Raw genomic sequence first — 56,366 nt, forward strand, 5'->3', positions numbered from 1 at the left:
TTATCTGCTGCAAGGTGCTGCGGCCAAGGCCCAGTTCCTCAGCCTTTACAGTGCCAGCGCCAACCTGGAAGCGGCAGCCGAACAGGCGGATCGCTTGCTGGCCGAGTTGCCTCCCATCGACGTGCTGATATTGGGCATGGGCGACGACGGGCACACCGCCTCGCTGTTCCCTGACAGCCCGAACCTGGCCGAAGCCTTGGATGCCAACGGTACGCGCCGTTGCTGGCCGATGTTGGCGCCGACCGTGCCGCACCAGCGCTTGACCATGAGTCGCGCCTTGCTGGCCTCGGCAAAACACAAGGTGCTGTCGATTTCCGGTCAGTCGAAATTGACCACCCTGAACGCCGCAGTGGCCGGTGACGATGTCGCCGAAATGCCGATCCGCGCGTTTTTGCAACCTACGTTAGAGATTTACTGGTGCCCATGAACCAAGGATCAGCCGCTATGACAAACCCATCCCCGACCGTTTCCATGGCGGACAAAGTGACCCTGATCGACAGCCTCTGCGCCAAGGCGCGGATCCTGCCGGTGATCACCATCGCCCGCGAACAGGACATTCTGCCGCTGGCCGACGCCTTGGCCGCGGGTGGCTTGACCGCGTTGGAGGTGACCTTGCGTTCCCAGTACGGGCTCAAGGCCATCCAGGTGTTGCGTGAGCAGCGTCCGGAACTGGTGACCGGCGCTGGCACCGTACTCGACCGTCACATGCTGGCCGCCGCCGAGGCTGCCGGTTCGCAGTTCATCGTCACGCCGGGCATCACCCGTGATCTGCTCGAGGCCAGCGTCCAGAGCCCGATTCCGTTGCTGCCGGGCATCAGTAACGCTTCCGGCATCATGGAAGGCTATGGCCTGGGTTATCGCCGCTTCAAACTGTTCCCGGCGGAAGTCAGCGGCGGCGTTGCGGCCATCAAGGCCCTGGGTGGCCCGTTCGGCGAAGTGAAATTCTGCCCGACCGGTGGCGTGAGCCCGGCCAACATCAAGAGCTACATGGCGTTGAAAAACGTGATGTGCGTGGGGGGCAGTTGGATGCTTGATCCGGAGTGGATCAAGAACGGCGACTGGGCCCGCATCCAGGAATGCACCGCCGAGGCATTGGCGCTGCTGGACTGATTGTTTTACCGAAACCTCGTTGGGTGTTCTACGGCTTTACGGTGCGCTTGGTCGGCGCGCCGTTTTTTTTTGCCCGGGATTTTGTACCGCGCATGACGGTACAACATTACGTCCTTGTATGACGGCACGACACTAAGCTCTTGTGGCGAGGGAGCTTGCTCCCGCTGGGTCGCGCAGCGGCCCCAAAACCTGGCGACGCGGTGTATCAGATTGATTGAGCGGTCCTTGAGGAGGGCTGCTGCGCAGCCCAGCGGGAGCAAGCTCCCTCGCCACAACTATGTTCGGCTCAATTCCAGCAGCGCCTGGACCAACCGCTGGATATCACTGGCCAGGGTCGTCAGCCCCGGTGTGATACGGATGCACGGCCCCACGCTGGTGTGGCGCACCACGGTGAAGATCCCATAATCATTGAGCAATCGATCGGCCATCGCCTGCTGGTCCGTCTGGGCGGTGAAGCGCATCGAGGTAATGCCGCAATACAGGCTCGGATCGTCCGGAGTCATGACTTCGATGCCCGGTACATCCCGCACGGCGTTCACCCACAGGTCCCGTAGATACTTGAGCCGCGCGCCCTTGGCCGCAGCGCCGCCCAGGGCATAGTGTTCCTCGAACACCAGGGGCAGGGTCAGCAGGGCCGGGATATTGGGCGTGCTGTGGGGTGTGCGCGAACGAATGTCGGTGACGGGATAATGCCCTTCGTCCATGTCCGGATCGATGTCGGCCAGCCGCTGCGGCGCAATGTACAAAAAACCCAGGACCAGGGGCCCGCCGATCCACTTCTGCAAATTGAACCCGGCGAAGTGAATGCCGAGTTTCTGGATGTCGAAATCGATCTGCCCCAAGGCATGGGCCCCATCGAGAATGATATCGACGTCAAACTCACGCGCGGTCTCGGCGATGGCCTGGACCGGCATCACCAGCCCGGTGAGGTGGTTGACGTAGGTCAGCACCATCAGCTTCACGCGAGGGTGGTCAATGAACGCTTTGCGATAGGTGCCCACCAGGCTTTCCAGGCTGGCGGGGTGCTGGTGGACCAGTTCGATCACCTCGGCGCCACGCTGTCGGGCGAGCCAGTACATCGCGCTTTTGACCGCGGCGTATTCCAGGTCACAGACCAGCACCTGATCGCCCGGCTTCAGCTTGTTGTAGTTGCGGATCAAGGTTTGCAGGGCGTCCACCGCGCTGGTGGCCATCGCCACGGTTTGCGGTGATACGTGGATCAGTTGCGCCACCTGGCGGCGAATCGCTTCGCCCTGTTCCTGGTCGAAATGCTGGCGCACATACACCGAATTGCTGCGGTTGATGAAGGCGATATTGCGCTGGTATTCCTCGACCACGGTTCGTGACATTCGCCCGAAATAGCCGTTTTCCAGGTTGAGCGGCCCCTCGGTGTCGACCTCATAACGGCCGACATAGATCTGCCAGAAGGCTTCATCGTGGGCGCGCAGGGTGTTTTCGGGCATGGGAGGTGGCTCAATCAGTCAATGGCGAGGCTTGGGTTTGCCGTGCTTGGCGCGCAAGGGGTCGAGCAGATCCGACAGGCCGTTGTGGTCGATTTCCTGCATCAGCGCCAGTAAACCGCCCAGTTCCCCGTGGGGAAAACCTTCGCGGGCGAACCAGTTCAAGTATTGGCCGGGCAGGTCGGCGAGGATTCGCCCCTTGTATTTCCCAAAGGGCATCTGGCGTGTGACCAGCAGTTCGAGCTTTTCCGGGTTCATGGCAATCGTCTTGATTCAAACAGCTTGGAAAATACAGGCATTCTGCATGCAGGCCAAATGACAGATCATGCAAATAACGCGGATACAGATTTCAGTAATTATGCTAAGTAATTGATTTTAAATTGAATTTTAAGTGCGATTGGGCTGGCACGACCGATGCAATATCCCTTGCAGGTTTTCTATTCACCCGCAAAGGAACTGAAAAATGACCGACATTAATAAAGAATCCATTTCCGTCCTGAATGACCTGATCGAGACCAGCAAAGATGGTCAGGAAGGCTTCAAGACCTGCGCCGAAGACATCAAGCACCCAGAACTCAAGTCGCTGTTTGTCCAGCGCGCCGCCGATTGCGCCACCGCTGCTGCCGAACTGCAAGCTGCCGTTCGTGCGCTGGGCGGCGACCCGGAAACTTCTACCAGCGTAGCCGGTGACCTGCACCGCCGTTGGGTAGACGTGAAATCCATGTTCACTGGTAAGGACGAGGAAGCGGTGCTCAACGAAGCCGAGCGCGGCGAAGATCACGCCCTCAAGGCTTACCGTGAAGCCCTGGAGAAGATCACTAAGCACAACCTGGTGGGCATTCGTGATCTGGTTGAACGTCAGTACCATGGCGTGCAACGCAACCATGACCAGGTCAAGGCCCTGCGTAACCAGGCGCGCGCCCGTTCTTAAACGCGCCCTGAACTAAAAAAACGCCAGCTTGCCTGGCGTTTTTTTGTGGCAAAGATTTACCTGTGGCGAGGGAGCTTGCTCCCGCTGGGCTGCGCAGCAGCCCCAAAGCGAGGGTCGCTTCGCAACCCAGCGGGAGCAAGCTCCCTCGCCACAGGTGTGTATTTCTTGACAACATCTATGGACTCACATAGTTAGCTAGCTAATAATTACGCCAGCCAATCCCCCCGTATTGCATCTATCGTTATCGCATTCCCAGAAAGAGTTTTTTCGCGTGCCCATTACCCTCCAGGCCTTGTTCGCCCCCGACCGCCTCGCTGTGCAATTCGCCATCAAAACCGTACTGGGTGGCGGACTGGCGCTGTGGCTGGCGTTGCGCTGGGGGCTGGAACAGCCGTCATGGGCGCTGATGACCGCGTTCATCGTCGCCCAGCCGTTGTCCGGGATGGTGGTGCAGAAAGGCTTGGCGCGTTTGCTCGGCACGCTGGTGGGGACGGTCATGTCGGTGGTGTTCATGGGCCTGTTCGCCCAGGCGCCGTGGTTGTTCCTGCTGGCGCTGGCACTGTGGCTGGGCCTGTGCACCGCCTGTTCGACGCTGTTGCGTAGCGCCTGGTCCTATTCATTCGTACTGGCCGGGTACACGGTGGCGATCATCGCGTTGCCGGCCATTGCGCATCCGCTGGCGGTGTTCGATCAGGCCGTGGCGCGCTGTACCGAGATCAGCCTGGGGATTGTCTGTGCCACGGCGGCCAGTGCCTTGCTCTGGCCGTTGCGGGTCGAGCGGCAATTGGCCGGTCAGGCCCGTGCCGCCTGGCAGAGCGGCATGCAGGCGGCCCGGGCCACCCTGGCCGGCGATGCACAGGCCCGTAAAGGATTGCTGGAAATCCTCGGCAAGATCGTCGCGGTGGATGCCCAGCGCGAACACGCCTGGTTCGAAGGAGGCCTTGGCCGGCAGCGGGCTCGGGCCATCAGCGGGTTGAGCCAGAAGTTGTTGATGCTGCTGCGCCTGTCCCGCTCGGTGCGCCGCCAATGGCAACAGCTCGAACCCGAGGAGGCCGAGGCCCTCCAGCCGTGGATGAGCGAAGTGCAGCAAGCCCTCGCTGCCGACAGCGCGACCCTGCAAGCCTTGCGTCCCCGGGTATGGGATGCGTCTCATGATCCACAGATCAGCTCGGCGCAAAGTTATTGCCTGGCCCGTTTCGCCTTGTTGCTCGACACCGCTCTGGCCGCCTGCGCCGCGTTGACGGCCGTGCAAGAGGGCCGAGAGGCGACGGACCCGCCGCGAACCCTGGCGCCTCACCGTGATCTGTCCCTGGCCATGGTGTTCGGTGCCCGCAGCGCCTTGGCCTTCCTGGCTGTGGCCTGTTTCTGGCTGGCGACGGCCTGGCCCGCCGCCTCGGGCGCGCTGGTGCTCACCTGCGTGGTGTGCAGCCTGTTCGCCAGTCGCGAAAACGGCGCGCAGATCGGCATGAGCTTCCTGCGGGGCATCCTGTTGGCGGTACCGACGGCGTTTGTAATCGGTGAGATCGTGCTGCCGCAGTGGAGCAGCTTCGCGATGCTCTGCATGGCCATGGGTGTGCCGTTGTTTTTCGGGGCGCTGGGCATGGCCAAGCCGCAGATATTCGCCACGGCCACGTCGTTCTGCCTGCATTTCGTGGTGCTGGTGTCGCCGCTCAACGCCATGAAATACGACGTCGCGACCTTCTTCAACAACGCCCAGGCCATGATGATTGGCGTCGGTGCGGCGGTGCTGGCGTTCAATCTGCTGATTTTGCGCGACCCGGCCTGGCACAGCCGCCGCTTGCTGGCCGCGACCCTCCACGATCTGGTGCGCCTGACCCGGCGCAATCTGCGCGGCGCCGAGAGTTGGTTCGGTGGGCGCATGGCTGACCGCCTATTGCAACTGGCGCGGCATTATCCCGAGCTGCCGGTGCCGGCGCGCAGTCGTTGGGATGATGGATTGCTGGGCTTGGACGTAGGTGATGAGCTGCTGCATTTGCGCCTGAGCCTGGCCGTCGCCCAAGTGCCCGATACCCTGGCCCAGCGCCGTTACTTCGAAACGTTGGAGCACGTGCTCGAACAAGGCCCGGTCGGTAGTCAGGCCGATGCACTGGCCCCGGCGAGCGCTGAGTTCCTGAAAGTGTTGTCGACGCAACCGTCCGGTGATGCGTTGAAGCTGGCCAAGGGTGCGGTGGTGCAATTGCAGAACAGTTGGCGTGCCTGGTGCCGCCAGCACGAACCTGAACGACAGGAGCACAGCCATGGGCTTGCGTGAGTGGTCGATCGGCGGGGTGTTGCTCAGCCCGTTCCTGATTTATGTGGTGCTGGCCTTGCTGGTGACCGGTGCGCTGCGCCTGTTGCTCAGCCTGGTGCCGGCCGGGCGCTGGATCTGGCATGAAGCCTTGTTCGACTGCGCCCTGTATGTCTGTGTCCTGACTGTTATTACCGTGGTCCTCGGGCCGCTATAGGAGTTGAACATGCGTACCTCCGTACGTGTCGCCGTCACGCTGGGCGTGGTGGTCGTGGCGATCTTCGCCGGTTTTCATTTGTGGCAGTACTACATGCTCACGCCGTGGACTCGCGATGCGCGGATTCGCGCCGATGTGGTGGTGATCGCGCCCGACGTGTCGGGTTGGGTGCGCGAGCTCAAGGCTGTGGATAACCAGGCAGTCAAGGCCGGTGATCTATTGCTGAGTGTCGATCGCGAGCGTTTCGAGGCTGCGGTGGAGAAAGCTCGGGCGGTGGTCCAGACCCGTCAGCAGCAATTGAGCCTGCGCGAACACGAAGCCAGTCGTCGCGCTGCCCTGGGGCCCCAGGCCATCAGTGCCGAGCTGCGGGAGAATGCCCAGATCAACGCCGGCATCGCCCGGGGCGAACTGCGTGAAGCCCAGGCTGAGGCCAAGGTCGCCGAGCTCAATCTGACTCGCAGCAAGGTCCTGGCCCCGCGCAGCGGCCACATTACCAACCTGCGCCTGGCCGAAGGCAATTACGTGAACGCCGGACAACCGGTCATGGCGCTGATCGATGATTCGACGTTTTATGTGCAGGCCTATTTCGAAGAAACCAAGCTGTCGAGGATTCGTGTGGGCGACCCGGTCAAGATCTGGCTGATGAGCGCCGACCATGCGCTGGGGGGGCATGTCGAAAGCATCAGCCGCGGTATCACCGACCGCAACACCAACCCCGATGCGCAGTTACTGGCGGAGGTTGAGCCGACCTTCAACTGGGTGCGCCTGGCCCAGCGGATTCCGGTTCGGATCAAACTGGACAAGGTCCCGGAAGGGGTGAGCCTGAGTGCGGGGATGACGGCGAGTGTGCAGGTGCAGGAAGACCATCAATAGTTGCCGCGCCGCGTTCCCTGTGGCGAGGGAGCTTGCTCCCGCTGGGGGCGAAGCCCCCCAAAAAAAGCCACCGCATTTGAACTGATCAAACGCGGTGGCTTTTTTTACGACGGCTTCGCCGCCGAGCGGGAGCAAGCTCCCTCGCCACAAGTGAGTCTCTCTCAGCCGACGGTAATCGCCGGCAACGTCGGCAACGTCACGGTCTGTTGCTTGCGTGGTGCAAGGATTTCGGCCTCGCCATCCACCACCAGCTCATCGCGCTGGTTGAATACACGGGTGGCGATGCGCACACGAAACTTTGGCAGTTTTTCCAGGATTTCCAGGCGCACGGTCAGGGTGTCGCCAATTTTCACCGGCTTTTGAAAAGTCATCTGCTGGCCGATATAAATGGTGCCCGGCCCAGGCATCTCGCAGGCCACCGCCGCGCTGATCAGTGCACCGCTGAACATGCCATGGGCAATGCGTTCCTTGAACATGCTCGCCGCAGCGAATTCGGCGTCCAGGTGCACCGGGTTGTGGTCGCCCGACATAGCGGCGAACAGCTGGATGTCGCGCTCTTCGACGGTCTTGCTGTAGCTGGCGGTCTGGCCGACTTCAAGGGCTTCGTAAGGAATGTTGGTAACCTGGGTCATCTGTTTCAGATCCTGTGGGGATAAAGGAAAACGCTGAAAAACTTACTCGCTGCGTGGCGGCCGTTTATGGCTCAGGGCCTGGGCAATCCAGGCCAGCACGTCGGCCGTCACTTCAGCGCGGTTGGTTTCGTTGAACAGTTCGTGCCGCGCCTGCGGATAAATCTTCAATTGCAGGTGCTGGCTGCCGGCCTCGCGCAGTGCGTTGGCCAGATCCTTCAGACGCTTGCCTTCACTCACCGGATCACATTCGCCGCCGATGACCAGCAACGGCAGGCCTGGATCGATCTGGGCGAGATTGGACGCTTTGCTGATTTGCTGCAAGCCGCCGAGCAGGTCGATCCACAGCTGATTGGTGCAGCGAAAGCCGCACAACGGGTCGTGGATGTATCGATCGACTTCGGCCGGGTCGCGGCTGAGCCAGTCGAAGGGGGTCCGTGTTGGTTTGAATTTCTTGTTGAAACTGCCGAACGACAACCACTCGATCAAGGCGCTGCGCCCCGTGGCGCCCTGGCGTCGGCGCTCGAGGCGGGCGATCAGGCGGGCAGAGCGATAGAGCGCCACCGGTTGAAAGTTCGAGCCGCTGAGAATTGCCCCGTGCAGGCTGGCGCTGTGGTGCAGCAGGTACCCCTGGGCGATGTAGCTGCCCATGCTGTGGCCCAGCAGCACAATGGGAGTATCGGGATGTTGCTGGCCGATGTGCTGGTTGAGACTGGCCAGGTCGCCGACCACTTTGATCCAGCCATCCTCGTCTGCAAAGTGGCCGAGCATCGTTTCTTCGCCGGTCTTGCCATGGCCGCGCAGGTCCGCCGCGTAGACGCCATAGCCGTTATCGCACAGTGCCTGGGCCAGGCGCGCGTAGCGGCCGCTGTGTTCAGCCATGCCATGGGCCAGCATGATCACTGCTTCAGGCGCCGATTCGGGCAACCACTCATTGACGAACAGGTGGCTGTGGTCGGTCGCGGTCAGCATGAACGTTTGGTGGATCATGGCGATTCCTTTGCACAGAGTCATACGCAGTGTGCTGCATTGTATAGCGCATCCGCTGCGTCTCGCCTGATCAGGCTACGCCGTGGCAGGAAGATTCACACAATCTATGACGCAGGTCGCCATATTTGCCTGATTGGCCATAACTGCTAGTGTCCCAAGAGCTCCGCCTCTACAAGCGACACAGAAGCGGCCCGGATACGCTCAGGTAAAGAGGACAAAAACAATGCAGCCTGATTTCTGGAATGACAAACGCCCGGCCGGCGTCCCCTCGGAAATAGACCTGGGGGCCTATAAGTCGGTAGTCGAGGTGTTCGAACGTTCCTGTAAGAAATTTGCCGATCGTCCGGCGTTCAGCAACATGGGCGTGACCCTCACCTATGCCGAGATCGAGCGCTACAGCGCCGCGTTCGCCGGTTACCTCCAGGCCCACACCGACCTCGTCCCTGGCGATCGCATCGCGGTGCAGATGCCCAATGTCCTGCAATACCCGATTGCCGTGTTCGGTGCCATGCGCGCCGGGCTGATCGTGGTCAACACCAACCCGTTGTACACACCGCGGGAAATGCGTCATCAGTTCAAGGATTCCGGCGCCCGGGCGCTGGTGTACATGAACTTGTTCGGGCAGAAAGTCCAGGAGGTGCTGCCCGACACCGACCTGCAATACCTGATCGAAGCAAAAATGGGCGACCTGATGCCCACCGCCAAGGGCTGGCTGGTCAATACGGTGATCAGCAAGGTCAAGAAAATGGTCCCGGACTATTCGTTGCCCCAGGCCATTTCATTCAAGAGCGCCTTGCGCATGGGCCGGGGCCATGGCATCAAGCCGCTGAAGGTCAGTCTCGATGACATCGCGGTGCTGCAATACACCGGCGGCACCACCGGGTTGGCGAAGGGGGCGATGCTGACCCATGGCAACCTGGTGGCTAACATGCAACAGACCCGGGCGTGCCTGGGCCAGGTCGGTGACGACGGTCATCCATTGCTGCGCGAAGGCCAGGAGGTGATGATCGCGCCGCTGCCGCTGTACCACATCTATGCCTTTACGGCGAACTGCATGTGCATGATGGTGACCGGCAACCACAACGTGCTGATCACCAACCCGCGGGATATCGCCGGCTTCATCAAGGAGCTGAAGAAGTGGCGGTTCTCGTTGCTGCTGGGGCTCAACACGTTGTTTGTGGCGTTGATGGACCACCCGGATTTCAAGACCCTGGATTTCTCCAGCCTCAAGGTCACCAACTCCGGTGGTACCGCGCTGGTCAAGGCGACTGCCGAGCGCTGGAAGCAACTCACCGGTTGCAGCATTGCCGAAGGTTATGGCCTGACCGAAACCTCTCCGGTGGCCAGCGCCAATCCGTATGGCGGCAAGTCCCGGTTGGGCACCGTGGGGTTGCCGGTGCCGGGGACGCTCATGAAGGTGATCAACGATGACGGCGTCGAGCAACCCTTTGGCGAGCGTGGCGAGCTGTGCATCAAGGGCCCGCAGATCATGAAGGGTTACTGGAACAAGCCTGAAGCCACGGCCGAAGTATTGGACAGCGAGGGCTGGTTCAAATCCGGGGATATCGCGGTGATCGACCCGGACGGCTTCGTGCGCATCGTCGATCGCAAGAAAGACATGATCATCGTCTCGGGCTTCAACGTGTACCCCAACGAGATCGAAGACGTGGTGATGGCCCACCCGAAAGTGGCCAGCTGCGCGGTGATCGGCGTACCGGACGAGCGTTCGGGGGAGGCGGTGAAACTGTTCGTGGTGGCGCGCGAGGCCGGCGTCAGCCTTGAAGAGCTCAAGGCCTACTGCAAGGAAAACTTCACCGGCTACAAGATACCCAAGCACATCGTGTTGCGAGAGTCGCTACCGATGACGCCGGTGGGCAAGATTCTGCGGCGGGAGTTGCGGGATATCGCCTGACGGCCAGAGAAGTCCAGGAGAAACCCTGTGGGAGCGAGCCTGCTCGCGATAGCGGTATATCAGTGACAGAGATGTTGGCTGATACACCGCCTTCGCGAGCAGGCTCGCTCCCACAGTTGTTTGTGTATTCAGGGGGCATTTAGCTGGGGCTTAGAATTTTTGCTCTAAAAATGACTATATAAAATTCATAAGTCATGTTTGTGACTGTAGGGGCTGCTTTTGGCTCTAGGCGACCCTTGGCAAAGCTGCTACTCTCGGCGCGCTTTTGTGACTTCTCGGCCTTGATCCAAGCCAGATTCACCAATAAACACACCAATAATAATCGCATCAAATGCGGTGAGAATTCGCGTTGCTGAGGAGTGGGCTTCCATGATTGAAGACTTTTGGAAGGATAAGTACCCAGCTGGGATTGCTGCCGACATCAATCCAGATGAGTATCCGAATATTCAGGCGGTGTTGAAGCAGTCCTGCCAGCGCTTCGCCGACAAGCCGGCATTCAGCAACCTCGGCAAGACAATCACCTATGGTGAACTCTACGAGTTGTCCGGTGCCTTTGCCGCGTATCTGCAACAGCATACCGATTTGCAACCGGGCGATCGAATCGCCGTGCAATTGCCCAACGTTCTCCAATACCCGGTCGCCGTGTTTGGTGCGATCCGTGCGGGTCTCATCGTGGTCAACACCAACCCGCTGTACACCGCGCGGGAAATGGAACACCAGTTCAACGACTCCGGCGCCAAGGCGCTGGTGTGCCTGGCGAACATGGCGCACCTGGCCGAGACCGTGGTGCCCAAGACCGGCGTCAAGCACGTCATTGTCACTGAAGTTGCCGACCTGCTGCCGCCGCTCAAGCGTCTGTTGATCAACAGCGTGATCAAGTACGTCAAGAAGATGGTCCCGGCTTATCACTTGCCCAAGGCCATCAAGTTCAACGACGTGCTGAGCAAGGGCCACGGCCAGCCAGTGAGCGAAGCCAACCCCACCAGCGACGATGTGGCCGTGCTGCAATACACCGGCGGCACCACCGGCGTAGCCAAGGGCGCGATGCTCACCCATCGCAACCTGGTGGCGAACATGTTGCAGTGCAAGGCGCTGATGGGTTCCAACCTCAATGAAGGTTGCGAAGTGCTGATCACGCCGCTGCCGCTGTATCACATCTATGCCTTCACCTTTCATTGCATGGCGATGATGCTGATCGGCAACCACAACATCCTGATCAGCAACCCGCGCGATCTCTCGGCAATGGTCAAGGAACTGTCGAAGTGGAAGTTCAGCGGTTTCGTCGGCCTCAATACGCTGTTCGTGGCCCTGTGCAACAACGAAGCCTTCCGCAAGCTGGATTTCTCGGCGCTGAAGGTCACCTTGTCCGGTGGCATGGCCTTGCAACTGGCAGCGGCTGATCGCTGGAAAGCCGTGACCGGTTGCCCGATCTGCGAAGGTTATGGCATGACCGAAACCAGTCCGGTAGCCACCGTCAACCCGATCCAGAAAATCCAGATCGGCACCATCGGCATTCCCGTTCCATCGACGCTGTGCAAGGTGATCAACGATGCGGGCGTCGAACTGCCATTGGGCGAAATCGGTGAGTTGTGTGTGAAAGGTCCGCAGGTCATGAAGGGTTATTGGCAGCGCCAGGACGCCACCGATGAGATCCTCGACAGCGACGGCTGGCTGAAGACTGGCGACATCGCGCTGATCCAGCCGGACGGCTACATGCGCATCGTCGATCGCAAGAAAGACATGATCCTGATCTCTGGTTTCAACGTGTACCCCAACGAACTGGAAGACGTGCTGGCGACGTTGCCGGGCGTGTTGCAATGCGCGGCCATCGGCATACCGGACGAGAAATCTGGCGAGGCGATCAAGATCTTCATCGTCGCCCGGCCGGGTGTCACCCTCACCAAGGAACAGGTGATGGAACACATGCGTGCCAACGTCACCGGCTATAAAGTGCCCAAGGCGGTGGAGTTCCGTGATGCGTTGCCGACCACCAACGTGGGCAAGATCCTGCGGCGCGAGTTGCGTGATGAAGAGCTGAGGAAGCTGGGGCTGAAGAGGTAAACGTCTTGTAGACAAAAGCCCCGCAGAAGCGGGGCTTTTTGTTGGGTGCTATTTCATGGAGCAGGATGCTTGTGTGGCGAGGGAGCTTGCTCCCGCTGGACGCGCAGCGGCCCCTTGTGGTGTGTCAGTTGGATCGAAGGGGGCTGCTGCGCAGCCCAGCGGGAGCAAGCTCCCTCGCCACAGGGAGCCATGTCCTCGGTCCAAACAGGAATCCAGTGCTTCTCGGGTCCGGTTACAACCTGAACTGCGCAAAGTCCAGGTTGGTACCCCCTGGCCGCATGTCCTGCAGGTAGGAATCCTTGTCGGCACTCAATTCCAGGCTCAGGGCCGCCTTGCGCTTGCCCTGGTTGCGCACTTCCAGGCCTTCCAGTTTCTCGCGCAGGAACACCGTTGGCACCTTCAGGTGCAGCAGCTCGTCGGTAGCCGGCGTGTGCAGCAGCAGGTGGATCCATTCGTACTGACCGATGGCCAGGCGCGCCACTGGGATATCGAACCAGAAGATGTTGCGGTTACGGTTCAATTCGCTGAAATGGCAGTTGTTGACGCCCAGTACGGCGCCGCCCAGTTCCTGGTTCCTGCGGGCGATAGCCAGCTTTTTATCGAGTTTCATAACGTTCCTACGGGATTGGAGCTTCGGGCCGCAGCCTGAATACGTGGGGCATTCTCGTGGGTTGATCGCCAAACATAAAGTGCAACCTGCATTCGACGATGAAATGTGCCGCTGAAAAAAATGAAACTCCCCGCAAACCGCCCCGGTCAACCCTTATGTAATGACTTTTCGTACAGCTGTTCACAGGAGAGACATCATGGGTAGCACGAGCGATAAAGTGAAGGGCGTTGCCAACGAAGCCGTCGGCAACATCAAGCAAGGCGTCGGCAAGGCCACCGACAATGACCGCATGCGCGCCGAGGGCTTGGTCCAGGAGAAAAAAGGTGAGGCCCAGCAAACCGTGGGCAAGGCCAAGGATGCCCTCAAGAAAGGCGTCGACGAGGCCTGACCGGCCTGTTGAAAAGGTGATTGGAACGGCCATCCGTGGGTGGCCGTTTTCATGTCGGCTCGAACTTGCACCGGGGAAATTGTTCCAAAGTCGCCAAACAGGTTACTTTTGTCCTGGATAACAACCCTATGAGTCGCCAAGCGACCTTCCTTTTCTGCGGCGAAAGGAGACGCACATGATGTTCCCGGCCTTGAAAGGCTTGCCCCTGCATCGTGTGATGATGCGCACCGTGACTGAGTTCGTCGACGACGAGATGTCGACCTACGCCTCGGCGTTGGCTTATCAGATGCTGTTTTCGCTGTTCCCCTTCATCCTGTTCCTGATCGCGCTGATCGGCTTCCTGCACCTGCCGGATTTCTTCTCCTGGCTGCGCCTGCAATCGGAGCTGGTATTACCACCCCAGGCCCTGGAACAGGTCAACCCGGTGATCGACCAGCTCCAGCAATCCAAGGGCGGGTTGTTGTCCGTGGGTATCGTCATTGCGTTATGGACGGCCTCCGCCGGTGTCCGGTTGATGATGAGCGCGATGAACGCCGCCTACGATGTGGTCGAGGGGCGCCCGGTCTGGAAGCGTTTTCCATTGTCGATTTTCTACACTATTGGCATTGCCGGCATGCTGCTGGCCGCGGCGGCGCTGATGGTGCTCGGGCCGCAGGTGATGGGGTGGATCGCGGCCCAGGTCGGGCTGGAGGAATTCATCGTCACGCTCTGGACCATCGTGCGTTGGCCGGTGATCGTGTTTTTATTGATGGTGGCCGTGGCGCTGATCTATTACGTGATGCCTGACGTGAAGCAGGAGTTTCGTTTCATCACGCCGGGGTCGGTGCTGGCGGTGGTGGTATGGATCATCGCGTCATTGGGCTTTGCGTTTTACGTCAAGACCTTCGCCAACTACAACGCCATGTATGGCAGTATCGGCGCGATCATTGTGTTGCTGCTGTATTTCTATATTTCTGCGGCGGTGCTGTTACTCGGCGCGGAGATGAACGCGGTGATCGAGCACATGTCTGCCGAAGGCAAGGACCGCGGCGAGAAGGTTGCCGGTGAACACGAAAAACAACATGTGTCGGGCCTTGGGCGCGACCATTCCATTCCTCTTCCCCACACTGACGAAGCCCGACCATGATTCGCGACATCCTGAAAATGGGCGACGAACGCCTGCTGCGCATCGCTGCGCCGGTGCCGGTCGAAATGTTCGACAGCCCGCAGCTGTGGCAATTGATCGACGATATGTTCCAGACCATGGAAAGCGTCGGCGGTGTCGGTCTGGCGGCGCCGCAGATCGGCGTGGACCTGCAGTTGGTGATCTTCGGCTTCGAGCACAGCGAACGTTATCCCGACGCCGAGGCGGTGCCCCAGACGATCCTGATCAACCCGTTGATTACCCCGCTAAGCCCCCTGATGGAAGAGGGCTTCGAAGGCTGTTTGTCGGTGCCGGGCCTGCGCGGGGCGGTCGATCGCTACCAGCACATTCGCTACGAAGGCTTCGACCCGAAGGGCCTGCCTGTCGTGCGCACCGCCTCAGGTTTCCATGCGCGGGTGGTGCAGCATGAATGCGATCACTTGATCGGGCGCTTGTACCCGTCGCGCATCCGTGATTTCAGCAAGTTCGGTTTTACCGAGGTGATGTTTCCCGACCTGGATCCCACCGCCGACGATTGATACTCCACCCCCGAACCCGGTGGGAGCGAGCTTGGATCTGTGTCAGGAAGAACGCTGCGGCTCCCACCCCATCGCAATCATCGGCTTGCTGCGGGCGTACCGGCTCAGGCGCTCAGCCATCGCATAAGGCAGCTCGGGATCGCAGCTGAACCCGCGCCGTTCATAAAAGCCGCGCAAGTCCGGGTGGCAGAACAGCCATACCTGCCCCTCGACACCTTGCACCGCTTCCGCGATCAACCGCGCCGCGATTCCTTGTCCGCGGTACGCCGGGTCGACAAACAACCCAGTCAACCAATGTCCACCCGACACCGGCCGCAGGCAAAGCGCCGCGACGATTTCATCGCGCCGTGCCACCCACAGCTGAGCTTCACGTACCGCTTTCATCGAGGATTGGTGGCCGCGATAAAACTTGTTCATCAGCGGCCAGAGCGGTTCTTCGAGCTGTGTGTAATGGATTTCAGACATGTCGGGAGTGCGGACGATAAGGGGGAGAGCGATTATAAAAGAACGAGGGTGTGGCGATAGGTGTATACCTGACTTCACATCCCGTATGACTGGAGTACGTATCATGGCCAAAGGCATGGATTCAAAAAAAGCGGCAAAGAAAAAACCGGCGAAGACTGCCGATGAAAAACGCGCTGACAAAAAGACCAAGAAGGTGAATCTGTTCGGTCATTGAACCGATAATTCCATGCCGCTACGGTGGGCCCCGGCTTTCAACGGCTGTGGATAAGAGGGGTAACCCGGGCGGCCAACCCTTGCCGTCGGACGGCATGGATCGACCGCATCCGTGTGCAGGAAGCAGGCTCAGGTGCTTTCGCGAACCTTGAGCTCAAACCCAAGGTCCACCACCGGCTGAGCGATGCGGTTACCCGCCATCAACGCCAGCATCTGCTCGGCGGCGCGGCGGCCGATGGCTTCCCGCGGCGTGCTGATGCTGCTCAGGCGCGGCACCATGTGGGCCGAGGCGGGCAGGTCGTTGAAGCCGAGGACCGACACCTGCTCGGGGATCTTGATGCCACAGCGCAGGGCTTCGAGCAGGGCGCCGTGGGCCAGGTCGTCGTTGCCGAAGAAGATCGCGTCCACGTCCGGATGACTGGCCAGCAATTGCAGGAACAACTCGCCGCCCAGGCCCACCGAGGAGGGGCGCGGTGTCAGCACTTCCAGGTCTGGGTCGTACAGCCCGGCCTTCTGCAAGGCGCCCCGGAATCCTTCGCCGCGCAACAGGGTGCGCTGGTCCAACTGCGCGCCGATGTAGGCCAGGCGCTTGCGCCCCTTGGAAATCAAGTGCTCGGCCGCCGTCTCGCCAGCCTTGAGCTGGGAAAAACCGACGCAATTGAGCCCGGCACCCGGGTCCAGTTCCATCATGTACACACAGGGAATATTGCTCGCCTCGACCATGCGTCGGGCGCTTTCGGTGCGGTCAAAGCCGGTCAGCAACAAACCACGGGGCTGATAGGCCATGTAGTTGCGCAGCAGGTCTTCCTCTTCGTCCCGGGAGTAGTGATAGTTGCCGATCACCACTTCGAAACCTTTTGGCCGCAGCACGCGATGAATGGCTTCCAGGGTGTCGATGAACAACAGGTTGGACAGCGACGGCACCAGCACCACCACCGAATGGCTCTGGGCCGAAGCCAGGGCACGGGCGGCGGGGTTGACCACGTAGTTGAGTTCCACGGCGGCCTGGCGAACTTTTTCCACCAGATCGGCGGCTACAGTGCTGACGCCACGCAGGGCACGGGAGGCGGTGATAGGGCTGACACCGGCCAGGCGTGCGACTTCATTGAGCGTAGGGCGACCGGTGGTGCGAGTATTCTTATCGTTTTTAGGGACGGTCATCAGGGCGGCTTGCCAAACAAAAATCAAGGCACTAAGGTAGCGCTGTCTCGACGCGTCTGCAAATGCGTGAGTGGGGTTTGCCTGAGCCCCGTCCGTTGGTGTCGTGAACGAACATGCTGCAACCACAAAAATGACAAGAAGGCGTCGGCAACTTCTGCTTTTGCTGCGGTGTCATAACTGGCAAAGGTAGCGCTGTCTGCGCGCTGAGGTGTTACATGACTAATCCCATCACCGCCCTGGTCATCATGGGCGTTGCCGGTTGCGGCAAAACGTGCGTCAGCCAGGCCCTGTGCCAGTTGAGCGGCGCCACCGCCATCGAAGGCGACACGTTCCATCCTGCGGCCAACATCGAGAAGATGAGCGCCGGTATTCCCTTGAACGACGACGACCGTGCCGGCTGGCTCGACAGCCTGTGCGACGAGTTGCGCCGTGTCGACGCCACGGGCGAGCGCCCGGTGCTGACCTGTTCGGCCCTCAAGCACAGTTACCGCGAGCGTCTGCGCAGCGCCTTGCCAGGGCTGGGCTTCGTATTTCTTGAATTGACCCCCGAAGTGGCCGCCGACCGCGTTTCCCATCGTCCTGGTCATTTCATGCCGTCGACCCTGATCGACAGCCAGTTTGCCACCCTTGAATCCCCTGTCGGCGAGCCCCTGACCCTGGCTCTGGACGCGTCCAGCCACAGCGTCGATGAGTTGGCTCATCAGGCTTATGCCTGGTGGCTGGAACACGGATTGAAGCTGGCCAGTTGAGCTTCAACACATTTGCGTCAGAAAGATAGCGCTGTCCCGATGGCTTACAAATAACTGCTTCAATAACAACAACAAATCAGGAGACACCCCCATGTTTGGCATGTCCCACGAGTCGTTTCTGCTGCTTGATGCAGTGGTCACGGTGATCGGACTTATCGTCCTTATCACCAAGTTCAAGTTGCACCCATTCATTGCGCTGACCATCGCCGCCGCGTTCCTCGGCCTGACGTCGGGGATGCCGACCGGCACCATCATCAAGGCCTTCCAGGACGGCTTTGGTGGCGTGCTGGGCTTTGTCGGCATCATCCTGGCGCTGGGCACGATGCTCGGCAAGATGATGGCTGAATCGGGTGGGGCCGATCAGATCGCCCAGACGTTGATTCGCGCTTTCGGCAAGGACAAGGTGCAGTGGGCCATGATGTTCGCCGCGTTCCTGGTGGGCATTCCGCTGTTTTTCGAAATCGGCTTCGTGCTGCTGATCCCACTGGTGTTCATCGTCGCGCGCCGCACCGGCGTGTCGATCATCAAGATCGGTATCCCGCTGCTGGCCGGTCTTTCCGCGGTCCACGGCCTGGTGCCGCCGCACCCGGGGCCGCTGCTGGCGATTGGTGTGTTTGGCGCCGACATCGGCAAAACCATTCTCTATGGCCTGATCGTGGCGCTGCCAACGGCCATCATTGCCGGGCCGATCTTCGGTACGTTCATTGCCAAATACATCCCCGGCCATCCGAATCAGGAACTGGTGGATCAACTGGCGCGCGAAACGGATACCGCTGATCTGCCGAGCTTCAGCATCACCCTGATCACCGTGCTGTCGCCGGTGTTCCTGATGCTGCTCAAGACTTTCGCTGACGTGGCGCTGCCGGAGGGCAATATCTTCCGCGCCTGGATGGACATGATCGGTCACCCGATCTCGGCGTTGCTGCTGGCCTTGTTGCTGTCGCTGTACACCTTCGGCTACAAGCAGGGCATTGGTTCCAACCAGATGCTCAAGTGGCTGGATGCGAGCCTGGCGCCGACCGCCGCAATCATCCTGATCATCGGTGCCGGTGGTGGCTTCAAGCAAATGCTGGTCACCAGCGGTGTGGGCGACGTGATCGGCCACATGGCGGTGAACGCGCAGATATCTCCGATCCTGCTGGCCTGGCTGGTGGCGGCGGTGATCCGCGTGGCGACCGGTTCGGCCACGGTAGCGACCATTACCGGTGCCGGGATCGTGGTGCCAGTGGTGGGGATGATTCCAGGTGTGAACCGTGAGTTGCTGGTCCTGGCGACCGGTGCCGGTTCATTGGTCCTGTCCCACGTCAACGATGCGGGCTTCTGGCTGGTCAAGCAGTACTTCAACATGACCGTGGCGGAAACCTTCAAGACCTGGACCGCGATGGAAACCATCCTGTCCGTGGTGGCGCTGGGCTTTATCCTGCTGTTGTCGCTGGTGATCTAAGCGCAGCAGAACATTTGTGGCGAGGGAGCTTGCTCCCGCTCGACTGCGGAGCAGTCGCAACCGGCCACCGCGATTCATTAGAATGCAGCGGTGGGCGCATTGGGGCCGCTTCGCGGCCCAGCGGGAGCAAGCTCCCTCGCCACATTGGTTTTCGTATCAGCTGTTGGGTTTGTGTACCAACCCATCCGCCCTGAACATCCCGCGAATTCCGCGCACTGCCTGGCGGATCCGGTCCTGGTTTTCGATCAGCGCAAAGCGCACGTGATCATCCCCGTATTCCCCGAACCCCACCCCCGGCGAGACGCAGACCTTGGCCTCGGCCAACAGCTTCTTGGCGAACTCCAGCGAGCCCAGGTGTGCATAGGCCTCGGGAATCTTGGCCCAGACGTACATCGACGCCTTGGGGATTTCCACCATCCAGCCCAGCTCATGCAGCCCCTTGACCAGCACATTGCGGCGCTGGCGGTATTGCTCGGCGATGTCGCGCACGCATTGCTGGTCGCCTTCAAGGGCCGCAATGGCCGCCACCTGCAGCGGGGTGAAGGTGCCGTAGTCGTGGTAGCTCTTGATTCGCGCCAGGGCGTTGACCAGTTCCGCGTTGCCCACCATGAAACCGATGCGCCAGCCGGCCATGTTGTAGCTTTTGGACAGGGTGAAGAACTCCACGGCAATGTCTTTCGCGCCGGGCACTTGCATGATCGACGGGGCTTTCCAGCCGTCGTAGACGATGTCGGCGTAGGCCAGGTCGTGAATCACCAGCACGTCGTACTGCTTGGCCAGGGCGATGACCCGTTCGAAGAAATCCAACTCCACGCATTGGGCGGTGGGGTTGGACGGGAAACCGAGGATCATCATCTTTGGTTTCGGAATCGACCCGCGAATGGCCCGCTCCAGTTCGTCGAAGAAATCCACCCCGGGCACCAACGGCACCGAACGCACTTGGGCGCCAGCGATCACCGCACCGTAGATGTGGATCGGGTAACTGGGATTGGGCACCAGCACCGTGTCGCCCTGGTCCAGGGTCGCCAGCATCAGGTGCGCCAGGCCTTCCTTGGAACCGATGGTGACGATGGCTTCGGTTTCCGGGTCGATGTCCACTTCATAGCGGTCCTTGTACCAGCGCGAAATGGCGCGGCGCAGGCGCGGGATACCTTTGGAGGTGGAGTAGCCGTGGGTGTCTTCACGCTGGGCGACGGTGACCAGTTTTTCCACGATGTGTGGTGGCGTGGCGCCGTCGGGGTTACCCATGCTCAAGTCGATGATGTCTTCGCCACGCCGACGCGCAGCCATCTTCAGCTCGGCAGTGATATTGAATACATACGGGGGGAGTCGATCGATGCGCGCAAAGCGGCGCGGCGAACCTTGTTCGGCCATTGTTGCCTCGAAATACGTGAGCGCCCGGAACCGTCCGAGCGACGTTGGCCACTGCGGTGGCCTGCGGCGGAAGATAATGGGGCTGATGGCAAATTGTCCAGTAGCGGCGCAGAACTATTTTCGACGACACTGTCGCTCCGCACGTGCGACCTTCCTCCACGCCTGCGGACGGTTCAACCTGCCCTAGCCAAAATTCGAACGGAATGATGATGGAATTTTCCAGCGGTTTCTTGCTGAGCCTCTCCTTGTGCCTGGACATTGGCGTGGCCAATATCGCGATGATTACCCTGGCGATGCAGCGCGGCTATTTCCAGGGTTTCGCCCTGGGCCTGGGTACCTGCGTGGGCGACCTGGTCTATGCCGTCCTGGCCCTGGCCGGCATGACCGTGCTGCTGCAATACGAAGCGGTGCGCTGGGTGCTATGGATCGGCGGTTCGGTGCTGCTGCTGTATTTTGCGGCGAAGATGATCCACTCGGCGATTTACCACAGCGCAGTGCTGGCGCAGGCAGGCGAGGGACGGGGCGATTCTTCTGGCCAGGCGTTCTTTCGCGGGATTTTCCTGGCCATGTCATCGCCCAGCGCCATTCTCTGGTTCGCGGCGGTGGGCGGCACACTCATCGCTCGTTCGGGCGGTGGGACATTGCTCAGCTCGGCGCTGTTTCTCAGCGGGTTTCTCTGTGCCGGGCTGTTGTGGTGCGCGGCCCTGTGCCTGGCAGCGACCCAAGGCGGTAAATTGTTGGGCGATAAACTGTTGCGCTACTCCTACTGGGCATCGGCGGCGATCTTCTGCTATTTCGCAGTCTATGTGATTATTTCTGGATACAACGAGTTTGTAGGAAAAACCGCCGCAACCGTGTTGCCTGGATTTTGATAAGCGAAACGGCCTGGCAATCACTGTTTGGCTTCTATACTGCCAATCCCGACTTCACCTTTTCCGGAGTGTTGACGCATGGAAAAGCACAAACCCGATGCCGAACCACGCTTTGAACACGGACGTTTTCAGTTGATCGCGGGTTTTGGTGCCCGTTTTACCCAGGAGACAGCCCAGGACATTCCCCTGCTCTGGGAAAAGTTTTTGCCCTGGCTCGGTAAGGTGCCAGGGCAGAAAGACGAAGTGACCTACGGCGTGTGTTGCAATGCGGACGGGAAGGGCGGGTTTGAATACATCGCCGGGGTGGAAATCAGCCGGCTCGACGATCTGCCTGAACAATACCGCTGGATCGAGATCCCGCCCGGGCATTACGCGGTGTTCGAACACAAAGGCCCGTTGAAAAGCCTGCAGGATACGTTTCAGTACATCTGGAAAGAGTGGTTGCCGCAGTCCGGGCATGAAGCGGCGGACGAACCGGAATTCGAGCGCTACAGCGAAGATTTCAACCCCAAGACCGGCGAAGGCACCCTGGAGATCTGGATACCGCTCAAGCCGAGCTGATCGTCGCGGGTTCCTGTGGGAGCGAGCTTGCTCGCGATAGCGGCGGATCAGCCAACGCCGATGTCGACTGATATGCCCTCATCGCGAGCAAGCTCGCTCCCACATTTAGCGCCTATTGATCGTTGATTCTGTTTGTCAAACACCCACTCCATCCGCCGCTCATACCCGATGCGGCCCTTGTAAGCCTCGCCGCAGTCGACCCAGCCGAGCCGGGTGTACAAGCCAATGGCCGATTCGTTTTGTGCGTCCACCGACAGCTCCAGTCCCCTGATCTGCGGCCACACCGCGCGTGCCACATCGGGTAGCGCCTGCAGGCAGGCCTTGCCGTACCCCTTGCCCTGTTGCCGATGGTCGACTTGCAGCGCGTGCAGGGTGGCGCTGTGCTCATTGGCCCAGGCGGGCAGTACGGGTGGGCGCTTGAGCAACAGGAACGCCACTGGCACGTCGTCAGCCAATAGCGCGAACCCCTTGACCCCCGGACTAGGCCTGGGCAGCAGCGCATGCAGCGCACCGTAGATGTCGCCGACGAACTTGACCTGTTCGGGGTGGACCTCGATGGTTTCGACCTGCTGGCGTTGAAGCGCGGTGAGCGCTTCGTAAGGGATGAGCTGAGCGGTCACAAAACGTCCGTTGGCTGTTGGCAGGGTGGGCTGGAATTCTAGCGAACTTTTTTCTTTGGATTATTTTTGTTTGATTGTCGATTTACCGTTTCTCCAAACGACAAAGGGTGTCTTCAACAAAAACCTGCGGAGAATCACCATGAACACTCAAGCCACTGAAACTGAAATCCAAGCCCTGATCGATACTTATCGCCAGGCCGTCATGACCAAGGACGTCGAAAAGGTCATGGCGCTGTATGACGAGAACATTGTCTCGTTCGATGCCATCCAGGCCTTGCAATTCAAAGGCAAGGTCGCTTACCGGGCCCATTGGCAAGCTTGCATGGAAATGTGCCCCGGCCCGCACAAGTTCGACTTTCATCAAATCAAGATTACCCCGGCTGACAACATCGCCTTCGCCCACTGGTTGGCCTATTGCGGCGGCACCAACGAGAAGGGCGAGGAACAGGCTTGCTGGATGCGCGTAACGGCCTGTTACCAGCGTGTAGCCGGGCAATGGCGGATTGTCCATGAACACTGGTCAGCCCCGTTCGACCCGATGGCCGGTACAGCGCTGTTCGACCTGCAACCCTGATCGTCGGTTTTTTCGCCAAGCGTCTTTGCGCCGTCCATAGTTGATCAGTTCGATCACGGAGCTTTCCATGAAGTACTTATGCCTGGTCTATAGCAACGAACACGTGCTGCACAGCTCGCCTGACAGCCCGGAGGATGCCGAGTGCATGGCCTATGCCGAATCGATCCAGGGCAGCGGGCGGATGCTCGCCGCCGAAGCCCTGGAGTCGGTGCAGACCGCTACCACGGTGCGCATGCGCGGCGGCAAACTGTCGATTACCGACGGCCCGTTCGCTGAAACCAAGGAGCAACTGGCGGGCTTCTACCTGATCGACGCCAAGGACTTGAACGAAGCCATCCAGGTCGCCGGCAATATTCCGGCGGCCCGGGTCGGCTGCGTCGAAGTCCGGCCGGTACGCCAACTGAACCCCTGAACAACAATCACAAACAGGATTTCATCCATGAACCTCAAGCCTGCCCCTTTCGAGCTATCCATCAGCCGGGTGATCGATGCCCCGCGCCAGAAGATTTTCCGCGCCTGGACCGAGCCGGCCTTGCTGGTCCAATGGTGGGGCCCCCACGGTATGACCACGCCGGAGTGCGAAATGGACCTGTGGGTCGGCGGCCAGTTTCGCACGCTGATGCGCGCCCCCGACGGCAGTGAATACCCGACCCTGGGGGTATTCCTGGAAATCGTCGCGCCGCGGCGCCTGGTGTTTACCGATGCGTTTGTACCCGGGTGGATGCCTTCCGGCAAAGCCTTCATGACCGCCGAAGTGCTGCTCGAAGAGGAGGATGGTAAAACCCGTTACACCGCCCGCGCCCTGCACTGGAGCGAAGAAGACCGTCAGGCCCACGAAGCCATGGGCTTCCATGAGGGCTGGGGGCAAAGCCTGGACCGGCTCGAAACCCTGGTGACCCAAGGCATGCCCGACTGATGTCGGCCGAAGCGGTCAAGGCGCGGGTCGAGCAGGTTTATCGGCAGGATTCGCGGCGAATCCTGGCGACCCTCATTCGCCTGCTGGGGGATTTCGACCTGGCGGAAGAAGCCTTGCACGAGGCCTTCTTCATCGCGGTCGAGCGTTGGCAACGCGACGGTGTGCCGGACAATCCGCGGGCGTGGCTGGTGTCTGCCGGGCGCTTCAAGGCCATCGACAGTTTGCGTAAGCGCGCACGTTTTGCCGCGTCTCGCCCCCTGTTGATTGCCCAGCTCGAAGAACTGGAGCAGACCGACTGGAGTGAGGAAGACGTGGAAGACGATCGTCTGCGGCTGATTTTCACCTGTTGCCACCCGGCCCTGGCTGCTGATGCCCAAGTACCGCTGACGTTGCGGGAAGTCTGCGACTTGACCACCGAGGAGATCGCCCGGGCTTTCCTCGCCGCCCCAGCGGCCATTGCCCAGCGCATCGTGCGGGCCAAGGCGAAAATTCGCGATGCGAAGATCCCTTATCAGGTGCCCTCTCGCTCGGAACTGCCCGATCGGCTGGACAGCGTGCTGCGGGTGATTTACCTGGTGTTCAACGAAGGTTATTCGGCGTCCATGGGCGCCGAGCTGACCCGCGAAGACCTGACCCGCGAAGCGATCCGCCTCGGGCGTCTGCTGATGGAGTTGCTGCCCGAAGCCGAGGTCATGGGGTTGTTGGCGTTGATGCTGCTGCACGAGTCTCGACGGCCGGCAAGAACCTCACACGCCGGTGAGCTGGTGCTGCTCGATGAACAGGACCGTTCCCTGTGGGACGCCGAGCTGATCGCCGAAGGCTGTGCCCTGGTGGAAGCCGCACTGAGTACTCGGCGGTTCGGGCCTTATTGCCTGCAAGCGGCGATTGCGGCGGTGCATGCCGAAGCGCCCACGGCGCAGGAGACCGACTGGCCGCAGATCGTCGGGCTTTACGATGTGCTGCTGCGTGCCGTGCCGTCGCCGGTGATCGAGCTCAATCGCGCGGCCGCGCTGGCCAAACGCGATGGTCCGCTGGAAGGGTTACGCTTGATCGATGGGATCCTGGGGCGCGGTGAATTGCTGGACTATCACCTGGCCCACTCGGCACGGGCAGAATTCTGTCGGCAGTTGGGGCGATTGGACGAGGCGAGGGCGGCGTATCGACGAGCGCTGGAGTTGACGCAGCAACTGCCGGAGCGGCGGTTTATCGAGGGGCGGCTTGCGGGGTTGCGGTGACATGATCCCGCCGAAAGCAGAACCCTGTGGCGAGGGAGCTTGCTCCCGCTGGGCTGCGCAGCAGCCCCAAAAACAGGGCCGCTTCGCGACCCAGCGGGAGCAAGCTCCCTCGCCACAGGGTTGTTGTTCGAATTTATTTCCTTCAGGCGACGGGCATCAGGCAAAAAAAAGCGACCCGAAGGTCGCTTTTTCAGTCAGCCAACGTCGATCAGAACTCGTGATCAGCGCTGTCCGGGTTCAGGTCGCTGATGCCCAGTTTGCCCGCAGCCTGTTCAATCGAACCGGTCTGCTTGACCAGTGCGGCGATGGCGTCACGGACGATCTGGTTGCCGGCGGTGTTACCGGCGGCGATCAGTTGGTCGTAATGCTCGCCCTTGTTGGCGTGATCGACCATGACCTGGATCTTGGCTTCGGTGTCAGCCAGATCGGCCTTGAGCGCGGTGTCGGCGGCCGGGTCGGCCTTGGCCACCAGGGACGACAGGCTGGCGCCGGTCATCTTGGTACCGTCGGCGCGGGTGTATTCGCCCAGGTAGACGTTACGCACGCCTTTGGCATCGTAGAAATGCGAGTTGTGGGTGTTGTCGCTGAAGCAGTCTTGCTCGTCTTCTGGCGAGTTGGCTTCCAGGGACACCTTCATGCGCTCGCCCGCCAGTTCACCCAGGGACAGGCTGCCCATGCCGAACAGCATCTTGCGCAGGCCGCTTTCGGCCGGTTCGGCTTCCAGGGTGGCGCGGTAGTTGTCAGCCACGTTCGGCTTCCAATTGCCAACCATTTCCTGCAGGTCATTGACCAGCAGTTGGGTCACGGACTTGAGGTAGGCGCGACGACGGTCGTTATGACCGCCAGTAGCGCCGGCGCCTTCCAGATAGTCGGAAGCTGGGCGGTTGCCTGCACCAGGACCGGTGCCGTTGAGGTCTTGGCCCCACAGCAGGAATTCGATGGCGTGGTAGCCGGTGGCGACGTTCGCCTCGGAACCGCCCAGCTCGTTGAGGCTGGCAAGTTTTTCCGGGGTGATGTCCTTCACGTCGACCTTGTCTTCACCCACCTGAACTTCGGTGTTGGCGATGATGTTGGCGGTGGCGCCCGGGTTACCCAATGCGTGCTCGTAGGTTTTGTCGACGTAGTCGATCAGGCCTTCGTCCAGGGGCCAGGCGTTCACCTGACCTTCCCAGTCGTCGATGATGGTGTTGCCGAAGCGGAACACTTCGCTCTGCAGGTAAGGCACACGGGCGGCGACCCAGGCAGCCTTGGCGGCTTTCAGGGTATCGGCGTTCGGCTTGGCCAGGAACGCGTCGACGGCGGTTTGCAGGGTTTTCGCGGTGGATTCAGCATCGCTGTAGACGGCATAGACGATGTCGGCGTAGTGCGCGACAACAGCCTTGGCCGCCGCTTCGTCGATCTTGCCGGTGGCCGCCGGAGCAGCCGGTGCCGCGGTGCTGGCAGCGGGCGTTGGCGCCTGCGGCGCGGCGGCCTTGTCTTTGCCTTCGCCGCAACCGGCGAGGGAAATAGCAATGGCCAGCAGACTGGCGGTGGCCAGAGGCATACGAATCATGGCGAACATCCTGCTTCGGTAATTGGATGGGACAGGCGCGAGGTGCGCAAAGCTGCGACATAATGCGAAAGATTTGCATTATGTGTAAAGGGTTGTGGCTGTAAATATTTCTTATTTAATCAATACAGGATTGCAGCCTTCCAAGGTCCTACGGAACAATTACGATCCGTTGTAGGAACTGCTGAAGGCTGCAATCTGTAAAGCCCGTTAAGAAAGAATCAGATGATGGAGACCTTGCTGCGCTCCGCCTGCTTTAGATAAACGCTCAATTCCCGCGCCGGCAACGGTTTGCTGTAGTAATACCCCTGACCTTCGTGACAGCCCTCGGCGATGATGTACGCCTCCTGCTCGACCGTCTCGACGCCTTCGGCGATCACCTGCATCCCCAGGCTTTTGCCCAACTGGATGATCGCGCGGACGATGGTCGCGTCGTCCTCGTCATCGAGCAGGTCCTGGACGAAGCTCTTGTCGATCTTGATTTTGTCCAGCGGCAGGCTCTTGAGGTAGCTCAAGGACGAATAACCGGTCCCGAAGTCATCGATGGCAATCAGCGCGCCGGAGCGGCGCAGGCTCAGCAGGTGCTGGGCGGCGGTGGTGATGTCTTCCATCAGGCCGGTTTCGGTGACTTCCAGCTCCAGGCTGCGTGGCGGCAGACGGTACATCTGCAAGAGATTGTTCACCACCCGTGGCAGTTCGGCATGGTGCAACTGCACCGTCGACAGGTTGACCGCCATGCGCAGGTCGACGAAACCCTGGTCATGCCATTCGCGCAACTGTTTGCAGGCCTGGTCCAGTACCCATTCGCCGATGGCGATGATGGTGCCGTTCTGCTCGGCCAAGGGAATGAACAAGTCCGGCGGCACGAGGCCGTGCTCTGGGTGATGCCAGCGGATCAGGGCTTCGATCCCCACCACCCGCAGGTCGCGGTAACTGATTTGCGGCTGGTAGACCAAGGAGAATTGTTCGCGGGCCAAGGCCTCGCGCAGGTCCTTCTCCAGTTCGCGACGACGGCGCATTTCGCTGTCGACGCTGGCGATGTAGAACTGGTAGCGATTGCGCGAGCGAGCCTTGGCCAGCGTCATGGTCTGCTCGGCTCTTTGCAACAGCTTCTCGGTGCTGTCGCCATCTTCGGGAAAGAGCGTAATGCCAATGGTGGCCCGCAGGCGGATTTGCTGATCGTCGATGGCGAACGGCGCCTCCAGATCATCCAGGATGCTCTGGGCCAACTCGGCGGCTTCATAGGGCTGCTCGATGTCGGCCTGGACCAGGGCGAACTGGTCGCCCCCCAACCGGGCCAGGGCGCCGAGACGCCCACTGTGAGCCCGCAGCCGATCCGCCAGGGCCAGCAGCAATTGGTCGCCGGTCTGATAGCTGAACTGTTCGTTGATGCCCTTGAAATCATCCAGCCCTACACACAGCACCGCCACTCGACGTTGCAGGCGTCCGGCATCCACCTGGATCTTGTCCAGTTGCTGTTGCAACTGCTGACGGTTCGGCAGGCCGGTGAGGAAGTCGTATTGAGCCATGCGCAGCAGACTGTTTTCCGCTTCATGGCGCAGGTGCGTGTTGCGCTCGATGGATTCGAGCAACTGGTTGGCGGTATTGATCCACAGGCCCAGTTCGTTTTTTTCGTGACCCTTGAGCTGCGGGATCTTGTGCTCGCTGGGGCGATCGGGATTGATTTCGGTCAGGTGTTCAATGATTCGCGACAGCGGTTTGGTCAGCATCCAGTGATAGACCAGGTACAGCACCATGCCCATGGCCAGTGCTCGCAGCATCCCCGAGATAAAGATGATGACCGAGTTGACGATGAAACTCTGGCCGTAGGTGGCGGTGTCGAGGGTAATGCTCAGGTCGCCGTAGTATTCACTGTAGGGCCCGCGTCCCACTAGCTGCGTCGTGAAGGTGCGCTCTTTGCCCAGGATCAGGTCGGTCAACCAGCGGCTTTCGGACTTTTGCAGCGGGCGAGTCTTTTCCGCGAGCATGGTTTCGTGAGGATGGCCGATGGAGGCCATGCGCACGGCGTCATCCTGGAACAGCCCCTCGATCACCTGCATACCCATTTCCCGGTCCAGGCTATAGACGGCTTGGGTGGAAGGGTCCCGGAACATATCGAGAATCCGCTGGGCGTCGCTGGCCACGGCCCGGTTGGTTTTGTAGGCATCGAACACGATCTGCGCACAGCTCAAGACCATGCCAACGATCAATGCCGAGAGGAGCACGACCCGGAGCAACTTCACAGACAAGCTGTTCTTGAGTTCCAGCTTCAAAGAGGGGTTCCTTGTTCCGTGCGGGTAGCGTCAAGTTGCCATGAGTATTGGCAATCCTGTGATGTCAGTCAAAGGGACAATCAAACACAGGGTTCTTCACTGGATGCCTGGCCGATACGCAGTTTTTTCCGAGCTATTGCTCTACAGCCATTGTGTCGGTTGGAAAGGGCCGCAACTTGAGGCCAGGACGGACTTTTTATTGAATTTCAGATGCGAGGTTATGTCCTTGGAATCGAGGGCTGGACCTGGAGGCAAGGTAAAAAAAACCCGGCGAGGCGCCGGGTTCTTTTGTCTGGCATCACGGCTTAGGCGGTGAAGGTCTTGCCTTCGAACTGCTCAGCCACGAATTTCCAGTTGACCAGGTTCCAGAACGCTTCGACGTATTTAGGACGAACGTTGCGGTAGTCGATGTAGTAGGCGTGTTCCCACACATCGCAGGTCAGCAACGGGGTGTCGCCGCTGGTCAGCGGGTTGCCGGCGCCAATGGTGCTGGCCAGGGCCAGGGAACCGTCAGCCTTTTTCACCAGCCAGCCCCAGCCGGAACCGAAGGTGCCGATGGAGGTTTTGCTGAACTCTTCCTTGAACTTGTCGAACGAACCGAAGGCCTTGTTGATGGCTTCAGCCAGCGCGCCGGTTGGTTCACCGCCGGCGTTTGGCGCCAGGCAGTTCCAGTAGAAGGTGTGGTTCCAGACCTGAGCGGCGTTGTTGAAGATACCGCCCGAGGAAGTCTTGACGATTTCTTCCAGGGTCTTGCCTTCGAACTCGGTGCCAGGCACCAGGTTGTTCAGGTTCACGACGTAAGTGTTGTGGTGCTTGTCGTGGTGGTATTCCAGCGTTTCTTTGGAAATGTGTGGCGCCAGTGCGTCGTGTGGATAGGGCAGTGGCGGCAATTCGAAAGCCATGGTGATTCTCCTAATCAGGTCAGTTGCGGTGAGCGCAAGGCCGATCACGGGCGGCCAGACTAGCGCCGGGGAGTTTGTACTCTTTGCGGCGCAGGAGTCGGATCATAGCACCGGGGGTGCGGCATAACCACGCAACAACTGTGTGGAATAGAGGTTCCAGAGCGGTTTGGAATAATCAACCCGAGACGATCAACTGTCCCGCCACGGTAAACATCATCATCGCCACCAGCACATCCAGTATCCGCCACGTACTCGGCCGTGCCAGCCACGGGGCCAGCCATGCCGCGCCGAGGGCCAGGGTGAAAAACCACAGCAGCGAGGCACTGGCGGCGCCCACGACATAGGCGCCGGGCACACTTTGCTGGGCGCCGAGGGAGCCGATCAGCAGCACGGTGTCGAGGTACACGTGGGGATTGAGGAGTGTCACCGCCAGTGCGCTGAGCAGTACCGCCCGTAGCGAGCGCGCGACCTGTTTTCCGTCCTGTTGCAGGCTCTGCTTCGAACAGGCCCGACGCAACGCCAGGCTGCCATACCAGAGCAGGAATGCCGCGCCGCCCCAGCGCGCGATCGACAGCAACAATGGGCTCTGGGCCAGCAGCGTCGCCAGCCCGAACACGCCGGCGGCCACCAGCAGCGCATCAAAGGTGACGCACAGTGCGGCCACCGGCAAGTGATGCTCGCGGCGCAGGCTCTGGGCCAGTACAAACGCGTTTTGCGTGCCGATGGCCATGATCAACCCGAGGGCTACCAGCAGTCCGTTCACATAACTTTGCCACATCGCTTGTTTCTCCTGGGGTCAGTGTTCGATTGCTGGTCATTCTCCGGTGAGACGTTGTATAAGAAAAACCAATACTGCTCATCGCCCATTAGGAAAACTGATGTTCGACTACAAATTGCTTTCTGCCCTGGCTGCGGTGGTCGAACAAGCCGGGTTCGAGCGTGCCGCCCAGGTGCTGGGTTTGTCGCAATCGGCCATTTCCCAACGGATCAAGCTGCTGGAGGCGCGTATCGGCCAGCCGGTGCTGGTACGCGCTACGCCGCCGGCACCCACGGAGATCGGTCGCCGGCTGCTCAACCATGTGCAGCAGGTCCGTCTGCTGGAGCGTGACCTGCAAAGCCTGGTGCCGGCGCTGGATGAGGAGGGATTGCCAGAGCGTCTGCGCATCGCCTTGAACGCCGACAGCCTGGCAACCTGGTGGGCGGGAGCGGTAAGCGACTTCTGCGCGGCGCACCACCTGCTGCTCGACCTGGTGGTGGAAGACCAGGACGTGGGTCTCAAGCGCATGCGCGCCGGCGAAGTGGCGGCGTGTGTTTGCGCCAGTGAACGTCCGGTGGCCGGCGCCCGTAGTGTGCTGCTGGGCGCCATGCGTTATCGGGCGCTGGCCAGCCCTGCGTTTATCGCCCGGCACTTTCCCGACGGGGTGCGGGCCGATCTATTGGCGCGCACACCGGCATTGGTGTTCGGCCCGGATGATTTCCTGCAACACCGCTACCTTGCTTCCCTGGGCGTCGAAGGCGGATTCGAACACCACTTGTGCCCGTCTTCCGAAGGCTTTATCCGCTTCACCGAGGCCGGACTGGGCTGGGGGCTCGTGCCGGAGCTGCAAGTGCGTGAGCAGCTGGAACGCGGTGTGTTGGTGGAATTGTTGGCAGATAAACCGATCGATGTGCCGCTGTACTGGCATCATTGGCGCAATGGTGGGCAGTTGCTCGGTTTATTGACCGAGCGTTTGATCGCAGCGGCAAGCAGCACGCTGCAGGCGGTAAGTGAAAAGCCCTTGGCTTGAAGCTTGTGGCTTGTAGCTCGAATCTGATTTCTAGGAGCATTCATGAAAATTCTGGTCACCGGCGCAAGCGGCTTCATTGGCGGACGCTTTGCGCGCTTCGCCCTGGAGCAGGGCCTGGATGTGCGGGTCACCGGTCGCCGGGCCGAGAGCGTGGAGCATCTGGTGCGTCGCGGTGCGCAATTCATCCAAGGGGACCTGAGCGATCCGTTGCTGGCTCGCGATCTGTGCCTGGACGTCGACGCCGTGGTGCATTGCGCCGGGGCGGTGGGGCTTTGGGGCCGCTATCAGGATTTTCACCAGGGCAATGTCCAGGTCACGGAAAATATCGTCGAGGCCTGTCTCAAGCAGAAGGTCCGGCGCCTGGTCCACCTGTCGTCGCCCTCCATTTACTTCGACGGTCGTGATCACCTTGGTCTGACGGAAGAGCAGGTGCCCAAGCGGTTCAAGCATCCCTACGCCGCCACCAAGTACCTGGCCGAACAGAAAGTCTTCGGCGCCCAGGAGTTCGGCCTAGAAGTGCTGGCCCTGCGGCCACGCTTCGTGACTGGCGCGGGTGATATGAGCATTTTTCCGCGGCTGTTGAACATGCAGCGCAAGGGGCGGCTGGCCATCGTTGGCAACGGCTTGAACAAGGTGGATTTCACCAGCGTGCAGAACCTCAACGAAGCGCTGCTCAGCAGTCTGTTGGCCACTGATTCTGCCTTGGGCAAGGCCTACAACATCAGCAACGGAGCACCCGTCCCGCTGTGGGATGTGGTCAACTATGTGATGCGACAGATGGAAGTCCCTGAGGTCCGGCGTTATTGCTCCTACGGGTTGGCTTATAGTGTTGCCACTCTGAATGAAGGTTTTTGCAAGATGTGGCCGGGCCGCCCCGAACCGACGCTGTCGCGCCTGGGCATGCAGGTCATGAACAAGGATTTCACCCTGGACATCGCCCGGGCCCGGCATTATCTGGATTACGATCCACAGGTCAGCCTGTGGACGGCCCTCGATGAATTCTGCACCTGGTGGAAAGCCCAGGACGCCCGCTGATCGGTCCGTCATGAACCGAGTGCGATGTTCGGGGTCAATCGGTGCGGCGGGCGAGGGGGTTATACTCGCCGTATCATGCCATCACCGGTTTCCCAAAGGTTGAACCCATGCCCATGCGTAACGATGCCAACGACGACTTCGACGATATCCCGAGCTTGCGGATGCGGGCCGACGTTCCCGATGACGATGACTTTCTGCCCAACCGCCAGCCCCATGTGCAGGCGCGCCCGGCACCTGTTGTCGCGGACAAGGTCAAGGGCCCCAGCACCGGGCCGCTGTGGGCATTGGTTGGTGCGCTGTTGTGTGCATTCGGCTTCCTGGCCTGGTGGAGTTTCCAGCAGATTGCCCTGATGGAACAGCAACTGGTGGCCACCCAGGAGAGCTTCGCCCGGATCAGTGAAGATGCAGCGGGACGCTTGCAGGAATTTTCCGGCAAGGTTGTCGCCGGTCAATCCAATGTGATGAGCGACAGTGAAGCCTTGAAGTTGCAGATCAAACAGTTGGACACCAAGTTGCAGGAGCAGGGCCGGCAATTCGACAACAAGCTGCTGGAGCAGTACAGGCAACAGCAGGTGGCGTTCGGTCCGTCCGCCGACCTGGACAAGGAGCTGGCCCAGCTCATTGCCCATACCACTGAACAGCAGAACACCAACACTCAGCTGCAAGCCTCCAACAAGGACCTCCAAGCCCAGGTCAAGGCGCTGGCGGCTGAAGTGTCCACCCTGAAAAGCCAAGGTGAGGGTGGTGCCCTGGATGCCCAGCTCAAGAGCATCGGGGCCGACATCACTGCCCTGAAAAGAGCCACCTCCAATTCTGCCATCGAGCGCCTTGAGCAGGACGTGATCGTGCTCAAGAGCCAGCAGGATAAGGGGGGGAGCACCGCCGAGTTCGATGCGTTCCGTGGCCAGGTCACCCGCAACATCAATACCTTGCAATCGCAGATCCAGTATTTGCAGCAGCAACTGAGCAGCCGGGCTCAATGACAGATCTGTGGGCGCGAGCAAGCTCGCGCTCACAGGTTTTGATGTGAAGCACCCTACTGCAATCCCGTGAATACTCCTACATCACCCCACGCCGTCTACGCTCTTGAAACACCAACAAGAACGAGGGGCGTGCGTATGGGTTTTTTTCATAAGATGGCCTGGCTGGGCGCAGTCTTGATGCTGGGGTTGGCGCCGGTTCACGCCGCGACAACCGACGATGGCCAGGCGGCCCGAGCCCTGCTGGAAAAGGCCTTGGCCTATTATCACGACAACGGGGACAAAGCGTTTGCCGCTTTCAGCCGTCAAGGGGAGTTCGTCGACAAGGACCGCTACGTGTTCGTGGTGGATACCCAGGGTGTCATGCTCGCCAGCGGCGGCCCCTCCTCGGCGTTGATAGGCCGAGACGTCTCCGAGGTGCTGGGGCCGGACTTGCGCAAAGCCTTCAAGGACGCCCTGAAAACCCCGGAAGCCAGCGGCATCCAGCAGGCCGAGTATCGCTGGCAGAACTGGGCCGACGGCAAGGTCGAGCGCAAGCATGTGTATTTCCAGCGGGTCGGCGAGCGAATCCTGGCGGTCGGCTACTACCTGCCACGGGCTTCTGCCGAGCAGGCCAGGGCGCTGCTGGGCAAGGCTTCGAGCGACCTGTTGAAGAATGAGAAGGCTACGCTCACGGCGATTAATTCCCTCAAGGGCGGTTATCTGCAGGATGACCTGTATGTCTTTGTCGTCGACCTCAATACCCGACGGTATGTCGGTCATGGCACCAATCTGCGGTTGATCAATACCGATTTCGCCAAGGTCAAGGACCCGGATGGCAAACCGGTGGGCGAGCCGATCCTGGCGTTGATCGGCAAGCAGGACGAGGGGGAATACGAGTACCGCTGGAAGAACCCGGTGACCGGCAAGGTCGAGGATAAGCACGCCTACCTGAAAGAGGTCGGGCATTTCCTGGTAGCGGTGGGGTATTACAGCCCGTAAAGCGAGGCACTGGACATCGTGGCGAGGGAGCTTGCTCCCGCTGGGGCGCGAAGCGCCCCTGAAAATCTGAGTTTCACCCCGTCGAGCCGGGTGGAGGTCAGCCTTGTTGGGGCTGCTGCGCAGCCCAGCGGGAGCAAGCTCCCTCGCCACAAAAGCTCTCCGGCACAATTAATCGGGTTGGTGTCCGGGTTTATCAGCCCGCCACCAACACTCGAATCGCCTCCAGGCGCAGCGCCGCCTTTTCAAGCATCGCCAAGCCTTGTTCGCGTTGTTGACGCAGGGCCACCAGTTCGCTGTCGCGCACGGTTGGGTTGACGGCTTGCAGGGCGGTCAGGCGTGCCAGTTCCTCGTCGGTATCGGCGGCCAGGCGACGCTGGGCCTCGGCCACGCGTTCGGCGTGGCGCGGGGCGATCTTCTCTTCACCCGCGTTGATCCGTGGCGTCAGTTGGTCGCGCTGGGCCTGGATGAACTTGTTGGCGCTGGCACGGGGCACGCTTTCCAGTTGGTCGTTCAGGGTTTCGAACGCGACTCGGGCGGCCAGGTCGTTGCCGTTGGCGTCCAGCAGGCAGCGCAGGGCGGCCGGCGGCAGATAACGGCCCAGTTGCAGTGAGCGTGGGGCAACCACTTCACTGACGTAGAGCAGTTCCAGCAACACGGTGCCTGGCTTGAGGGCCTTGTTCTTGATCAGCGCCACGGCGGTGTTGCCCATGGAACCGGACAGCACCAGGTCCATGCCGCCCTGCACCATCGGGTGTTCCCAGGTGATGAACTGCATGTCTTCGCGAGACAGCGCCTGGTTGCGGTCGTAGGTGATGGTCACGCCTTCGTCGTCACCCAGCGGGAAGCTGGCGTCGAGCATTTTTTCGCTCGGCTTGAGGATCAGCGCGTTTTCCGAATGGTCCTCGCTGTCGATGCCGAACGCGTCGAACAGGGTTTCCATGTAGATCGGCAGGGCGAACTGGTCGTCCTGTTCGAGAATGGCTTCCACCAGCGCATCACCTTCACCCGCACCGCCGGAATTGAGCTCCAGCAGGCGGTCGCGACCGGTGTGCAGCTCGGCTTCCAGGCGCTCGCGTTCGGCACGGGCTTCGTCGATCAGTGCTTGCCACTGGCCATCGTCGGCTTCTTCCAGGAGTGGTAGCAGGCGCGGGCCGAACTGATGCTGTAAGGCGTTGCCGGTCGGGCAGGTGTTGAGGAAGGCATTCAAGGCTTCGTGATACCACTGGAACAGACGCGCTTGCGGGCTGGTTTCCAGATAAGGCACATGCAGCTCGATGATGTGCTTCTGGCCGATCCGGTCCAAGCGGCCGATACGCTGCTCCAGCAAGTCCGGGTGCGCCGGCAGGTCGAACAGCACCAGGTGATGGGCGAACTGGAAGTTGCGACCCTCGCTGCCGATTTCCGAGCAGATCAGCACCTGGGCGCCAAACTCTTCGTCGGCGAAATAGGCCGCCGCGCGGTCACGCTCCAGAATGTTCATGCCTTCGTGGAAAACCGTGGCCGGGATGCCGGAACGCACGCGCAGGGCGTCTTCCAGGTCCATGGCGGTTTCGGCGTGGGCGCAGATCACCAGCACCTTGGTGCGCTTGAGCATCTTCAGGGTGTCGATCAGCCACTCGACGCGCGGATCGAAGCGCCACCAGCGTTCTTCCTCGCTGGCGTCCGGCTGGGCCTGGAAGCTGACTTCCGGGTATAGCTCGGCGTGATCGCCCAACGGCAGCTCGAGGTATTCGGCCGGGCACGGCAGCGGGTAGGCGTGCAGCTTGCGCTCCGGGAAACCCTGCACGGCGGCGCGGGTATTGCGAAACAGCACGCGGCCGGTACCGTGGCGGTCCAGCAGTTCGCGGACCAGGCGGGCGCTGGCTTCGATATCGCCATCATTGACGGCGGTCAGCAAGGCTTCGCCTTCGTTGCCCAAAAAGCCGTGGATGGTTTGGTGGGCTTCGGGCGAGAGACGGCCCTTGTCCAGCAGCTCCTGCACGGCTTCGGCCACCGGGCGATAATTTTCGCTTTCGGCGCGGAAGGCCTTGAGGTCATGGAAGCGGTTCGGGTCCAGTAGGCGCAGGCGGGCGAAGTGGCTGTCCTGGCCCAGTTGTTCCGGGGTCGCGGTCAGCAGCAGCACGCCCGGGATGGTCTCGGCAAGCTGTTCGACCAGGGCGTATTGCGGGCTGACCTGATCTTCGTGCCATACCAGATGGTGGGCTTCATCGACCACCATCAAGTCCCAGCCGGCGGCGAACAGCGCATCCTGGGCTTTCTCATCGTCCACCAGCCACTCCAGCGCCACCAGGGCCAGTTGGGTGTCTTCGAACGGGTTGCTGGCATCGCTTTCGATGAAGCGTTCTTCGTCGAACAGCGCGACCTGCAGATTGAAACGCCGACGCATTTCCACCAACCACTGGTGCTGAAGGTTTTCCGGCACCAGGATCAATACGCGGTTGGCGCGGCCGGAAAGCAGTTGGCGGTGGATCACCAGGCCGGCTTCGATGGTCTTGCCCAGGCCTACTTCGTCTGCCAGCAACACCCGCGGCGCAATGCGGTCGGCCACTTCGCGGGCGATATGCAACTGGTGGGCGATCGGCTGGGCACGTACGCCGCCCAGGCCCCACAGCGAAGACTGCAATTGGCGACTGGTGTGTTCCAGGGTGTGGTAGCGCAGGGAGAACCAGGCCAGCGGGTCGATCTGGCCGGCGAACAGACGGTCGCTGGCCAGGCGGAACTGGATGAAGTTCGACAGCTGGGTTTCCGGCAGGGTGACGACGTCGTTCTGCCCGTTGAGGCCGTGGTAGACCAGCAGCCCGTCGACATCATCGACTTCGCGCACGGTCATTTTCCAGCCTTCGAAGTGAGTGATCACATCGCCCGGCGAAAACCGTACACGGGTAAGGGGCGCATTCCGTAGCGCGTACTGGCGAGTGTCGCCAGTGGCCGGATAGAGCACGGTCAACAAGCGGCCGTCCTGTGCCAGAACGGTGCCTAAACCCAGCTCGGCTTCGCTGTCACTGATCCAGCGTTGCCCCGGTTGATACTGCTGCGCCATGCTGCCTGACTCCCGCCTTGAAAAAGCCGGTTATCTTAACGGAATGATCCCTCAGACCAAAGGAATTACGTAAGCATTACGCTGCCACGGGGCTGATTCGTCACGCGACGGTACGGAACTTAAGTGGGCTCAGGGATCAAACAAGCTCGACCCTGAGTGCTGCGACAATGCCAACTGGGTCACAAGTTTCAGACCGGCGGTTCAAGCTGCCATCCCCTCAGCCGACAACCTGAAGACAGGAGACCTTTATGTTGCCACCCATACTTCCTCTGAGCGTTGTACCGATCACCGCTCAACAGGACCCGGTCCGCCAGCGACCGGACATACCGCCCGTGGTCCCGGTGCAGCAAAGCTCCAACGAAAGCACCATCGACCTGCAAAATCGTGACCCGGAAGAGGCCGCGCTGCTGCTGCGTGAGGAACAGCGCCGTCAGCAGGAACGCGACAAGCGTCGCCACGAAGCCGAGGAAGACCCCGAAGAGCACCTGGCCATACCGGGTACCGAACTCAATGCCGATAACACCGTGCCGGTAGTGCCGCTGATGGAAGAAGAGTCGCGCCAGGGCCTGTGGGTCGATATCCAGATCTGATGCAGGCGCTTGCCGACGTACGCAGGCTGGTCAACACCGCCAACAGCCCGCATCATGGGCGCATCCGCAATTCACTGCACGATGCCGACACGCCATGAGCCAAGATGACAAACTGATTGACCTCAACGCTGAGCGCGCCAAGCGCGTTCACGACCTCAACGAAAAGCGCCTCAATGAAGTCCGCCAGGCTTTCGAGCAGGCCATGCCCCTGACCAAACCCAAGAAAAAGCCGAAGAACAAACCGAAAAAGCGTTGAGCCCCCCCTCGAACCATTGATGTAGATCAGTTATTTCCCCACCTTTACGCCCCGTCGCGGGCGTTATTGACCCCGGTCAATTTTCATCCAGGCCTGATTGGTTAACTTGAACCCATCGCAACAGGGGCAAGACCAGGAGGCCAGTCATGTTTTTCGATAATGTGGTGTTTGCCGGGGTGTTCACGGTCGGCCTCATGTTCGTGTTTTTCGCAGGCTTTGGATTATTCATCTGGAAAGACGCGCATAAGCGCAAAAAGCCGTAGATCTTTCCGGCTACAACGAGCACGCAAGGCATTTTGGGCGACTTCGGTCGCCCTTTTTTTTGGCAATTTTTTTTGCTTCGACAAAACAACTGTGGGAGAGCTTGCTCGCGATAGCGGCGTTTCAGCCGCCATTGATATCGGCTGACCTGACGCTATCGCGAGCAAGCTCGCTCCCACAGGGTTGGGTGTTTTGAGCATAAAAAAAGGTGCGACCCAGCAGGGTCGCACCTTTTTAATGGGCCGCTGGAATCAGCTACCGAGGGCCTTGGACGCCAGCCAGAACAAGCCGGCCGACAGCGCCACCGTCGCCGGCAGGGTCAATACCCAAGCCAGCAGGATGGTGCGCACGGTGCCACCTTGCAGGCCGCTTTTGTTGGCGACCATGGTGCCGGCCACGCCCGAGGACAGCACGTGGGTGGTGGAAACCGGCAGACTGAAGATGTTCGCCGCGCCGATCATGCACGCTGTGGTGATCTGTGCCGACATGCCTTGGGCATAGGTCATGCCTTGCTTGCCGATCTTCTCGCCGATGGTCAGCACCACACGCTTCCAACCGACCATGGTGCCCAGGCCCAGGGCCAGGGCGACCGCCAGGATCACCCAGAACGGGGCGTATTCGGTGGTGGCGGTCAGGTCCTTGCGCAGCTTGTTCAGGTCGTCTTTCTCGCGGGCCGCCAAGCCTGGCAGCTTGCCGACCTTCTTCGCCGTGTCATCCAGGCAGAGCAGGTAGCGGCGCACCTCGATGCGGCTCTCCGACGGCAGCGAATGGTAGTCCGCCACGCCTTTGAGCGTGTCGAGCAGTGCAGCGATGGTGGGCTCTGTCTGCTGCGGGTTGCAGCGGAATTTTTCCGGCAGATCGCCTTTCACGCTTTTGCCCAGCGCCAGGTACTCACCCAGGGATTCGTTGTTGCGCTGGTAGAACTGGCTCAGGTGCAACGTCGCGTCGCGCGTCCGTTCGATCTGATAGGTGGTGCTGCCAAGGTCGAGTACGAACTGCGCAGGCACGATACCGATCAGCACGAGCATGATCAGGCCGATACCTTTCTGGCCATCGTTGGAGCCGTGGACGAAGCTGACAGCCATGGCCGAGATCACCAGCACCAGGCGATTCCAGAACGGTGGATGCTTTTTGTCGTCGATCTTGCGGCGCTGTTCCGGCGTCTTGTGCATCTTCGACAGCGGGCGCCACCATTTCAGACTAATCAACACCAGGGCGGCAACCAGGAAACCGGCCATGGGTGAGAACACCAGGGAAGCGCCGATATCGATCGCCTTCTGCCAGTTCACCCCGTCGGCCAACGGAATATCGTTGATCAGGGCGTTGGCCAGGCCCACGCCGAGGATCGAGCCGATCAGCGTGTGGGAACTGGAGGCCGGGATACCGAAGTACCAGGTACCCAGGTTCCAGGTGATGGCCGCTGCGAGCAGCGAAAACACCATGGCCAGGCCGTGTCCGGTGTTCACATTGATCAGCAGCTCCACGGGCAACAGGTGAACGATGGCATACGCCACCCCCACGCCGCCCAGCAGCACGCCGAGGAAATTGAACACACCGGAAAAGAACACCGCCAGATGAGGCGGCATGGCTTTGGTGTAGATAACAGTGGCAACCGCGTTAGCGGTGTCATGAAAGCCGTTGATGAACTCGAAGGCGAGGACAAAAGCCAGGGCGAGCAAGAGGCTCACGAGCACCCAAGCATCCAGTCCGCTGAATAAATCGATCATGAAGGTTTTCTGACCCGGTCGTAAGGGGGCGCGATTATGCCAGAAAACCATGGCAATCGATGCATCGCCTGCTCATCGGTAACATTCTTCAACGAAATAATTTGTAGGAAACGCGCTGGTCGGGGATTTCGACAGGGTATGCAACCCGTTGATTTCGGGCTGAAAAGCCCGAAAGGCAAGGGCGGTCTCGGCGCTGAAGGTACTTCAGGTCGATGTACGAAGGATCTGAAAAAGTTTGTTCACGAGTACTCCTCGACCGTTAGCGGAAAGGAGATGACGGCCCGCTCGTGACGGGCGTCCAGCATCGGCGTCCGGCCTGAGTGTTGGCCGGATACCGCTTCACAAGAACATCAAGCCTTGAGCGTCATTGCTCTTCGGCCTTGAGTTCTTTTTCCATTTTCTGCAGTTCCTGGGTGAAGGCCTGGTCCTGAACGGTGGCACGCTTACGCCAGGGTTTGCGTTCCGGTTCAGGCTGCGCGGCGTAGGTGGTGACTTCCCCGCCGTAAACTTCCTTGTAACGTTGTTCCTGGCGCTCTAGTTCCGCGCGCAGTTCGTCTTTCGTCACAGTTCTACCTAATAAAGTGAAATTGAATCTGGTGATACGCACTGCATGTAGACATGCAGACGGCCACGGCACCAGAGCTGACAGCTGACGTAGCATCAGGGCTTCGTGTTGTTGCCAATACAGGGGAAGCGGCCATCAAGGTGCTTCGTGCACCTGTTGCGGGCACCACGCAACAAACTGCGGCGCCCTGCGGACGGGAACGGTCGATTGGCCGCTCCGTCACTGAAGTGCATTATAGCGGTCCACTCGAATAACACTATCGGGAAAAATTAAAAGTATCGGTTGTTGTGTGAATCCATGTTTGTATGCGCAACTTGTGGCAATTAGGTTTCAGCACATGCCCGACAAGTGCCGGTAGGCTGACGTCATTGAACGTAACAAGTTCAATGTCCCAGGCATCGTGTTCAAGTCCAATCGCCTGGGAGCGTGAACTTGCATCGAGTGCGTACGGCATCCGAAGCGGATTCCCACATAGAGCTGATTGCGATTATCGGCCGCTGGTTCGATAATCGAACGATCTTGGCGGTTTAGCGCTTGTCTGCCCATCGGGCGCCGCTTGTAATAGCCGTCATTCGCCGGGAAGGACCAGACATGAACGACCAACTGCGCAATGCCTTCACTTCAGTAGCGCCTCCGATCGTCGCCTCGCCGGCCAAGCGGATCCAGGCCCTGACCGGCGACCCGGACTTCATGACGTCCCTGGCCCGGGGGCTGGCGGTGGTCCAGGCGTTCCAGGAGCGCAAACGGCACTTGACGATCGCCCAGATCAGCCACCGTACGGAAATCCCCCGCGCCGCCGTCAGGCGTTGCCTGCATACCTTGATCAAGCTTGGCTACGCCACCACTGACGGACGCACCTATTCCCTGTTACCCAAAGTCTTGACCCTCGGCCACGCCTATCTGTCATCGACGCCCCTGGCTGTTTCCGCCCAGCCGTACCTGGACCGCATGAGCGAACAGTTGCACGAGGCGTGCAACATGGCGACGCTCGAAGGCGACGATATTCTCTATATTGCCCGGTCGGCCACCACCCAGCGGCTGATCTCCGTAGACCTCTCCGTTGGCGGGCGTCTGCCGGCTTATTGCACCTCCATGGGGAGGATTCTCCTGGCCGCCCTCGACGACGCTTCGCTGCGTGATTACCTCGACCATGCCGACCTGCAGGCCAAGACCAGCCGTACCCTGCACACACCCGAAGCGTTGCTTGAGTGCCTGCAACAAGTGCGGCAGCAGGGCTGGTGTATCGTCGATCAGGAATTGGAGCAGGGCCTGCGTTCGATTGCCGTGCCGGTGTACGACGCTTCCGGGCAGGTGGTGGCGGCGCTGAATGTCAGCACCCATGCCGGGCGGGTCAGCCGCAATGAGCTGGAACAGCGCTTCCTGCCAGGCTTGCTGGGGGCCAGTCGCGACCTCAGTGCGCAACTGTTCACTTAAGCTGTTCGATAAACGCACAGAGTCGCCTCTGGCGAATTGACGGTGTTTGCCGCGCCTCATTAATGTCGCGGCAGCGTCATCCGGCGTGATCGAGTCTGGCTCGGCCGTTGGAGGGCGACCTCTGTACGCCTGCGTTTCTTGCGTGGAATAACAATAAAATGAATCAGCCCCAAACTTCCGTAGGCACCTGCCTCGACGTGCAATCTTTCATCAATGCTCAACCGATCTCGCGCTATCAATGGCGGGTGGTGATTCTCTGCTTTCTGATTGTCTTCCTCGACGGCCTCGATACAGCGGCCATGGGCTTCATTGCCCCAGCCCTGTCTCAGGACTGGGGCCTCGATCGCGCCAGCCTCGGCCCGGTGATGAGTGCCGCGTTGATCGGCATGGTGTTCGGCGCACTGGGTTCCGGCCCATTGGCTGACCGTTTTGGACGAAAAGTCGTACTGGTGGGCGCGGTCTTGCTGTTCGGCGCGTTTAGCCTGGCGTCGGCCTACAGCACCAATGTCGATCAATTGCTGGTGCTGCGTTTCCTGACCGGCCTGGGACTGGGTGCCGGGATGCCCAACGCCACCACCTTGCTGTCGGAATACACTCCGGAACGCAAGAAATCCCTCTTGGTGACCAGCATGTTCTGCGGTTTCAACCTGGGCATGGCTGGCGGTGGGTTCATCTCCGCCAAGCTGATACCCGCGTTTGGCTGGCACAGCCTGTTGTTGATCGGCGGGATTTTGCCGCTGATCCTGGCAGTGGTGCTGTTGTTCTGGCTGCCGGAGTCGGCGCGTTACCTTCTGGTGCGCAATCGCGGCACCGACAAAGTGCGCAAGGCCCTGGCGCCGATCGAACCCAACACGGTGGCCCAGGCCGCAAGCTTCAGCGTGCCGGAACAGAAAACCGTGAAAGCCCGTAATGTACTGGCGGTGATTTTCTCTGGTACCTACAGCGCCGGCACGCTGTTGCTGTGGCTGACCTATTTCATGGGGCTGGTGATCGTCTACCTGCTGACCAGTTGGCTACCGACGCTGATGCGCGACAGCGGCGCAAGCATGGAGCAGGCGGCGTTTATCGGCGCGTTGTTTCAATTCGGCGGCGTATTGAGCGCGGTTGGCGTGGGTTGGGCGATGGACCGGTTCAATCCGCACAAGGTCATCGGCCTTTTCTACCTGATGGCTGGCATATTTGCCTACGCGGTAGGGCAGAGCCTGGGCAACATCACCTTGCTCGCCACGCTGGTGCTGGTGGCCGGGATGTGCGTCAACGGCGCGCAATCGGCGATGCCTTCCCTGGCGGCGCGTTTCTATCCCACCCAGGGCCGGGCTACGGGCGTGTCGTGGATGCTGGGCATTGGTCGTTTCGGCGCAATCCTCGGTGCCTGGATGGGCGCGACCTTGCTGGGCCTGGGCTGGAACTTCGAGCAGGTCCTGACTGCCTTGGTCATTCCGGCAGCCCTGGCGACTGCGGCGGTGGTGATCAAGGGCATGGTCAGCCATGCGGATGCGACCTGAGGAGCCAAGCTGCACAACCCGGATCCACCACACCCGTGGCGAGGGAGCAAGCTCCCTCGCCACGGTTTTCGCGGTGTGAGCAGATCGATAGCCAAACAACAATCTGTTCGATAAACGAACACTCAGTCGATTATCGGATTGTTCGGCGTTCCCCCTCAGCTTAATCTTCAGTCACTCCGGCGCTTAACCTCGCGCCTTTTTCTTCATGTCGGTCTACTGGAAAACGGGAGCCTGCCCCATGGCTGAAATCCTTTCGCTGCACGACGCGGTGAAGCAGTTCGTCAACGACGGCGACACCGTCGCGCTCGAGGGCTTCACTCACCTGATTCCGACGGCGGCGGGTCATGAAATCATTCGCCAGGGCAAGAAAGATCTGACTTTGGTGCGAATGACGCCTGACTTGATCTACGACCAGTTGATCGGCGCCGGCTGTGCTCGCAAGTTGATTTTCTCCTGGGGCGGCAACCCAGGTGTGGGTTCCCTGCACCGCCTGCGTGATGCGGTGGAGAAGCAGTGGCCACACCCGCTGGAGATCGAAGAACACAGCCACGCCGACCTGGCCAACGCCTACGTCGCCGGGGCCTCCGGCCTGCCGTTCGCGGTGCTGCGGGCTTACGCCGGTTCTGATCTGCCCAAGGTCAACCCACTGATCAAAAGCGTGACCTGTCCCTTCACCGGCGAAGTCCTCGCCGCAGTGCCCTCGGTGCGTCCGGATATCACGGTGATCCATGCCCAGAAAGCCGACCGCAAGGGCAACGTGCTGCTGTGGGGCATTCTCGGAGTGCAGAAAGAGGCTGCCCTGGCCGCCAAGCGCTGCATCGTTACCGTGGAAGAAATCGTCGACGACCTGAACGCGCCGATGAACGCCTGCGTCCTGCCGACCTGGGCACTGAGCGCGGTGTGCCACGTACCGGGCGGTGCCCATCCGTCCTACGCTCACGGCTACACCGAGCGTGACAACCGTTTCTACCAGGCGTGGGACCCCATCGCCCGGGACCGTGAGACCTTTACCGCCTGGATCAACGAATACATCCACGGCACCCGGGACTTCAGTGAGTTCCGGGCCCGACTGGCAGCCGCTTCGGAGGCGAAATAATGACGTACTCCACCAATGAAATGATGACCGTCGCCGCGGCCCGCCGGTTGAAGAACAATGCCGTGTGCTTCGTGGGCATCGGCCTGCCGTCGAAAGCCGCCAACCTGGCGCGGCTGACGTCCTCGCCGGATGTCGTGCTGATCTACGAGTCCGGCCCGATTGGTGCCAAGCCCAGCGTACTGCCGCTGTCCATCGGCGACGGTGAACTGGCGGAAACCGCGGATACCGTCGTGCCGACCGGTGAAATTTTTCGCTACTGGTTGCAGGGCGGGCGTATCGACGTCGGTTTCCTTGGCGCGGCCCAGGTCGACCGGTTCGGCAACATCAACACAACGGTGGTGGGCGACTACCATCAGCCGAAAGTCCGCTTGCCGGGCGCCGGTGGCGCACCGGAGATCGCCGGTTCGGCCAAGAGCGTGTTGATCATTCTCAAGCAGTCGGCGCGTTCATTCGTCGACAAGCTGGATTTCATCACCTCGGTTGGCCATGGCGAGGGCGGCGATTCGCGCAAGCGCCTTGGGCTACCGGGCGCCGGCCCTGTGGGCATCATCACCGACCTGTGCATCATGGAGCCGGAAGCCGACACCCATGAATTCGTGGTCACCGCGTTGCACTCCGGCGTGACCCGTGAGCAAGTCATTGCTGCCACCGGATGGGCGATCCGTTTCGCCGATCAGGTGCAGACCACCGCCGAGCCGACCGAAGTGGAGCTGCGCGCACTGCGTGATCTTGAAGCTCGCACCGCGGCGGCCCACGGCCAGGCCCCGGGAGAAGCCTGATGCGCGACGTGTATATCTGTGATGCGATTCGAACCCCCATCGGCCGGTTCGGCGGCGGTTTGTCCGCGGTACGCGCCGATGACCTGGCGGCCGTACCGATCAAGGCGCTGATGGAGCGCAACCCGTCGGTGGACTGGAATGCAGTGGACGAGGTGTTCCTCGGCTGCGCCAACCAGGCCGGCGAAGACAACCGCAACGTGGCGCGCATGGCGCTGCTGTTGGCGGGCCTGCCAGAGAGCATTCCCGGCGTGACTCTCAACCGTCTTTGCGCCTCGGGCATGGACGCCATCGGCACCGCGTTCCGTGCCATCGCCAGCGGCGAAATGGAACTGGCTATCGCTGGCGGCGTGGAGTCGATGTCTCGCGCACCATTTGTGATGGGCAAGGCCGACGCGGCGTTCTCGCGCAACATGAAACTGGAAGACACCACCATTGGCTGGCGCTTCATCAACCCATTGATGAAAGCCCAGTACGGTGTGGATGCGATGCCGCAGACGGCGGACAACGTGGCCGACGATTACGCCGTGTCTCGTGCCGATCAAGATGCTTTCGCCTTGCGCAGTCAACAGCGTACGGCGGCGGCCCAGGCGGCAGGTTATTTCGCCGAAGAAATCGTTGCAGTGCGCATTGTCCACAAGAAAGGTGAAACCGTGGTCGAGCAGGATGAGCATCCTCGCGCCGACACCACCTTGGAAACCCTGGGCAAACTCAAGCCGGTCAACGGCCCGGACAAGACCGTCACCGCGGGTAACGCCTCGGGTGTCAATGACGGTGCGGCGGCGCTGATTCTGGCCTCGGCCGAAGCGGTGAAAAAACACGGGCTGACACCTCGTGGCAGAGTGCTGGGCATGGCCAGTGCCGGCGTGGCGCCGCGGGTGATGGGCATCGGCCCGGTGCCGGCGGTGCGTAAGCTCACTGAACGGCTGGGCCTGGCGGTCGCCGATTTCGACGTGATCGAACTCAATGAAGCCTTTGCCAGCCAGGGCTTGGCGGTGCTGCGCGAGCTGGGGCTGGCGGACGATGCGCCGCAGGTCAACCCGAACGGCGGCGCCATCGCCCTCGGCCATCCCCTGGGCATGAGCGGCGCACGGTTGGTGCTGACGGCGCTGCATCATTTGGAAAAGACCGGCGGCAAGAAAGGCCTGGCGACCATGTGTGTTGGCGTCGGCCAGGGCCTGGCGCTGGCAATCGAACGCGTCTGACGCGTCGTTCAACTAATAAGAAACCGAGGAATGCTTCATGACTGACAAGCCTGGTTATCGTCGCCCCCAAGCGGGCACCCAGCCGGAGTATTTGCACCCACCGTATCAGTCCACCAATCTGCGCTCGCCGTCCAAGCCGTTGGTGTTCCTGCCGCATTCGCTGTCGGAAATCACCGGCCCGACCGTCGGAGCCGACCGTGTGCAGGAGAAGGACAACGACTTGACCGCCCAGCATGCCGGTGAGCCGCTGGGGGAGCGAATCATCATTCACGGGCGCGTGCTGGATGAACATGGCCAGCCTGTGCCAGGCATCCTCGTGGAAATCTGGCAGGCCAACTCTGCCGGTCGCTACAACCATGATCGCGATCACCATGACGCGCCGCTGGACCCAAACTTCACGGGCACCGGTCGCACCGTCACCGACGCTGACGGCTGGTATCAGTTCCAGACCATCAAGCCCGGCGCCTACCCTTGGGGCAACCATCCCAATGCCTGGCGCCCGGCGCATATCCATTTTTCACTGTTCGGGCCGAGCATTCTGACGCGCCTGGTGACGCAGATGTATTTCCCTGGCGATCCGCTGCTGGCCTACGATCCGATCTACAACTGCGTACCGGACACGAGTGCCAAGGAACGCCTGATTGCCAGTTTCGACCTGGAAAAGACCCTCCCTGACTACGCCCTCGGTTATCGCTGGGACATCGTATTGCGGGGCCGCGATGCCACGCCGATGGAGAAATAAGATGACGCTCACCGCCACCACGTCCCACACCGTTGGCCCGTACTACCACATCGGCCTGACCTGGCTGAACCGCGAAGACCTGACCGTCGCCCAAACCCTCGGCCAGCGCGTGGCGATCACCGGACAGGTGATCGATGGCAACGGCCAGTTCGTCAACGATGCGATGCTGGAAGTCTGGCAGGCCAACGCCGCCGGTAAATATGCCCATCCTGAAGACGACCAGGACAAACCCCTGGACCCGCACTTCGAGGGTTTCGGCCGGGTACCGGTGGACGCCGAAGGGCGCTTCCGCTTCACCACCATCAAGCCGGGCAGCGTGCCAGGGCTGGGCGGTACGACCCAGGCGCCGCACCTGGTGGTGCTGGTGTTCGCTCGCGGGCTGGTCAAGCATTTGCTGACGCGGATCTACTTCGAGGGCGAACAGGCCAACGAAACCGACCCGTTGCTGGCCTGCGTGCCCGAGGAGCGACGCGCCACCCTGGTGACCAAACCCGATGCTTCGGGTGTGTACCAGTGGAACGTGATCCTGCAGGGGACGGATGCCGAGACGGTGTTCTTCGATTACTGAGTCATGATTGCCCCGTGGCGAGGGAGCTTGCTCCCGCTGGCTTGTGCAGCAAGCCCAAAGCCGGCGACCGGGTGTCTCAGGATGACCTCGTAGCCGGTTTGCGACTGCTTCGTAGCCGAGCGGGAGCAAGCTCTCTCGGCACAGGGGAATATGAACCCAGCCCAGAAGTGTATGGGCCACAGGGCCCAATAATGTATGAGTCCCCGTGGGAGCGAGCTTGCTCGCGATAGCGTCCACACAGGCGCTATCGCTTCAACGTCTGTTTACGGAACGGGTTTGTTACGAAGTGTGTCTAGACGTTGTCCATTCCCCAACGAGTGAATAATCCATGGCCACCCCAATCACCAGCCACTACACCGGCGAAGAGCGCAGCAAGCGCATCTTCGCCATCGTCGGCGCCTCATCCGGCAACCTGGTCGAATGGTTCGATTTCTACGTCTATGCGTTCTGCGCGATCTATTTCGCGCCGGCGTTCTTTCCGTCCGACAACCCCACCGTACAACTGGTCAATACGGCGGGTGTGTTTGCTGCCGGGTTCCTGATGCGGCCCATCGGCGGCTGGATTTTTGGCCGGGTGGCGGACCGTCACGGGCGCAAGAATTCGATGATGATTTCGGTGCTGATGATGTGCTTCGGCTCGTTGCTCATCGCCTGCCTGCCCACTTACAAGGACATCGGCGTCTGGGCGCCGGTGCTGCTGTTGCTTGCCCGCTTGCTGCAAGGCCTGTCGGTCGGCGGCGAATACGGCACCACTGCCACCTATATGAGCGAAGTCGCCCTCAAGGGCCAGCGCGGTTTCTTTGCCTCGTTCCAGTACGTGACGCTGATCGGCGGGCAACTGCTGGCGGTGTCGCTGGTGGTCGTCCTGCAACAGTTTCTCAACGAAGACGAACTGCGCGCCTACGGCTGGCGGATCCCGTTCGTGGTGGGCGCGGCGGCGGCGCTGATTTCACTGTTGCTGCGTCGCTCCCTCAAGGAAACCAGCAGCAAGGAAATGCGCGAAAACAAAGACGCCGGCAGCATCGCGGCGCTGTTCCGCGATCACAAGGCGGCGTTCATCACCGTGCTGGGCTACACCGCCGGCGGTTCGTTGATTTTCTACACTTTCACCACCTACATGCAGAAATACCTGGTGAACACCGCTGGCCTGCACGCCAAGACCGCCAGCTATATCATGACCGGCGCGCTGTTCCTGTACATGTGCATGCAGCCGTTGTTCGGCATGCTGGCGGACAAGATTGGCCGACGAAACTCCATGCTCTGGTTCGGCGGCCTAGGGGCGTTGTGCACCGTGCCGATCCTGCTGACCCTAAAAAGTACCAGCAGCCCGTTCCTGGCGTTTGTGCTGATTACGCTGGCGCTGGCGATCGTCAGTTTCTACACCTCCATCAGCGGCCTGGTGAAAGCGGAAATGTTTCCACCCGAAGTGCGGGCACTGGGGGTAGGGTTGGCGTACGCAGTGGCGAATGCGATTTTTGGCGGTTCGGCCGAGTACGTTGCCTTGAGCCTGAAAGCCCAGGGCATGGAAAACGTTTTTTATTGGTATGTCACGGTCATGATGGTGGTGGCGTTCCTGTTCAGCCTGCGCCTGCCCAAGCAACCGGCGTATTTGCATCATGACCTTTGAACCACCGAATCATTTAAGGCTTGTTTGAGTCAGTGTGGCCACAGCAATTTCTCTGGCCACAGAGACATCCACTTCCCCAAGGACTGTTTATGAGCGAACGACCGGGCAATCAATTGTTCGATGCCTACTTCACCGCCCGCGACATGCGCGAGGTGTTCTGCGACGGGGGCCGGGTCCAGGCCATGCTCGACGTCGAAGCGGCATTGGCCCGGGCCGAGGCGCGGGTCGGGTTGATTCCCCAAAGTGCCGTGGCGTCGATCGAGAAGGCCTGTCGCGCCGAGCTTTATGATTTTTCGGCCTTGAGCGAAGCGATTGCCAGCGCCGGCAATTCGGCGATCCCGCTGGTCAAGGCGCTGGGCAAGCGCATCGCTGCCGAGAACGCCGAAGCCGAGCGCTACGTGCACCTGGGCGCGACCAGCCAGGACGTCATGGACAGTGGGCTGGTGCTGCAACTGCGCCAGGCACTGGGGCTGATCGAAGGCGAGCTGGCGCAGCTGGCCGTCACCCTGGCCCGACAAGCTGAACACTACGCCGCCACGCCGCTGGCCGGGCGCACTTGGCTGCAGCATGCAACGCCGGTGACCTTGGGCATGAAAATCGCCGGTTGGCTGGGAGCAATCACCCGCAGTCGTCAACGTTTGAAAGAACTCAAGCCGCGCTTGCTGGTGCTGCAATTCGGTGGCGCCTCTGGAACCCTCGCCGCATTGGGTGAGCACGCCTTGCCCATCGCCGAAGCCCTGGCCGCCGAGCTGCAACTGGACCTGCCGGAACAGCCGTGGCACACCCAGCGCGATCGCCTGGTGGAGTTCGGCGCGGTGCTGGGCTTGATCGCCGGTAGCCTGGGCAAACTGGGCCGCGACATCAGCCTGTTGATGCAGACCGAGGCCGGCGAAGCGTTCGAGCCTTCGGCGCCAGGCAAGGGTGGTTCGTCCACCATGCCGCACAAGCGTAATCCGGTAGGTGCGGCAGTGCTGATCGGCGCGGCGACGCGGGTGCCTGGTTTGTTGTCGACGCTGTTCAGCGCCATGCCCCAGGAGCATGAGCGCAGCCTGGGCCTTTGGCACGCCGAATGGGAAACCCTGCCGGAAATCTGCTGCCTGGTGTCCGGTGCCCTGCAACAGGCGCGGCTGCTGGCCGATGGGCTGGAAGTCGACGCGGCGCGCATGGCCCGTAACCTGGAACTGACACAAGGACTGGTGCTGGCCGAAGCGGTGAGCATCGTTCTGGCCCAGCGCGTGGGACGCGACACCGCGCACCATCTGCTGGAGCAATGTTGCAAACGCGCCGTGGCCGAACAACGCCATTTGCGGCAGGTGCTGGGGGACGAACCCCAGGTCACCGCGCAATTGTCCGCCGCCGAGCTCGATCACTTGCTCAACCCCGCCCACTACCTCGGCCAGGCCCAGACCTGGGTGGCCCGAGCGGTGGCTGAACACCTGGCCTTCACTGCCTGAAAGGAGATTGCTGTGGGATTCGTCAAACTCGCCGAGGGCGATCTGAATTATTGTTTCGACGGGCCGCAAGATGCCCCGGTGTTGGTGCTCTCCAACTCCCTGGGCACCGATCTGCACATGTGGGACGAGCAGGTCGCGGCGTTCAGCGAACACTTTCGTGTGCTGCGTTTCGACACCCGCGGGCATGGCCAGTCGCTGGTCACTGAAGGTCCGTACAGCATCGAACAACTGGGCCATGACGTGCTGGCGATGCTCGATCAGTTGGACATCGACAAGGTGCATTTCTGTGGGTTGTCCATGGGCGGGCTGATCGGCCAGTGGCTGGGAATTCATGCCGGCGAGCGTTTGCACAAACTGGTGGTGTGCAACACCGCCGCGAAGATCGGCGACCCTTCGGTGTGGAACCCGCGCATTGAAACCGTGCTGCGGGATGGCAAGGCGGCCATGGTCGCGCTGCGGGATGCTTCGATTGCCCGCTGGTTTACCGCGGATTTTGCCGAGGCCCAACCGGCGAAGGTGAAGAAGATCACCGACATGCTCGCTGCCACCTCGCCCCAGGGCTACGCGGCCAACTGTGCGGTCGTGCGTGATGCCGATTTTCGTGAGCAATTGTCGACGATCCGCGTGCCGCTGTTGGTGATCGCTGGCACTGAAGATGCCGTGACGCCGCCTTCGGGTGGGCACTTTATCCAGCAGCGGGTCAGCGGGGCCGAGTACGCCGAGTTCTATGCCGCGCATCTGTCCAACGTCCAGGCCGGCGCCGCGTTCAGCGCGCGGGTGCTGGATTTCCTGCTTGATTCTGGCTGTGCCTGAGGATTTTTTTGTGGACGAGAAACAACGTTACGACGAAGGCATGCAAGTACGTCGCGCGGTACTGGGCGATGCCCATGTCGATCGCAGCCTCAATGCCTTGACCGAGTTCAACAGCGAATTCCAGGAGATGATCACCCGTCACGCCTGGGGTGACATTTGGACCCGCCCGGGCCTGCCGCGCCACACTCGCAGCCTGATTACCATTGCCATGCTGATCGGCATGAACCGCAACGAAGAGCTCAAGTTACACCTGCGCGCCGCGGCCAATAATGGGGTGAGCCGTGGCGAGATCAAGGAAGTGATTATGCAGAGCGCGATCTACTGTGGCATTCCGGCGGCCAATGCTACCTTCCACCTGGCCGAGTCGGTGTGGGATGAGCTGGGTGTCGAGTCGCGGGCTTAAGAGCCACAGGCTTGCTTGCGAAAGCGGTGTGTCAGTTTGTTTCGACGTTGAATATGATGACGCCTTCGCGAGCAGGCTCGCTCCCACACTGGATCTTCAGTGAGTACAAAATTTTGTGTTCGACACAGATCCCCTGTGGGAGCGAGCTTGCTCGCGATGACGGTGGTACGGCCTCCATCCATGTTGGTTTTTACAGCAAGCTGATCGGATAGCTGACGATCAACCGATTCTCATCGAACTCATTGGTGCTGTAGTCCCGGCGCATTGTCGAGTTACGCCACTTCACATTCAGGCTCTTCAGTGCGCCGCTTTGCACGGTGTAGGCCAGCTCACTTTCCCGACCCCATTCCTTGCCGTCGTCGACGGTGGCGGTGTGCACGTTGTCGCCGCTGATGTAGCGGTTCATCAGGGTCAGGCCCGGTACGCCGACGGCGGCGAAGTTGAAGTCGTGGCGCACTTGCCAGGATTTTTCCTGGGCGTTGTCGTAGCTGGAGTTGTAGCTGTCGTTGGCCAGGGTGCCGCCGCTGGTGCCGTTGACGCGCATCCAGGCGTCATCGCCGCTGAGTTTTTGCAGGCCGACGTAGAAGGTGTTGCCGCCGTATTTGGCCGAGAGCATGGCGAAGGCGGTTTTGTTGTCCAGATCGCCGGCCAGGGCGTTGCCGTCTTCCTTGCCGATGAAGTAGCCGAGGTTGGCGCCCAGGGTCCAGTCGCCGATGGGCTGGCTGTGGGTCAGGTTGAAATACTTTTGCTGGTAGATGTCGGACAGTTCCGAGTACCAGACGCCGACTTGGGTGCGTTTTTCGTTGAAGGCATATTCGCCGCCGCCGAAGTTGAAGCGGTCGGAGGTGAACGCGCCGCGGCCGTTCATCGACATGTCTTCCATGCTCGCATCGTTGCGCGGGCTGTTGGCGCGGAATTGGCCGCCGTACAGGGTCAGGCCGCTGATTTCGGTGGAGGTCACCTGGCCGCCACGGAACGTTTGTGGCAGGGAACGACCGTCATCGGAGCGCAGGATCGGCAGCACCGGCATCCACTCGCCGACCTTCAGCTCGGTCTTCGATACTTTGGCCTTGAGGGCCACGCCCAGGCGCCCGAAGTCATCGGCCGGACGGCCGTCATCATGCACTGGCAGCAGGTGTGTACCCGCTGTGCCACGACCGCCATCGAGCTTGACCGAGTACAGGCCTAGCACGTCCACACCGAAACCGACCGTGCCCTGGGTGAAGCCGGACTTGGCGTCGAGGATGAAACTCTGGGTCCATTCCTCGGCTTTGCCTTGGGCATTGTTTGGGTTGGTGAAGTTGCGGTTGATGTAGAAATTGCGCAGGTTGAGGTTGACCTTGGCATCCTCGACAAACCCCGATTCCGCGGCCAGGACGGGCAGGACGGGCAGGGCGGTGCTGGTCAGGGCGACGGCAATGAGGCTGGGGAAAAAGTGCTGTGTCGGTTTCATGGGCGTGTCTCTAGTTTTTTGTGGACGAAGCGGGTCGTTGCCGCAACCTTGGGTTGCAGACGGTACGGTGGAACCAGCGGCGTGAAGGCTGTCGAGGATCAGCCGGGTGCGGCGGGGCGTATGGGCATGGTGTCGAACCTGTTGTTATTGGTTTTGTGCCAGCGATGGTGAAGGGCCGTCCGGGATCGGTTCAATTGGCGTTTGCGGGTTTTGGGCGATTATCGAACGGCAAAACAACCTATTGGATGGACACAATCTCCTGTGGGAGCGAGCTTGCTCGCGATGGCGGCCTTACGGTTGATCAAGGTTTTTTTGACCGTGTACATATCCATTGCTGCGGTAACGGCGGCTTATGGTTCCGCCCTTACGGCGGGTCACTTTCGAAAATCCGGAAGCCGGCCCAGGCGAAAGTAACCAAAGCGCTTTATGCCCCACCACTCGGCACCTCGCCTAGGCTCGGTGTGCCCTCTCTCCGGCATTGCTCCGTGGGCCGCCGCGAAGGGCCATCCATGGCCCAGCGCGGCTATCCCGGCATCCATGCCGGGATGCCCACTCCACAATGCCTGCGTTCGGCCATCGTGGTTAACGGGGCGCCGAGATCAACGTCCGACGCGAGGCGGCCTTAGAGCCGGCCTGACTCTTCCGGTCGTACACCCATCAGACCTGTGGGAGCAAAAGCTTGTTCGCGAAGGCGGCCTTACAGCCGACCTGATTCTGGCATCTGGACTACGATCCAATGTGGGAGCGAGCTTGCTCGCGAAGACGGCGGCACATCCAACGCTGATGCAGGCTGATCCACCTCCATCGCGAGCAAGCTCGCTCCCACAGGAATTTGCGGTGCCCGCAAATCCATAGGTCGTCACTGAGCCAATGTGGGAGCTTGCTCGAGAAGACGATGGCACAGTCGTTGGGGATGTTGAATGCTCCGGCCTCTTCGCGAGCAAGCCCGCTCCCACAGGGAAAACGCGGTCCCACCAAGAACCAGGTCGGCTACTAGGCCGCCTCGCGCCGGACGTTGATCTCGGCGCCCCATTAACCACGATGGCCGCACGCAGGCATTACGCAGTGGGCACCTCGGCATGGATGCCGAGGTAGCCGCGCTGGGCCATGGATGGCCCTTCGCGGCGGCCCACGGAGCAATGCCGGAGTGCGGGCATGCCGAGCCTAGGCGAGGCACCGAGTGGTGGGGCAGGAGCGCTTTGGTTACTTTCGCCTGGGCCGGCTTCCGGATTTTCGAAAGTGACTCGCCGTAAGGGCGAAACCATAAGTAGCCGTTACCACGAAAACGGATATGTACCCAGTCAACAAGAGCAAAGCCAGCTGACAGGCCGCCATCGCGAGCAAGCTCGCTCCCACAAGATTTGTGGCCGGTCTGACAGACGCGGCGATTTTTCCGACGAGGTTTTAAGGTTGCTGCTCGGAAGCGGGATCTCTAGCTTGTTTGGGTCGCAGCCAATCCAGCGACCGGGACTGCAAGCCCGTCGAATTCGTTAGGCGCCAGCGCCCGGGCCCACGTCTCGGGCTCCAATTGATACAGGAGCGCCGTTATGAAAAAACATCATCCTTCTTCGCCATCAGAGAGCACCTTCCCCTACAACGACCCCGATCCAGAAAAGCTCCAAGAGGCCGCAGACCGAGCACTCGATTACCATCTGGGCACCCACCCTGATCCCAAACCCAAAACCTCAACACAAGTCTTCACCGTCATCGATACCATCGACACGGAGTGTCTCCTGGCCAATCTCAGCGAAACCCTGGCCTCGGCCAATGCCATGGTCAGTGACCTGGCGTTCGAGTTGGAGGGCTCGCGGCGGCATGTCGCGCTCGGCGTGGCGCAGATGATCGAGCTGAGTGAATTGTTGGCTAATCGTGCGCTGGATATCGTCGATCCACGTTAGCCAAGTCGGTGTTGAAGCAGGCACAAACAAAAAGCCCACCTTTCGGTGCAATGCGGTGCATTTAAGAAAAAAGATGGACCTGTGGCGAGGGAGCTTGCTCCCGCTCGGCTGCGAAGCAGTCGTAAACCGACGGGTGTGGTGTGTCTGATGCTCCGCATTTGGCAGGTTTTG

At 60.7% G+C, this 56,366-nt stretch carries 54 protein-coding genes and 1 pseudogene (1 of these 55 only partly in view); 38 read left to right on the forward strand and 17 right to left on the reverse strand.

Annotated elements, in window-relative coordinates; translation table 11 throughout:
- Together pgl and QNH97_RS06355 are read left to right on the forward strand one after the other, a co-directional pair.
- Positions 1-427: the 3' portion of a 6-phosphogluconolactonase gene (gene pgl, locus QNH97_RS06350; protein ID WP_283556082.1), read on the forward strand. 287 nt of this gene lie to the left of the window's left edge; 427 of the gene's 714 nt are visible here — the last part of the coding sequence; the start codon falls outside the window, past its left edge; its stop codon occupies positions 425-427.
- A gap of 17 nt (positions 428-444) precedes the next feature.
- On the forward strand, positions 445-1,110 hold the full coding sequence (locus QNH97_RS06355; RefSeq protein ID WP_283556083.1) for a bifunctional 4-hydroxy-2-oxoglutarate aldolase/2-dehydro-3-deoxy-phosphogluconate aldolase: 666 nt from the start codon (positions 445-447) through the stop codon (positions 1,108-1,110).
- A gap of 275 nt (positions 1,111-1,385) precedes the next feature.
- On the opposite strand, the gene QNH97_RS06360 is transcribed toward QNH97_RS06355, so the two are convergent.
- Both QNH97_RS06360 and QNH97_RS06365 read right to left on the reverse strand, forming a co-directional pair.
- Positions 1,386-2,573: an aminotransferase class V-fold PLP-dependent enzyme gene (locus tag QNH97_RS06360; RefSeq protein WP_283556084.1), complete on the reverse strand. Its 1,188-nt coding sequence runs from the start codon at positions 2,571-2,573 to the stop codon at positions 1,386-1,388.
- Between the two features lie 18 nt (positions 2,574-2,591).
- Positions 2,592-2,828, reverse strand: coding sequence for a DUF3820 family protein (locus tag QNH97_RS06365; protein ID WP_025212254.1), 237 nt, complete (start codon positions 2,826-2,828; stop codon positions 2,592-2,594).
- Positions 2,829-3,033: 205 nt separating this feature from the next.
- Here QNH97_RS06365 and QNH97_RS06370 point away from each other — a divergent pair, with 205 nt between their 5' ends.
- From QNH97_RS06370 to QNH97_RS06385, 4 genes are all read left to right on the forward strand, one after another.
- Positions 3,034-3,501 (forward strand): ferritin-like domain-containing protein, encoded by a 468-nt coding sequence (locus QNH97_RS06370; RefSeq protein ID WP_283556085.1) that lies wholly within the window; start codon positions 3,034-3,036, stop codon positions 3,499-3,501.
- Positions 3,502-3,772: 271 nt separating this feature from the next.
- On the forward strand, positions 3,773-5,773 hold the full coding sequence (locus tag QNH97_RS06375) for an FUSC family protein (RefSeq protein ID WP_283556086.1): 2,001 nt from the start codon (positions 3,773-3,775) through the stop codon (positions 5,771-5,773).
- Complete coding sequence (locus tag QNH97_RS06380) at positions 5,760-5,966, forward strand: DUF1656 domain-containing protein (protein ID WP_003198565.1); 207 nt, start codon at positions 5,760-5,762, stop codon at positions 5,964-5,966. Before QNH97_RS06375 ends, QNH97_RS06380 begins: the two co-directional genes overlap by 14 nt.
- Before the next feature lie 9 nt (positions 5,967-5,975).
- Positions 5,976-6,839: an efflux RND transporter periplasmic adaptor subunit gene (locus QNH97_RS06385; protein ID WP_283556087.1), complete on the forward strand. Its 864-nt coding sequence runs from the start codon at positions 5,976-5,978 to the stop codon at positions 6,837-6,839.
- 161 nt (positions 6,840-7,000) lie between these two features.
- Here the strand turns inward: QNH97_RS06385 and QNH97_RS06390 are convergent, their stop codons facing one another.
- Together QNH97_RS06390 and QNH97_RS06395 are read right to left on the reverse strand one after the other, a co-directional pair.
- Positions 7,001-7,471: a MaoC family dehydratase gene (locus QNH97_RS06390; RefSeq protein WP_283556088.1), complete on the reverse strand. Its 471-nt coding sequence runs from the start codon at positions 7,469-7,471 to the stop codon at positions 7,001-7,003.
- 42 nt (positions 7,472-7,513) lie between these two features.
- Positions 7,514-8,458 (reverse strand): alpha/beta hydrolase, encoded by a 945-nt coding sequence (locus QNH97_RS06395; protein ID WP_283556089.1) that lies wholly within the window; start codon positions 8,456-8,458, stop codon positions 7,514-7,516.
- A 223-nt stretch (positions 8,459-8,681) separates the two neighbouring features.
- Between QNH97_RS06395 and fadD2 the strand changes: the two genes are divergently transcribed.
- Positions 8,682-10,370 carry a long-chain-fatty-acid--CoA ligase FadD2 gene (gene fadD2 / locus QNH97_RS06400; RefSeq protein ID WP_283556090.1) on the forward strand — a complete coding sequence of 563 codons (1,689 nt, stop codon included), beginning with the start codon at positions 8,682-8,684 and terminating at the stop codon, positions 10,368-10,370.
- A gap of 369 nt (positions 10,371-10,739) precedes the next feature.
- Positions 10,740-12,431, forward strand: a complete 1,692-nt coding sequence (fadD1, locus tag QNH97_RS06405; protein WP_283556091.1) for a long-chain-fatty-acid--CoA ligase FadD1 — start codon at positions 10,740-10,742, stop codon at positions 12,429-12,431.
- 232 nt (positions 12,432-12,663) lie between these two features.
- Here the strand turns inward: fadD1 and QNH97_RS06410 are convergent, their stop codons facing one another.
- Positions 12,664-13,041 carry a hypothetical protein gene (locus tag QNH97_RS06410; RefSeq protein WP_283556092.1) on the reverse strand — a complete coding sequence of 126 codons (378 nt, stop codon included), beginning with the start codon at positions 13,039-13,041 and terminating at the stop codon, positions 12,664-12,666.
- A gap of 196 nt (positions 13,042-13,237) precedes the next feature.
- Between QNH97_RS06410 and QNH97_RS06415 the strand changes: the two genes are divergently transcribed.
- From QNH97_RS06415 to def, 3 genes are all read left to right on the forward strand, one after another.
- The gene (locus QNH97_RS06415; RefSeq protein ID WP_283556093.1) at positions 13,238-13,429 is read left to right on the forward strand and encodes a CsbD family protein; all 192 of its coding nucleotides are present in this window, start codon (positions 13,238-13,240) and stop codon (positions 13,427-13,429) included.
- Between the two features lie 175 nt (positions 13,430-13,604).
- Positions 13,605-14,555, forward strand: a complete 951-nt coding sequence (locus QNH97_RS06420) for a YihY/virulence factor BrkB family protein (protein ID WP_283556094.1) — start codon at positions 13,605-13,607, stop codon at positions 14,553-14,555.
- Complete coding sequence (def, locus tag QNH97_RS06425; protein WP_283556095.1) at positions 14,552-15,091, forward strand: peptide deformylase; 540 nt, start codon at positions 14,552-14,554, stop codon at positions 15,089-15,091. Before QNH97_RS06420 ends, def begins: the two co-directional genes overlap by 4 nt.
- Before the next feature lie 42 nt (positions 15,092-15,133).
- On the opposite strand, the gene QNH97_RS06430 is transcribed toward def, so the two are convergent.
- Together QNH97_RS06430 and gntR are read right to left on the reverse strand one after the other, a co-directional pair.
- Positions 15,134-15,556 carry a GNAT family N-acetyltransferase gene (locus QNH97_RS06430; RefSeq protein WP_283556096.1) on the reverse strand — a complete coding sequence of 141 codons (423 nt, stop codon included), beginning with the start codon at positions 15,554-15,556 and terminating at the stop codon, positions 15,134-15,136.
- A gap of 342 nt (positions 15,557-15,898) precedes the next feature.
- Positions 15,899-16,930, reverse strand: a complete 1,032-nt coding sequence (gene gntR, locus QNH97_RS06435; RefSeq protein ID WP_283556097.1) for an HTH-type transcriptional regulator GntR — start codon at positions 16,928-16,930, stop codon at positions 15,899-15,901.
- Positions 16,931-17,145: 215 nt separating this feature from the next.
- On the opposite strand from gntR, the gene QNH97_RS06440 reads away from it, so the two are divergent.
- Positions 17,146-17,679, forward strand: coding sequence for a gluconokinase (locus QNH97_RS06440; protein WP_283556098.1), 534 nt, complete (start codon positions 17,146-17,148; stop codon positions 17,677-17,679).
- A gap of 91 nt (positions 17,680-17,770) precedes the next feature.
- Complete coding sequence (locus QNH97_RS06445; RefSeq protein ID WP_283556099.1) at positions 17,771-19,123, forward strand: GntP family permease; 1,353 nt, start codon at positions 17,771-17,773, stop codon at positions 19,121-19,123.
- A 156-nt stretch (positions 19,124-19,279) separates the two neighbouring features.
- On the opposite strand, the gene alaC is transcribed toward QNH97_RS06445, so the two are convergent.
- Positions 19,280-20,497 carry an alanine transaminase gene (gene alaC, locus QNH97_RS06450; protein ID WP_283556100.1) on the reverse strand — a complete coding sequence of 406 codons (1,218 nt, stop codon included), beginning with the start codon at positions 20,495-20,497 and terminating at the stop codon, positions 19,280-19,282.
- Between the two features lie 209 nt (positions 20,498-20,706).
- Between alaC and QNH97_RS06455 the strand changes: the two genes are divergently transcribed.
- Together QNH97_RS06455 and QNH97_RS06460 are read left to right on the forward strand one after the other, a co-directional pair.
- Positions 20,707-21,369, forward strand: coding sequence for a LysE family translocator (locus QNH97_RS06455; protein ID WP_283556101.1), 663 nt, complete (start codon positions 20,707-20,709; stop codon positions 21,367-21,369).
- A gap of 78 nt (positions 21,370-21,447) precedes the next feature.
- Complete coding sequence (locus tag QNH97_RS06460) at positions 21,448-21,930, forward strand: GyrI-like domain-containing protein (RefSeq protein WP_283556102.1); 483 nt, start codon at positions 21,448-21,450, stop codon at positions 21,928-21,930.
- A gap of 137 nt (positions 21,931-22,067) precedes the next feature.
- Here QNH97_RS06460 and QNH97_RS06465 read toward each other — a convergent pair.
- A pseudogene (locus tag QNH97_RS06465) lies at positions 22,068-22,550 on the reverse strand (GNAT family N-acetyltransferase); the annotation flags it as partial.
- A 139-nt stretch (positions 22,551-22,689) separates the two neighbouring features.
- Between QNH97_RS06465 and QNH97_RS06470 the strand changes: the two are divergent.
- From QNH97_RS06470 to QNH97_RS06485, 4 genes are all read left to right on the forward strand, one after another.
- Positions 22,690-23,124: a YybH family protein gene (locus QNH97_RS06470; protein ID WP_283556103.1), complete on the forward strand. Its 435-nt coding sequence runs from the start codon at positions 22,690-22,692 to the stop codon at positions 23,122-23,124.
- 67 nt (positions 23,125-23,191) lie between these two features.
- Positions 23,192-23,536, forward strand: coding sequence for a YciI family protein (locus QNH97_RS06475; protein ID WP_025212275.1), 345 nt, complete (start codon positions 23,192-23,194; stop codon positions 23,534-23,536).
- Between the two features lie 27 nt (positions 23,537-23,563).
- Positions 23,564-24,040 (forward strand): SRPBCC family protein, encoded by a 477-nt coding sequence (locus tag QNH97_RS06480; protein ID WP_283556104.1) that lies wholly within the window; start codon positions 23,564-23,566, stop codon positions 24,038-24,040.
- Positions 24,040-25,275: an RNA polymerase sigma factor gene (locus tag QNH97_RS06485; RefSeq protein ID WP_283556105.1), complete on the forward strand. Its 1,236-nt coding sequence runs from the start codon at positions 24,040-24,042 to the stop codon at positions 25,273-25,275. The genes QNH97_RS06480 and QNH97_RS06485 overlap by 1 nt, the downstream gene beginning before the upstream one ends.
- Positions 25,276-25,483: 208 nt before the next feature.
- On the opposite strand, the gene QNH97_RS06490 is transcribed toward QNH97_RS06485, so the two are convergent.
- From QNH97_RS06490 to QNH97_RS06505, 4 genes are all read right to left on the reverse strand, one after another.
- Positions 25,484-26,827 carry an imelysin family protein gene (locus QNH97_RS06490; protein WP_283556106.1) on the reverse strand — a complete coding sequence of 448 codons (1,344 nt, stop codon included), beginning with the start codon at positions 26,825-26,827 and terminating at the stop codon, positions 25,484-25,486.
- 218 nt (positions 26,828-27,045) lie between these two features.
- Positions 27,046-29,097: a putative bifunctional diguanylate cyclase/phosphodiesterase gene (locus tag QNH97_RS06495; RefSeq protein WP_283556107.1), complete on the reverse strand. Its 2,052-nt coding sequence runs from the start codon at positions 29,095-29,097 to the stop codon at positions 27,046-27,048.
- Between the two features lie 305 nt (positions 29,098-29,402).
- Positions 29,403-29,999 (reverse strand): superoxide dismutase, encoded by a 597-nt coding sequence (locus QNH97_RS06500; protein ID WP_283556108.1) that lies wholly within the window; start codon positions 29,997-29,999, stop codon positions 29,403-29,405.
- 175 nt (positions 30,000-30,174) lie between these two features.
- On the reverse strand, positions 30,175-30,777 hold the full coding sequence (locus QNH97_RS06505) for a LysE/ArgO family amino acid transporter (protein ID WP_283556109.1): 603 nt from the start codon (positions 30,775-30,777) through the stop codon (positions 30,175-30,177).
- 100 nt (positions 30,778-30,877) lie between these two features.
- On the opposite strand from QNH97_RS06505, the gene QNH97_RS06510 reads away from it, so the two are divergent.
- The 4 genes from QNH97_RS06510 to QNH97_RS06525 all read left to right on the forward strand — a co-directional run bounded on the left by QNH97_RS06510 (position 30,878) and on the right by QNH97_RS06525 (position 34,782).
- Positions 30,878-31,786 (forward strand): LysR family transcriptional regulator ArgP, encoded by a 909-nt coding sequence (locus QNH97_RS06510; protein WP_283556110.1) that lies wholly within the window; start codon positions 30,878-30,880, stop codon positions 31,784-31,786.
- A gap of 42 nt (positions 31,787-31,828) precedes the next feature.
- Entirely contained in the window at positions 31,829-32,821 is a 993-nt protein-coding gene (locus QNH97_RS06515; protein ID WP_283556111.1) for an NAD-dependent epimerase/dehydratase family protein, read from the forward strand.
- Positions 32,822-32,928: 107 nt separating this feature from the next.
- On the forward strand, positions 32,929-33,804 hold the full coding sequence (locus QNH97_RS06520) for an ATPase (RefSeq protein ID WP_283556112.1): 876 nt from the start codon (positions 32,929-32,931) through the stop codon (positions 33,802-33,804).
- A 135-nt stretch (positions 33,805-33,939) separates the two neighbouring features.
- Complete coding sequence (locus QNH97_RS06525; protein WP_283556113.1) at positions 33,940-34,782, forward strand: cache domain-containing protein; 843 nt, start codon at positions 33,940-33,942, stop codon at positions 34,780-34,782.
- A 193-nt stretch (positions 34,783-34,975) separates the two neighbouring features.
- Here the strand turns inward: QNH97_RS06525 and rapA are convergent, their stop codons facing one another.
- Entirely contained in the window at positions 34,976-37,822 is a 2,847-nt protein-coding gene (gene rapA, locus QNH97_RS06530; protein ID WP_283556114.1) for an RNA polymerase-associated protein RapA, read from the reverse strand.
- Between the two features lie 248 nt (positions 37,823-38,070).
- Between rapA and QNH97_RS06535 the strand changes: the two genes are divergently transcribed.
- The 3 genes from QNH97_RS06535 (at position 38,071) to ccoM (ending at position 38,931) form a co-directional block, all read left to right on the forward strand.
- Positions 38,071-38,412, forward strand: a complete 342-nt coding sequence (locus QNH97_RS06535) for an aspartate-semialdehyde dehydrogenase (RefSeq protein WP_283556115.1) — start codon at positions 38,071-38,073, stop codon at positions 38,410-38,412.
- 94 nt (positions 38,413-38,506) lie between these two features.
- The gene (locus QNH97_RS06540; RefSeq protein WP_283556116.1) at positions 38,507-38,668 is read left to right on the forward strand and encodes a hypothetical protein; all 162 of its coding nucleotides are present in this window, start codon (positions 38,507-38,509) and stop codon (positions 38,666-38,668) included.
- Between the two features lie 146 nt (positions 38,669-38,814).
- The gene (ccoM, locus tag QNH97_RS06545; RefSeq protein ID WP_283556117.1) at positions 38,815-38,931 is read left to right on the forward strand and encodes a cytochrome c oxidase subunit CcoM; all 117 of its coding nucleotides are present in this window, start codon (positions 38,815-38,817) and stop codon (positions 38,929-38,931) included.
- Between the two features lie 249 nt (positions 38,932-39,180).
- On the opposite strand, the gene QNH97_RS06550 is transcribed toward ccoM, so the two are convergent.
- Complete coding sequence (locus QNH97_RS06550; RefSeq protein WP_283556118.1) at positions 39,181-40,656, reverse strand: inorganic phosphate transporter; 1,476 nt, start codon at positions 40,654-40,656, stop codon at positions 39,181-39,183.
- Between the two features lie 364 nt (positions 40,657-41,020).
- Positions 41,021-41,221: a hypothetical protein gene (locus tag QNH97_RS06555; RefSeq protein ID WP_003184509.1), complete on the reverse strand. Its 201-nt coding sequence runs from the start codon at positions 41,219-41,221 to the stop codon at positions 41,021-41,023.
- A 591-nt stretch (positions 41,222-41,812) separates the two neighbouring features.
- On the opposite strand from QNH97_RS06555, the gene pcaR reads away from it, so the two are divergent.
- The 11 genes from pcaR (at position 41,813) to pcaC (ending at position 52,844) form a co-directional block, all read left to right on the forward strand.
- Positions 41,813-42,655 (forward strand): pca regulon transcriptional regulator PcaR, encoded by an 843-nt coding sequence (pcaR, locus tag QNH97_RS06560; RefSeq protein ID WP_003184507.1) that lies wholly within the window; start codon positions 41,813-41,815, stop codon positions 42,653-42,655.
- A gap of 158 nt (positions 42,656-42,813) precedes the next feature.
- Positions 42,814-44,160 carry a 4-hydroxybenzoate transporter PcaK gene (gene pcaK, locus QNH97_RS06565; RefSeq protein WP_283556119.1) on the forward strand — a complete coding sequence of 449 codons (1,347 nt, stop codon included), beginning with the start codon at positions 42,814-42,816 and terminating at the stop codon, positions 44,158-44,160.
- Positions 44,161-44,398: 238 nt separating this feature from the next.
- Entirely contained in the window at positions 44,399-45,256 is an 858-nt protein-coding gene (locus tag QNH97_RS06570; RefSeq protein WP_283556120.1) for a CoA transferase subunit A, read from the forward strand.
- Positions 45,253-46,035 (forward strand): CoA-transferase subunit beta, encoded by a 783-nt coding sequence (locus tag QNH97_RS06575; protein ID WP_283557434.1) that lies wholly within the window; start codon positions 45,253-45,255, stop codon positions 46,033-46,035. Before QNH97_RS06570 ends, QNH97_RS06575 begins: the two co-directional genes overlap by 4 nt.
- The gene (gene pcaF / locus QNH97_RS06580; RefSeq protein ID WP_283557435.1) at positions 46,032-47,237 is read left to right on the forward strand and encodes a 3-oxoadipyl-CoA thiolase; all 1,206 of its coding nucleotides are present in this window, start codon (positions 46,032-46,034) and stop codon (positions 47,235-47,237) included. Before QNH97_RS06575 ends, pcaF begins: the two co-directional genes overlap by 4 nt.
- Before the next feature lie 37 nt (positions 47,238-47,274).
- Positions 47,275-47,979, forward strand: coding sequence for a protocatechuate 3,4-dioxygenase subunit beta (gene pcaH, locus QNH97_RS06585; protein ID WP_283556121.1), 705 nt, complete (start codon positions 47,275-47,277; stop codon positions 47,977-47,979).
- 1 nt (position 47,980) lies between these two features.
- Positions 47,981-48,547 (forward strand): protocatechuate 3,4-dioxygenase subunit alpha, encoded by a 567-nt coding sequence (gene pcaG, locus QNH97_RS06590; protein ID WP_283556122.1) that lies wholly within the window; start codon positions 47,981-47,983, stop codon positions 48,545-48,547.
- A 328-nt stretch (positions 48,548-48,875) separates the two neighbouring features.
- A complete protein-coding gene (locus tag QNH97_RS06595) occupies positions 48,876-50,174 on the forward strand; it encodes an MFS family transporter (RefSeq protein ID WP_283556123.1) in 1,299 nt (432 codons plus the stop codon).
- Positions 50,175-50,263: 89 nt separating this feature from the next.
- Entirely contained in the window at positions 50,264-51,628 is a 1,365-nt protein-coding gene (locus tag QNH97_RS06600; protein WP_283556124.1) for a 3-carboxy-cis,cis-muconate cycloisomerase, read from the forward strand.
- Positions 51,629-51,640: 12 nt separating this feature from the next.
- A complete protein-coding gene (gene pcaD / locus QNH97_RS06605) occupies positions 51,641-52,441 on the forward strand; it encodes a 3-oxoadipate enol-lactonase (protein ID WP_283556125.1) in 801 nt (266 codons plus the stop codon).
- Between the two features lie 10 nt (positions 52,442-52,451).
- Positions 52,452-52,844 (forward strand): 4-carboxymuconolactone decarboxylase, encoded by a 393-nt coding sequence (pcaC, locus tag QNH97_RS06610; protein WP_053178395.1) that lies wholly within the window; start codon positions 52,452-52,454, stop codon positions 52,842-52,844.
- Between the two features lie 190 nt (positions 52,845-53,034).
- Here pcaC and QNH97_RS06615 read toward each other — a convergent pair whose 3' ends face one another.
- Positions 53,035-54,297, reverse strand: coding sequence for an OprD family porin (locus QNH97_RS06615; protein WP_283556126.1), 1,263 nt, complete (start codon positions 54,295-54,297; stop codon positions 53,035-53,037).
- A gap of 1,547 nt (positions 54,298-55,844) precedes the next feature.
- On the opposite strand from QNH97_RS06615, the gene QNH97_RS06620 reads away from it, so the two are divergent.
- Positions 55,845-56,195, forward strand: a complete 351-nt coding sequence (locus QNH97_RS06620) for a DUF6124 family protein (RefSeq protein WP_025212302.1) — start codon at positions 55,845-55,847, stop codon at positions 56,193-56,195.
- Positions 56,196-56,366: the final 171 nt, after the last annotated feature.

The organism is Pseudomonas sp. G2-4 (assembly GCF_030064125.1).
In the GTDB taxonomy this organism is placed as follows: Bacteria; Pseudomonadota; Gammaproteobacteria; order Pseudomonadales; family Pseudomonadaceae; genus Aquipseudomonas.

Excerpts from the sequence above, each read along its gene's own strand:
- QNH97_RS06355 (WP_283556083.1), top strand. The coding sequence starts at position 445 with ATGACAAACCCATCCCCGACCGTTTCCATGGCGGACAAAGTGACCCTG.
- QNH97_RS06360 (WP_283556084.1), bottom strand. The coding sequence starts at position 2,573 with ATGCCCGAAAACACCCTGCGCGCCCACGATGAAGCCTTCTGGCAGATC.
- QNH97_RS06365 (WP_025212254.1), bottom strand. The coding sequence starts at position 2,828 with ATGAACCCGGAAAAGCTCGAACTGCTGGTCACACGCCAGATGCCCTTT.
- QNH97_RS06370 (WP_283556085.1), top strand. The coding sequence starts at position 3,034 with ATGACCGACATTAATAAAGAATCCATTTCCGTCCTGAATGACCTGATC.
- QNH97_RS06380 (WP_003198565.1), top strand. The coding sequence starts at position 5,760 with ATGGGCTTGCGTGAGTGGTCGATCGGCGGGGTGTTGCTCAGCCCGTTC.
- QNH97_RS06385 (WP_283556087.1), top strand. The coding sequence starts at position 5,976 with ATGCGTACCTCCGTACGTGTCGCCGTCACGCTGGGCGTGGTGGTCGTG.
- QNH97_RS06390 (WP_283556088.1), bottom strand. The coding sequence starts at position 7,471 with ATGACCCAGGTTACCAACATTCCTTACGAAGCCCTTGAAGTCGGCCAG.
- QNH97_RS06395 (WP_283556089.1), bottom strand. The coding sequence starts at position 8,458 with ATGATCCACCAAACGTTCATGCTGACCGCGACCGACCACAGCCACCTG.
- fadD2 (WP_283556090.1), top strand. The coding sequence starts at position 8,682 with ATGCAGCCTGATTTCTGGAATGACAAACGCCCGGCCGGCGTCCCCTCG.
- fadD1 (WP_283556091.1), top strand. The coding sequence starts at position 10,740 with ATGATTGAAGACTTTTGGAAGGATAAGTACCCAGCTGGGATTGCTGCC.
- QNH97_RS06410 (WP_283556092.1), bottom strand. The coding sequence starts at position 13,041 with ATGAAACTCGATAAAAAGCTGGCTATCGCCCGCAGGAACCAGGAACTG.
- QNH97_RS06415 (WP_283556093.1), top strand. The coding sequence starts at position 13,238 with ATGGGTAGCACGAGCGATAAAGTGAAGGGCGTTGCCAACGAAGCCGTC.
- QNH97_RS06420 (WP_283556094.1), top strand. The coding sequence starts at position 13,605 with ATGATGTTCCCGGCCTTGAAAGGCTTGCCCCTGCATCGTGTGATGATG.
- def (WP_283556095.1), top strand. The coding sequence starts at position 14,552 with ATGATTCGCGACATCCTGAAAATGGGCGACGAACGCCTGCTGCGCATC.
- QNH97_RS06430 (WP_283556096.1), bottom strand. The coding sequence starts at position 15,556 with ATGTCTGAAATCCATTACACACAGCTCGAAGAACCGCTCTGGCCGCTG.
- gntR (WP_283556097.1), bottom strand. The coding sequence starts at position 16,930 with ATGACCGTCCCTAAAAACGATAAGAATACTCGCACCACCGGTCGCCCT.
- QNH97_RS06440 (WP_283556098.1), top strand. The coding sequence starts at position 17,146 with ATGACTAATCCCATCACCGCCCTGGTCATCATGGGCGTTGCCGGTTGC.
- QNH97_RS06445 (WP_283556099.1), top strand. The coding sequence starts at position 17,771 with ATGTTTGGCATGTCCCACGAGTCGTTTCTGCTGCTTGATGCAGTGGTC.
- alaC (WP_283556100.1), bottom strand. The coding sequence starts at position 20,497 with ATGGCCGAACAAGGTTCGCCGCGCCGCTTTGCGCGCATCGATCGACTC.
- QNH97_RS06455 (WP_283556101.1), top strand. The coding sequence starts at position 20,707 with ATGGAATTTTCCAGCGGTTTCTTGCTGAGCCTCTCCTTGTGCCTGGAC.
- QNH97_RS06460 (WP_283556102.1), top strand. The coding sequence starts at position 21,448 with ATGGAAAAGCACAAACCCGATGCCGAACCACGCTTTGAACACGGACGT.
- QNH97_RS06470 (WP_283556103.1), top strand. The coding sequence starts at position 22,690 with ATGAACACTCAAGCCACTGAAACTGAAATCCAAGCCCTGATCGATACT.
- QNH97_RS06475 (WP_025212275.1), top strand. The coding sequence starts at position 23,192 with ATGAAGTACTTATGCCTGGTCTATAGCAACGAACACGTGCTGCACAGC.
- QNH97_RS06480 (WP_283556104.1), top strand. The coding sequence starts at position 23,564 with ATGAACCTCAAGCCTGCCCCTTTCGAGCTATCCATCAGCCGGGTGATC.
- QNH97_RS06485 (WP_283556105.1), top strand. The coding sequence starts at position 24,040 with ATGTCGGCCGAAGCGGTCAAGGCGCGGGTCGAGCAGGTTTATCGGCAG.
- QNH97_RS06490 (WP_283556106.1), bottom strand. The coding sequence starts at position 26,827 with ATGATTCGTATGCCTCTGGCCACCGCCAGTCTGCTGGCCATTGCTATT.
- QNH97_RS06500 (WP_283556108.1), bottom strand. The coding sequence starts at position 29,999 with ATGGCTTTCGAATTGCCGCCACTGCCCTATCCACACGACGCACTGGCG.
- QNH97_RS06505 (WP_283556109.1), bottom strand. The coding sequence starts at position 30,777 with ATGTGGCAAAGTTATGTGAACGGACTGCTGGTAGCCCTCGGGTTGATC.
- QNH97_RS06510 (WP_283556110.1), top strand. The coding sequence starts at position 30,878 with ATGTTCGACTACAAATTGCTTTCTGCCCTGGCTGCGGTGGTCGAACAA.
- QNH97_RS06515 (WP_283556111.1), top strand. The coding sequence starts at position 31,829 with ATGAAAATTCTGGTCACCGGCGCAAGCGGCTTCATTGGCGGACGCTTT.
- QNH97_RS06520 (WP_283556112.1), top strand. The coding sequence starts at position 32,929 with ATGCCCATGCGTAACGATGCCAACGACGACTTCGACGATATCCCGAGC.
- QNH97_RS06525 (WP_283556113.1), top strand. The coding sequence starts at position 33,940 with ATGGGTTTTTTTCATAAGATGGCCTGGCTGGGCGCAGTCTTGATGCTG.
- rapA (WP_283556114.1), bottom strand. The coding sequence starts at position 37,822 with ATGGCGCAGCAGTATCAACCGGGGCAACGCTGGATCAGTGACAGCGAA.
- QNH97_RS06535 (WP_283556115.1), top strand. The coding sequence starts at position 38,071 with ATGTTGCCACCCATACTTCCTCTGAGCGTTGTACCGATCACCGCTCAA.
- QNH97_RS06540 (WP_283556116.1), top strand. The coding sequence starts at position 38,507 with ATGAGCCAAGATGACAAACTGATTGACCTCAACGCTGAGCGCGCCAAG.
- ccoM (WP_283556117.1), top strand. The coding sequence starts at position 38,815 with ATGTTTTTCGATAATGTGGTGTTTGCCGGGGTGTTCACGGTCGGCCTC.
- QNH97_RS06550 (WP_283556118.1), bottom strand. The coding sequence starts at position 40,656 with ATGATCGATTTATTCAGCGGACTGGATGCTTGGGTGCTCGTGAGCCTC.
- pcaR (WP_003184507.1), top strand. The coding sequence starts at position 41,813 with ATGAACGACCAACTGCGCAATGCCTTCACTTCAGTAGCGCCTCCGATC.
- pcaK (WP_283556119.1), top strand. The coding sequence starts at position 42,814 with ATGAATCAGCCCCAAACTTCCGTAGGCACCTGCCTCGACGTGCAATCT.
- QNH97_RS06570 (WP_283556120.1), top strand. The coding sequence starts at position 44,399 with ATGGCTGAAATCCTTTCGCTGCACGACGCGGTGAAGCAGTTCGTCAAC.
- pcaH (WP_283556121.1), top strand. The coding sequence starts at position 47,275 with ATGACTGACAAGCCTGGTTATCGTCGCCCCCAAGCGGGCACCCAGCCG.
- pcaG (WP_283556122.1), top strand. The coding sequence starts at position 47,981 with ATGACGCTCACCGCCACCACGTCCCACACCGTTGGCCCGTACTACCAC.
- QNH97_RS06595 (WP_283556123.1), top strand. The coding sequence starts at position 48,876 with ATGGCCACCCCAATCACCAGCCACTACACCGGCGAAGAGCGCAGCAAG.
- QNH97_RS06600 (WP_283556124.1), top strand. The coding sequence starts at position 50,264 with ATGAGCGAACGACCGGGCAATCAATTGTTCGATGCCTACTTCACCGCC.
- QNH97_RS06615 (WP_283556126.1), bottom strand. The coding sequence starts at position 54,297 with ATGAAACCGACACAGCACTTTTTCCCCAGCCTCATTGCCGTCGCCCTG.
- QNH97_RS06620 (WP_025212302.1), top strand. The coding sequence starts at position 55,845 with ATGAAAAAACATCATCCTTCTTCGCCATCAGAGAGCACCTTCCCCTAC.